General features: G+C 43.2%; 43 protein-coding genes, 1 tRNA gene and 2 pseudogenes (1 of these 46 running past the window's edge). 19 read left to right on the plus strand and 27 right to left on the minus strand.

All coding sequences use genetic code 11. The features are described 5' to 3' along the window. Positions 1-147 precede the first annotated feature (147 nt). Positions 148-1,674: an IS1182 family transposase gene (locus BM107_RS18985; protein WP_090978827.1), complete on the minus strand. Its 1,527-nt coding sequence runs from the start codon at positions 1,672-1,674 to the stop codon at positions 148-150. Positions 1,675-2,089: 415 nt separating this feature from the next. On the opposite strand from BM107_RS18985, the gene BM107_RS18990 reads away from it, so the two are divergent. Then, positions 2,090-2,176, plus strand: a tRNA-Ser gene (locus BM107_RS18990). A 724-nt stretch (positions 2,177-2,900) separates the two neighbouring features. Here the strand turns inward: BM107_RS18990 and BM107_RS25345 are convergent. The 17 genes and pseudogenes from BM107_RS25345 to BM107_RS19075 form a co-directional block, all read right to left on the minus strand. Further along, positions 2,901-3,689 (minus strand): annotated as a pseudogene (locus tag BM107_RS25345) (recombinase family protein); the annotation flags it as partial. Further along, the gene (locus tag BM107_RS19000) at positions 3,658-3,843 is read right to left on the minus strand and encodes a hypothetical protein (RefSeq protein WP_090986249.1); all 186 of its coding nucleotides are present in this window, start codon (positions 3,841-3,843) and stop codon (positions 3,658-3,660) included. The pseudogene BM107_RS25345 and the gene BM107_RS19000, both read right to left, overlap by 32 nt. A gap of 87 nt (positions 3,844-3,930) precedes the next feature. Further along, the gene (locus BM107_RS19005; protein ID WP_090986251.1) at positions 3,931-4,353 is read right to left on the minus strand and encodes a hypothetical protein; all 423 of its coding nucleotides are present in this window, start codon (positions 4,351-4,353) and stop codon (positions 3,931-3,933) included. A gap of 19 nt (positions 4,354-4,372) precedes the next feature. Then, positions 4,373-4,837, minus strand: a complete 465-nt coding sequence (locus tag BM107_RS24950) for a DNA adenine methylase (RefSeq protein ID WP_208864418.1) — start codon at positions 4,835-4,837, stop codon at positions 4,373-4,375. Positions 4,838-4,895: 58 nt separating this feature from the next. Next, the gene (locus BM107_RS24955; RefSeq protein WP_208864419.1) at positions 4,896-5,207 is read right to left on the minus strand and encodes a DNA adenine methylase; all 312 of its coding nucleotides are present in this window, start codon (positions 5,205-5,207) and stop codon (positions 4,896-4,898) included. A 38-nt stretch (positions 5,208-5,245) separates the two neighbouring features. Further along, positions 5,246-5,536, minus strand: a complete 291-nt coding sequence (locus BM107_RS19015; RefSeq protein WP_090986253.1) for a hypothetical protein — start codon at positions 5,534-5,536, stop codon at positions 5,246-5,248. 40 nt (positions 5,537-5,576) lie between these two features. Continuing rightward, entirely contained in the window at positions 5,577-5,843 is a 267-nt protein-coding gene (locus tag BM107_RS25395) for a hypothetical protein (protein ID WP_090986255.1), read from the minus strand. Positions 5,844-5,898: 55 nt separating this feature from the next. Beyond that, the gene (locus BM107_RS19025; RefSeq protein ID WP_090986257.1) at positions 5,899-6,690 is read right to left on the minus strand and encodes a hypothetical protein; all 792 of its coding nucleotides are present in this window, start codon (positions 6,688-6,690) and stop codon (positions 5,899-5,901) included. Between the two features lie 43 nt (positions 6,691-6,733). After that, positions 6,734-7,213 carry a hypothetical protein gene (locus tag BM107_RS19030; protein WP_090986258.1) on the minus strand — a complete coding sequence of 160 codons (480 nt, stop codon included), beginning with the start codon at positions 7,211-7,213 and terminating at the stop codon, positions 6,734-6,736. A 39-nt stretch (positions 7,214-7,252) separates the two neighbouring features. Next, complete coding sequence (traN, locus tag BM107_RS19035; RefSeq protein ID WP_090986260.1) at positions 7,253-8,089, minus strand: conjugative transposon protein TraN; 837 nt, start codon at positions 8,087-8,089, stop codon at positions 7,253-7,255. Positions 8,090-8,117: 28 nt separating this feature from the next. Next, on the minus strand, positions 8,118-9,335 hold the full coding sequence (traM, locus tag BM107_RS19040; RefSeq protein ID WP_090986261.1) for a conjugative transposon protein TraM: 1,218 nt from the start codon (positions 9,333-9,335) through the stop codon (positions 8,118-8,120). Positions 9,336-9,343: 8 nt separating this feature from the next. Beyond that, complete coding sequence (locus BM107_RS19045) at positions 9,344-9,673, minus strand: hypothetical protein (RefSeq protein ID WP_134204234.1); 330 nt, start codon at positions 9,671-9,673, stop codon at positions 9,344-9,346. A 2-nt stretch (positions 9,674-9,675) separates the two neighbouring features. Further along, entirely contained in the window at positions 9,676-10,296 is a 621-nt protein-coding gene (gene traK, locus BM107_RS19050) for a conjugative transposon protein TraK (protein ID WP_090986265.1), read from the minus strand. Positions 10,297-10,349: 53 nt separating this feature from the next. Further along, positions 10,350-11,351 (minus strand): conjugative transposon protein TraJ, encoded by a 1,002-nt coding sequence (gene traJ / locus BM107_RS19055; RefSeq protein WP_244278861.1) that lies wholly within the window; start codon positions 11,349-11,351, stop codon positions 10,350-10,352. Positions 11,352-11,383: 32 nt separating this feature from the next. Next, the gene (locus tag BM107_RS19060; RefSeq protein ID WP_244278862.1) at positions 11,384-12,040 is read right to left on the minus strand and encodes a TerB family tellurite resistance protein; all 657 of its coding nucleotides are present in this window, start codon (positions 12,038-12,040) and stop codon (positions 11,384-11,386) included. Between the two features lie 142 nt (positions 12,041-12,182). Beyond that, entirely contained in the window at positions 12,183-12,689 is a 507-nt protein-coding gene (locus tag BM107_RS19065) for a hypothetical protein (protein WP_090986271.1), read from the minus strand. A gap of 447 nt (positions 12,690-13,136) precedes the next feature. Next, entirely contained in the window at positions 13,137-13,688 is a 552-nt protein-coding gene (locus BM107_RS19075; RefSeq protein ID WP_090986275.1) for a hypothetical protein, read from the minus strand. A 238-nt stretch (positions 13,689-13,926) separates the two neighbouring features. Here BM107_RS19075 and BM107_RS19080 point away from each other — a divergent pair, with 238 nt between their 5' ends. The 4 genes from BM107_RS19080 (at position 13,927) to porV (ending at position 22,918) form a co-directional block, all read left to right on the plus strand. Then, positions 13,927-14,391, plus strand: a complete 465-nt coding sequence (locus BM107_RS19080; protein WP_090986277.1) for a T9SS type A sorting domain-containing protein — start codon at positions 13,927-13,929, stop codon at positions 14,389-14,391. A gap of 25 nt (positions 14,392-14,416) precedes the next feature. Further along, positions 14,417-21,079 carry an RHS repeat-associated core domain-containing protein gene (locus BM107_RS19085; protein WP_134204232.1) on the plus strand — a complete coding sequence of 2,221 codons (6,663 nt, stop codon included), beginning with the start codon at positions 14,417-14,419 and terminating at the stop codon, positions 21,077-21,079. Position 21,080: 1 nt separating this feature from the next. After that, complete coding sequence (locus tag BM107_RS19090) at positions 21,081-21,632, plus strand: hypothetical protein (protein ID WP_090986281.1); 552 nt, start codon at positions 21,081-21,083, stop codon at positions 21,630-21,632. A gap of 71 nt (positions 21,633-21,703) precedes the next feature. After that, the gene (gene porV / locus BM107_RS19095; protein ID WP_134204231.1) at positions 21,704-22,918 is read left to right on the plus strand and encodes a type IX secretion system outer membrane channel protein PorV; all 1,215 of its coding nucleotides are present in this window, start codon (positions 21,704-21,706) and stop codon (positions 22,916-22,918) included. A 42-nt stretch (positions 22,919-22,960) separates the two neighbouring features. On the opposite strand, the gene BM107_RS19100 is transcribed toward porV, so the two are convergent. Continuing rightward, positions 22,961-23,620 (minus strand): LytTR family DNA-binding domain-containing protein, encoded by a 660-nt coding sequence (locus BM107_RS19100; protein ID WP_139222312.1) that lies wholly within the window; start codon positions 23,618-23,620, stop codon positions 22,961-22,963. 249 nt (positions 23,621-23,869) lie between these two features. Here BM107_RS19100 and BM107_RS19105 point away from each other — a divergent pair, with 249 nt between their 5' ends. The 3 genes from BM107_RS19105 to BM107_RS19120 all read left to right on the plus strand — a co-directional run bounded on the left by BM107_RS19105 (position 23,870) and on the right by BM107_RS19120 (position 31,491). Further along, the gene (locus BM107_RS19105; RefSeq protein ID WP_139222313.1) at positions 23,870-25,123 is read left to right on the plus strand and encodes a hypothetical protein; all 1,254 of its coding nucleotides are present in this window, start codon (positions 23,870-23,872) and stop codon (positions 25,121-25,123) included. A 453-nt stretch (positions 25,124-25,576) separates the two neighbouring features. Further along, on the plus strand, positions 25,577-27,187 hold the full coding sequence (locus BM107_RS19115; RefSeq protein WP_090986289.1) for a hypothetical protein: 1,611 nt from the start codon (positions 25,577-25,579) through the stop codon (positions 27,185-27,187). Between the two features lie 44 nt (positions 27,188-27,231). Further along, positions 27,232-31,491 carry an NACHT domain-containing protein gene (locus BM107_RS19120; RefSeq protein ID WP_090986291.1) on the plus strand — a complete coding sequence of 1,420 codons (4,260 nt, stop codon included), beginning with the start codon at positions 27,232-27,234 and terminating at the stop codon, positions 31,489-31,491. Between the two features lie 38 nt (positions 31,492-31,529). Here BM107_RS19120 and BM107_RS19125 read toward each other — a convergent pair whose 3' ends face one another. Beyond that, positions 31,530-31,904 (minus strand): hypothetical protein, encoded by a 375-nt coding sequence (locus BM107_RS19125; protein ID WP_090986293.1) that lies wholly within the window; start codon positions 31,902-31,904, stop codon positions 31,530-31,532. 783 nt (positions 31,905-32,687) lie between these two features. On the opposite strand from BM107_RS19125, the gene BM107_RS19130 reads away from it, so the two are divergent. Both BM107_RS19130 and BM107_RS19135 read left to right on the plus strand, forming a co-directional pair. After that, positions 32,688-33,800, plus strand: a complete 1,113-nt coding sequence (locus BM107_RS19130) for an SIR2 family NAD-dependent protein deacylase (protein ID WP_090986295.1) — start codon at positions 32,688-32,690, stop codon at positions 33,798-33,800. Next, positions 33,790-37,725 (plus strand): NACHT domain-containing protein, encoded by a 3,936-nt coding sequence (locus tag BM107_RS19135; RefSeq protein ID WP_090986297.1) that lies wholly within the window; start codon positions 33,790-33,792, stop codon positions 37,723-37,725. The genes BM107_RS19130 and BM107_RS19135 overlap by 11 nt, the downstream gene beginning before the upstream one ends. A gap of 417 nt (positions 37,726-38,142) precedes the next feature. On the opposite strand, the gene BM107_RS24765 is transcribed toward BM107_RS19135, so the two are convergent. Next, positions 38,143-38,313, minus strand: coding sequence for a hypothetical protein (locus tag BM107_RS24765; RefSeq protein ID WP_159435284.1), 171 nt, complete (start codon positions 38,311-38,313; stop codon positions 38,143-38,145). A 12-nt stretch (positions 38,314-38,325) separates the two neighbouring features. Continuing rightward, positions 38,326-38,436: pseudogene (gene ligD / locus BM107_RS25350) on the minus strand (non-homologous end-joining DNA ligase LigD); the annotation flags it as partial. 233 nt (positions 38,437-38,669) lie between these two features. Between ligD and BM107_RS19140 the strand changes: the two are divergent. Continuing rightward, positions 38,670-39,584: an amidohydrolase family protein gene (locus BM107_RS19140; protein WP_090986299.1), complete on the plus strand. Its 915-nt coding sequence runs from the start codon at positions 38,670-38,672 to the stop codon at positions 39,582-39,584. A gap of 235 nt (positions 39,585-39,819) precedes the next feature. Here BM107_RS19140 and BM107_RS19145 read toward each other — a convergent pair whose 3' ends face one another. Beyond that, positions 39,820-40,986, minus strand: a complete 1,167-nt coding sequence (locus tag BM107_RS19145; protein WP_397239980.1) for an FAD-dependent oxidoreductase — start codon at positions 40,984-40,986, stop codon at positions 39,820-39,822. Between the two features lie 51 nt (positions 40,987-41,037). Here BM107_RS19145 and BM107_RS19150 point away from each other — a divergent pair, with 51 nt between their 5' ends. Then, the gene (locus BM107_RS19150) at positions 41,038-42,000 is read left to right on the plus strand and encodes an AraC family transcriptional regulator (RefSeq protein WP_208864420.1); all 963 of its coding nucleotides are present in this window, start codon (positions 41,038-41,040) and stop codon (positions 41,998-42,000) included. A gap of 79 nt (positions 42,001-42,079) precedes the next feature. On the opposite strand, the gene BM107_RS19155 is transcribed toward BM107_RS19150, so the two are convergent. Both BM107_RS19155 and BM107_RS19160 read right to left on the minus strand, forming a co-directional pair. Next, on the minus strand, positions 42,080-42,967 hold the full coding sequence (locus tag BM107_RS19155) for a helix-turn-helix domain-containing protein (RefSeq protein ID WP_090986303.1): 888 nt from the start codon (positions 42,965-42,967) through the stop codon (positions 42,080-42,082). Positions 42,968-42,975: 8 nt separating this feature from the next. Continuing rightward, positions 42,976-43,980 (minus strand): aldo/keto reductase, encoded by a 1,005-nt coding sequence (locus BM107_RS19160; RefSeq protein ID WP_090986305.1) that lies wholly within the window; start codon positions 43,978-43,980, stop codon positions 42,976-42,978. A gap of 221 nt (positions 43,981-44,201) precedes the next feature. On the opposite strand from BM107_RS19160, the gene BM107_RS19165 reads away from it, so the two are divergent. Continuing rightward, positions 44,202-46,337 carry a S9 family peptidase gene (locus BM107_RS19165; protein ID WP_244278863.1) on the plus strand — a complete coding sequence of 712 codons (2,136 nt, stop codon included), beginning with the start codon at positions 44,202-44,204 and terminating at the stop codon, positions 46,335-46,337. Positions 46,338-46,393: 56 nt separating this feature from the next. On the opposite strand, the gene BM107_RS19170 is transcribed toward BM107_RS19165, so the two are convergent. Beyond that, the gene (locus tag BM107_RS19170) at positions 46,394-47,383 is read right to left on the minus strand and encodes a LacI family DNA-binding transcriptional regulator (RefSeq protein WP_090986310.1); all 990 of its coding nucleotides are present in this window, start codon (positions 47,381-47,383) and stop codon (positions 46,394-46,396) included. A 263-nt stretch (positions 47,384-47,646) separates the two neighbouring features. On the opposite strand from BM107_RS19170, the gene BM107_RS19175 reads away from it, so the two are divergent. The 6 genes from BM107_RS19175 (at position 47,647) to BM107_RS19200 (ending at position 57,509) form a co-directional block, all read left to right on the plus strand. Continuing rightward, positions 47,647-49,410, plus strand: a complete 1,764-nt coding sequence (locus tag BM107_RS19175; RefSeq protein ID WP_090986313.1) for a glycoside hydrolase family 13 protein — start codon at positions 47,647-47,649, stop codon at positions 49,408-49,410. A 1-nt stretch (position 49,411) separates the two neighbouring features. Beyond that, a complete protein-coding gene (locus tag BM107_RS19180; RefSeq protein WP_090986315.1) occupies positions 49,412-50,767 on the plus strand; it encodes an MFS transporter in 1,356 nt (451 codons plus the stop codon). Then, positions 50,760-51,959, plus strand: coding sequence for a glycoside hydrolase 100 family protein (locus tag BM107_RS19185; protein ID WP_090986317.1), 1,200 nt, complete (start codon positions 50,760-50,762; stop codon positions 51,957-51,959). The genes BM107_RS19180 and BM107_RS19185 overlap by 8 nt, the downstream gene beginning before the upstream one ends. Then, positions 51,956-52,849, plus strand: coding sequence for a carbohydrate kinase family protein (locus BM107_RS19190; RefSeq protein ID WP_159435285.1), 894 nt, complete (start codon positions 51,956-51,958; stop codon positions 52,847-52,849). The genes BM107_RS19185 and BM107_RS19190 overlap by 4 nt, the downstream gene beginning before the upstream one ends. 106 nt (positions 52,850-52,955) lie before the next feature. Continuing rightward, positions 52,956-55,982: a SusC/RagA family TonB-linked outer membrane protein gene (locus BM107_RS19195; RefSeq protein ID WP_139222314.1), complete on the plus strand. Its 3,027-nt coding sequence runs from the start codon at positions 52,956-52,958 to the stop codon at positions 55,980-55,982. A gap of 18 nt (positions 55,983-56,000) precedes the next feature. Beyond that, positions 56,001-57,509, plus strand: coding sequence for a RagB/SusD family nutrient uptake outer membrane protein (locus BM107_RS19200; RefSeq protein ID WP_090986320.1), 1,509 nt, complete (start codon positions 56,001-56,003; stop codon positions 57,507-57,509). A 110-nt stretch (positions 57,510-57,619) separates the two neighbouring features. Here BM107_RS19200 and treF read toward each other — a convergent pair whose 3' ends face one another. Further along, positions 57,620-57,671, minus strand: the end of a protein-coding gene (treF, locus tag BM107_RS19205; protein ID WP_090986322.1) for an alpha,alpha-trehalase TreF. Its footprint extends 1,523 nt past the window's final position; only the last 52 of its 1,575 coding nucleotides appear in the window; its start codon lies off the right edge, out of view; the stop codon is at positions 57,620-57,622.

The following is a 57,671-nucleotide window of genomic DNA, read 5'->3' on the forward strand; positions in this document are numbered from 1 at the left end:
AAGAAGCCGTCTCATAAGTCAATTATGGGGCGGTTTTTTGTTTTAGGGGATTAAGATAGGCCATTAGTCAAGCCGGACCGTAATGACTTAATTTGGAGATGCGTTCTTGTTTGGCGCTTGTTTTTTGGGGATAAAAAGCCTTTTTTCTCAGGCTTTCCACTTTCTGAGGTTGTGTGCGATGGACAGCAAACCTATTTCGACCTCGGTTTTGGATATTCCTTTCAGCAGAAAGCGCCTGAAGCCATGATTATGCTTCAGGTTTGCGAACACCGGTTCTACATCAGCGGCTCTTCGCTTTCGGTATTTGATGCCTTGTTCTGTATTTAACCTTTCTTTGGCCGCCTGCTTGTGTAAGCGCAGGCTATGATTAATCTCGACGATGCGGTTACCCTGCCCGTCATGGCAAACACCCCGCATCGGACAACCTTTACAGTTCTGCGCCCGGTAACGGCTGGTCAGTTGCACAAACCCTGATGAAGTGGCCCTGTGACCATCACCGATGTGCTGCATGCGCTGACCCATCGGGCAAACCAGGTAGTTCTCCTGTTCATTGTAGTACAAACTGTCATTACTGAAGGCCTTGGTACCTTCTTTCTGCTCTTTATCAAAGGTGTTATACTTGATGTAAGCCTCTATGCCTTTTTGTTGCAATATTCCATAGTTCTCATCCGAGCCATAACCGGCATCGGCAACTACGGCTTTCGGTTTTTCATTGTACAGGGCTTCATATTCGGCAATGTGTGACGGCAGGGTTCCATAATCTGTTGAGGTTTGGTGAAGTGAATAATTGAGAATGAACTGCTCCTGGGTGGAGATCTGCAGGTTATAAGCCGGTTTAAGCTGACCGTTCAGCATATGGTCTTCTTTCATCCGCATGAAAGTGGCATCCGGGTCGGTCTTGGACATACTGTTACGTCCTGCCAGTAACTTCTCCTGTTCATTGTACCTGGTCAAATTCTCCGGCCAGTGCTTCTTCGCGTAGTTCAGCTTTTGCTTTACCTTCTTGTCAACGTCTTCCTTGTCTTCTAAGGCCGCATTGATCTTTGCGATGGTTTCCTTTACTTTTTCCGGGTTGATCTCGCTGTATCCCAGCGGTGCGGTATCCTTCAGTTCTTCTGCGGCAATGCTTTGCGCATAACCCCACAGCTCATCAAGCTGGGCTTTCATCTTCTCCCTGCTTTTCTTAATGCTTTTGCCCCATACAAAGGTGTACCTGTTCGACGCTGACTCGATCTTGGTACCATCAGTAAATACCGCTTCTTTCAGCGATACGATACCTTCCTGCTGTAATAACAAAACGATCTGGGAGAAAATCTGCTTTAAAATACCTGATAGCTTTTCACTGCGGAAGCGGTTGATCGTATTATGGTCGGGCTTCTTCATGCCCAAAAGCCACATGAAATGTACATTCTGCGCTGCTTGTTCTTCCAGTTTACGTGAAGAATAAGTATTGGTCAGATAACCATAGACCACCAACTTCAGCATTAACCGCGGATGAAAGCTTGACGCGCCTCCGCCTTTATACTTGCGGTTGATCGGTTTAACATCTACCGCATCTACCACTTGTTTAACGATCCGTACCGGATGAGCTGACGGTACCAATTCTTCCAGTTTGTAAGGTAAAAAAGTTAACTGGTCAGGATCATATTCCTTAAAGACTACTTTGCCTCCCATGCCTTTAAGATAACCAAAATCATCCTAAAATAAAAGAGGCCGCCTCACTTTTGAGACAGCCTCTTTTTTTATGCCTGATCTTTTAAAACATCAGGCTAATCGCTTATCCTTATCAAAAGATATACTACGGATTTAATTTAGATTTTAGTCGGGTAGAATTGTCATAAGTCCGACGAAACCCCGGCTTAAGTCCGGCTTAAGTCCGTTAAAGGAGTCTAGCCGTCTTTTTTGCGAACCGTCGTTTCGACCGCAGTGGAGAAATATTTGCAATGTGTTTTATACGACTTCAGCTTTAAAAAAAACAAGCGGTTAAACGGGATATAACTTAACAAAAGAATAAATTCATCAGACCGAATTTCTTGTCATTAATTTTTATGGAGATATGAATAAAAAAATTACTTTTGCAGTCCAATACGGAGAGGTGTCTGAGTGGTCGAAAGAGCAAGCCTGGAAAGTTTGTATACTGGCAACGGTATCGAGGGTTCGAATCCCTCTCTCTCCGCTGAGCGGGGAATTTTACAATTCCCCCGCTTTTTTTCGTATATAAGCAATCCTTTTTCTTTCATTATCAGGTAATTATGTGATAATTCTTCTATCATTGTCGGGGTTCGATACAGCCCGTTTTGATAGTAGAGATTGTTATCGAACCCCAAGCGAACAAGCTCCTGTTTGTCGAGTGTTTCGGCATGTCTGTAGATATACCCGAGGTTGGTAAGCCGTTCGAGGTTTTCGTACAATTTGGTATATACCTTATCCTGATTCTGGTTTAGCCTGCCGATTGCGGCATTGAGGCTAAGCATATTATTGGTGATAATATTATACCACTTTTGGTAGGTTTCATGATTGATTGTATTGGTGATCCATTTTTCCTCGATGGATAGTAGTTTCTTTTCTTCGCAGGCCAGTTCCCTCTGTTTTTCGGCAAGCAGGCTTTTATTGTTTTTGATGCGTAGGTTGACGGCGGTATCACTTTCGTCTTTGATTGCCCTGATGATGTTTTCGGGCAGGCTCATCAGGTCGAATATCTCCTCGAGCTGCTGGTGTGCCTTTTTTGCACTGAGGTTAAGGTGTGTGGTCTTGTTGCACTTATAATAATAGTAGTATCCGCCCCAACGCCCCCTGGATGGAGCGCCGGTCAGAAGTTTGCCGCAATGGCATTTTAGTACGCCGCACAACGGTAATTCATCGATAACGGTAACTTTAGGTTTATCCACTTTTTTCATTTTAAACTGCACGTTCTGCCACGTTACATAATCAATGATCGGTTGGTGGAGTGCCTTGAACAGACCGCCGGGATAGTCTTTGAATGGCTCTACATATTGCATTCCCGCATATACCGGATTTGACAACACCCGCTGTATGGCCTCATTGCCGTTTCTGCTGAACCCCATCTCCCTTGCTTTGTCAAATATGATATATATCGGCACGTTGTTCAGATAGGCATCGTATATATAACGAACAATCTCTGCTTCCCGCTCGTTGATCACCAAATGCCGCTCTTTGCCAACCCCATCCTTGTAATACCCATAGGGAGGGTTCTTATACACATAACGGCCTTCTTTGGCCTTGGCCGTATAAAGACCTCCCCTTACTTTGATACTCCGGTTGATATTGTCCTCTTCGGCAAGCAATAGCTGAAGTCCTGTACGGAAGAAGCTGCCCGGGGTAGAATAGTCGTAGGTAATGCCCTCGGTAACGCTGACGATCTGGATACTGAACTCCATCTGAAGTTTCTTTACCATTTTGATGGCCTCGCCCGCATCGCGGCTGAAACGGTCAAGCTGGTCCACAAGCAGGTAATCCACCGAGCGGTAGTGCTTACGGATAAATGCCTCCAGTTTCTTAAAGTCGGGACGATCAAATGTCCTTGCGCTTTTGCCGCGGTCAATAAAAGTATCCACCAGCTGCACCTGATTGTTTTTTGCCCATTGGTCGGTATATAGTTCCTGCCGCTCAATAGAACCGTTGCTCTGGTGCTTGTCGCTAAACCTCAGGTATCTTATCGCTTTCTTCATGACATTCTTTTAAGGTTGCGTTGATAATAATTTTGACTATTAAAGATACTAATTTCTTTCCGCTCTCGGACAGAGATTGTCTCTTATTTGCTTCATTTGCAGTGATTTCAGCATTTATGTCTGCTGTGCTTTCTTCCTCTACTAATCTTTCCATCACACATCTTTTTTTAATTAAAAAAGCCAGTTGCCGGGCTTTCTTGTTCAGATCGGCTTTTAAGCCATATTTTCACCCGCTCTCCGCCTATTTGGGCTTCAGGGAACGGGCCTTTTGGGTGTGCTGCGCTAATTGCTGCCAGCGGTCAAATGCAACAAGGCAAATTGAGCCGGTGGCTTCGCTTTCAAATGCAAGTGGCAATGCCTGTTTATAGCGGTTGCGTATGACCAATTGGTACAATTGCTGCATCAAGGCCTCATCCGTATGTTTTGCCCGTATAGCGGACAATAATCCGTCGAGGATTTCCTGTTTGGGCCTTAAAGTCAATAGCGCGTCGGCCTGGTACATTCCGCTTGTGCCATCATCGAATGTGACCACAACGGTATCGGCATCCTTTTGCCTGGTAACATGGCCGACATATCCCTGCCTGGCCACCGGATCGGTTGTCAGGTGCGGATGCACCATGACCACTCTACCCTTGCCGGGGTAGTTTCTGTTCTTATTTTTCATGTTCTTTTGCGATATCTGCTTACTGTGCTTCCTGCCAGTCTTTTGCCTCTATTGAAAATGGATAGTTTGCCGTAAGCACCTCTATCTTCCGTTTTGGATTGCCATTCTTGATGTTCACCGTCACGGTCATTTCCTTTCGTGCCGTACACCAGCCGTATTTGCTGATGAAATCGTCCAGCATGGCAGATGGATAGGAAGAGAGCAGGAACCTGCCTTTTATACGGCTTAAAAGGCGCAGCAATGCCTCGTAATCGGCCTGCGTATATCCTTTATAGTGTCCGCAGTTGCTGCCCACATAGGGCGGGTCACAGTAGAAAAACGCTTCCTCGTGATCGCGGCTCTCAATAATATACAGCGCATCCGCGCATTCGATCTGGACCTTTTCCAGCCGTTTTTCATAGGCCTCGGTAAAATTGTCCCTTTTGCCGGCAATGCGTTTGGAGGTAGTGTTGTTTGTTTTGTCAAATCCGAACGGGCCATCCATCTTGGAGGCAAATCCCTGGGAGCAGATTACCCAAACGGCCCAGGCCCTTCGGACGGGGTCAAAAAGGTCGGGGGTTATGGTAAACCACTTCGGCCTGCCGGTAAGCATTGCGGCAGTGCAGGGTACGTTTGATCATCCGTTGCAAGGGCAGGAACTGCTCTTTGATGACCTGGTAAAAGTTAACCAGTTCTCCGTTGGTATCATTGATCACCTCGCAGACCGAGGGCGGCTTGTGAAAGAATACTGCCCCGCCCCCGGTAAAAGGTTCGCCGTACAATACGTGTTCCGGTATGAGCGAGGCAATAAGCGGGGCAAGGGTCTGCTTGCCACCGTAATAGGTCAATGGCGTTTTCATCTTTTTATTTTCCATACTTCACTTCGTCTTTTGCTCGGGTTCAAAGATATTTTTCAGGGCTGCGGAGACTTGGGCGGATTCGAAGGCGTTATCTTTTTACGGGATGCCAGCAGGTTGTCCCTTAGTTGCTTCGCCTTTTCAAATCCTATCCATTTGCCCTTTTCGTTGACCCCGCGTTCAAGCAGGGTAAGCCTGATGAGCGTTACCAGGTTCACGTCCTTGTCCAGCAGCCGTACCAACAGGTTGGTGCCGGTCTGTGCAAACAGCAGCAGCGGGTTCTCATCTTCCGGCAGGCTGCCATCCTTCGCAGCCTGCCGGTATTTTTGGATCAGTTCAGGTGTCATAATAGTTCTTCCTTTTTTATTTCTCTTTCAACGATATGGTTCAAAGTCTTGGACCTTTTGGCTTTTTGGTCATGCTTTTTTTTAGTTGTTCACTTGCCTCCCGCATTCCCACCCATTCGCCCTTCTTGTTCAGTCCCCGGGCTGCCAGCTCCATACGAGCCAGTTCCATCAGGTCGATCTGTTTGTGTACCGCCATGACCAGCAGTTTGGTGGAGGTCATCGAGAAAACAAAGAGCGGATTTTCACTGTCGGGAATAGTGCCCTCCCGAGCCGCAAGGGCATATTTGTCATACTTATCCGTTTTCATGGAAATGATGGTTAAGGGGTCTGTCCGCGTTTCTTACTGGGCGGGCTGCTCCAGTTCACCCTCTGCTGCGGGGCGGTCTTTTTTTTTCGTCCTCCTGCTTTTCCTGCTGCTGTTCTTTGGCGCGAGCCTCTTGCTGGGCCTTAGAGGGCGCCTCCACATCCAAATGTTGCATTTTCTGGTCAAGCACCGTCACGCTTCCTGCTTTTGGATCTACAGAGAGAAAACCTTTCTGCTCTGCGCTGTTGTGCATGATGGTTACCGGAACCAGGTGGGCCTTGCGCAGCGACAATGCAATATCCTCCCTGCCGGAGATGCTCTCCAGTTCTTTGACCGGGATCGCCACTGACTTCAGTACCTCCCCAAGATCGAAGGGATGCTTCTTATAGTAGTTTTCGTGGTAGCTGTTTACCGGGTAGTTGCCATATTCGTCTTTGGGACCTTTGATGTCCAGCGTCAGCCAGGTATTGTACAGTTGGCCTTCCTTGTTGTACAGGTTCTTGTTTACCGACACGAGATCACCGAATTTGAGCATACGGTAAGCTTCTGCCGCGCTGATACGCTTTTCTGCCGGAAAGTTGTGCTGGCGAACTTCACCTTCCCTCAGCTGGTCGCTCTTGAACAGCATGGCATCGTAGGAGTTGAAGTACACCTTGTCCTTTTGCGGATCGTTATCCCTTCTGAAATGAAGTCGGTAAGCGACTTCATCGTCTTTGACCTTTACCGAATGTTCCAGCGTAAACTCCGGTTTACCGGAGTTCAGTTCTGCCTCCAGTTGCCCGTTCAGGCTTTCTCCAAAGCCCTTTTTCCAGAGCTGTTCTTTGAGGTGTTCAAAATTTTCAATGTTCATGATCGTTGCTTTTAAAATATTAGCATTGGCCTACGGACTGTTCTCAGGGTTTCATGCCGTGGCTTTTGTTCTTTTGGGGGCGCGGTGGCCTGTGCCGCAGGGTGGGAATATTTCTTTTGCTGTGTCTTTGCCCGGGATCGTTCCGCGGTTGAGGCCGATGCAGTTCCGGCCAGCGAAAGTCCGGCGGGTCAAACTGCGCTGCTCTTTGCTCACGCCTGCGGGCAATGGCAGCCTTGACTGCCGCCGCAATACGGTGTACCGTTCGCCGCAACAGGCCCGGGTATAGCTGCCGCCTGATACGGGTACGTTCATAGCGAAGCATCAGCATCATCGCACGCTCGTCTACCGGGAGCGCCTTTCCCTGGAATTTATAGTAGAGGCGGTCGTACTCATCCAGCTTCATGCGCTGAAAACTGCGGTCGCGTAACGCTCCGTCCGAAAACAGTTCCCGGAATTGGTGTTCCTGCCGGCTCCAGTTTGAAAGCGCTCCCATCAGCGTTTCCTTTTCAAATGCTTTTTCCATAGTGAATTTTAATTATGAGATAGGCCGGGTGGCTGTCCTCTAGCGCAGCGGCCTTGCCTGCAGCAGCTTTTCGCCGGACAGTTTCAGCGACAGGTTGCGGTCGCCGCCCCGCTCCATCAGTTCTGTTACCAGCCTTTTGCTGTCCGCTATGGTAAACCGGGCGAAGGCCGCGATAATGACCTGGCCACGGTCACTCTCGGGACTACCCTGGCGGGTTACCTGCAAGGCCTGTAATTCGTTATCCTGTTCGGAGGTACGTTTTGCCTTTTTGCGGTCGCGTACAAAAAAACGCAGCGAACCTTCATCATACGGTATATGGCTAAAATTCTTTAACCGGTAGCGCACAAACAGCACATCATCCTTGATGAACAGGCCTTCAAGGGTAAACAAGAGCCTGTAATGGCGCTCATGGACACCTTTAACGAACGGATCGCTGGCGGACACCTTTTCGCCGTAAGCGGATAGCTGCGTACTGTTCAGGCTGACACCCTTAAATACGGCCACTCCGAACGGTGCCGTGCTGCGCAGGTCAATGGTCTGGTTTTGCGGCGTGTCGCTGTAGACGACCGTAAAATCATAGACGTTTCCGTCAGAGGTGATCACGTGCAGGTTGCTGGGCGCAAAATTCTGCTGCCCTGCTTTTACCTTGAGCATATTCTCCACGCCCTTTACCTTTTCCGCCATGACATAGCTGTCGCCACGGTCAGCGGCACGCACTGAAGCGGGAAAGATCAACAGGGAGGTTTTGTTCGTGCTTAGTTCCAGCAAAGTCGCGGACCGTACCGTATCTGCCTTTAGTGGCCCATTCTGTTGGGCATTTGCACGGCAGGTGCCAAGCAGCACTGCCAGGCTTAAGATCAAATTTTTCATCATCATTTTTGACTTTTTTAGTTTTGTTATCGGATCAATTGTTTTCCTGTTTTGCCTTTCCGTCCAGCAGCAGCACAGGATAGCCTGCTTTGACGGTCACGCGCAGTAGCTTTACCTTTTTACTGAATAGCCCCTTGGCAGCCTCAACGCCCGCAGAAGCTGCCTGGGCCCCGATGGATGGGTCAAGGCTCATGAGCTGTACACTTTGCAGCGCACGGTCCGCACCATCTTTGGAGGCCTCCCGGCTGATGGTGCCCGGGATACGGATGCCCTCGATACCATCAAGGTCATAAACCGAGAGGTTTACCGGGATCAGCTTGTTTACCGTACGGATGGCGGTGATATCCGCCTTAAGGCGTTCGCCGTCGATGCTGCACTTGCCAAAAACAAAGCTTCCCTGCGGCACCAGCGCGCCACTGACCAGTACCGCTTCATTGAGTCTGAGTTTGAGTGTAGCACCCGCCGTAAGCACCTGCGTCTGTTCGGTCCTGGCGGAAATGGCATCGGTGATACCGGTATCCGCCGGTGCATTACTTTCATCCAAACCATAAAAACCCGATGTCTTTTGAGCGGAATTGGGCATGATAGCTGCCGAAAGGTCTTCAGCAGGTTCGGACACCGGATAAACGCGGCCGCGGTTCTTCAGGGATTTCTGGCGTAGTTCCTCTCGGACCAGCCCTGGATTTTGTATGCTGCGGATCTTTTCAAGCATTTCGTTCAGCTGAGCCATCTGAGGGTCGGCGTTTTCAGGGGCTGACCCTTCCTGTAAGGACTGGAGGCGTTCCCTGAGCGCTTCGCTATCCGAATACACGTAATCCGTACCGGACTGGGGCTGCGGCTGGCGGACCAGTTGCTGGAGCTGTTCCAGGCGGGCACGTATCCGGGCTTCATTGGGATCATTGCCATAAGCTGGGCTATAGGGATAGCCGGGCAAACTACCCGGTGCCGTACCGGTCAAACCTGTACTGCTGTCTTGCGGCAACGGCAGGCTGTCCATAACCATACCTGCATCCAGGTTCGTACTATCGGACGGGGACTGGTTATACAGGCTCATCTTATCGAGCGGATCAGCCGAAAGCTGCGGGGCGGGAAGGGAGGTATTCATACCCTGCTTTTGCCCTTCGGTCGTTTGCGTGATTCCTTTTCCGCCACCCAGCGCCCAGAAAGCGAGCGTAATGAAAGGGATTGCCAATAAGGGCAGGATCAGCAGGAACCTGCGCCTTTTGTCGTTGTTTTCTGTTGTACTGTTCATAGTCGTCTTTATTTTTTTGTCGTTTTTAAATAATGTTGGGTACTGTCGCTGACCGGCGGCATGGGAAGGCCTGGCATGTCATGGTTCGGCGGCAGGATAAAAGTGGCTGCGGCGGGAGGTCCTGCCCCGGCAGCCCTCAGCAGCAAATAAGAGCAGTAGCCACCGGCCAGTGCGCATAACAGTATCAGCGCGACTTTTTTCTGGCCCAGGCTCATGCGGGCTTCCAGTTTTTGGAGGGCTTTTACGGCCTTTTCCCTTAAACGGGAGCGGAGCGCTGCCAGGAGCCTGCCTGCCCGGTGGCGCAGCGGAGGGGATGATAGCGGGACTGTTCGTTTCATGGTCATTGTCGTTTTTGGATGTCCTTATCATTGTTTTCCAGAATGCGCCAGCGTTCGATCAGGAAGCCGTGGGCATTGTTATCGGACCGGGAGACGTTGCGCAGGTAGCCCTCGGTAAGCAGGCTGCGGGTCAGGATGGCAGTGGGCCTGATGATACGCTGTGTACCGTAATAGCGGAAATAGTACGGGTACGAAGACATATCCAGCCGGATGCTGTCCATAGCGAGCTGCTGGCTGATATTGCCCGAAATAACCGAGTTATAGTAGCCGTTTTCCTTCAGGTCTTCATACTGCCGTGCAGCGGTGTTGTCTGCCAGGTAAAGCGCCTGTTTGAGGTTGTTTTCGATCACCTTGTCATCGGGGTCGAGGGTAAAGAAAAAATAATGGAAGCTGCGGATATGGTCGCGGGCCTCTACCTCGATGTTGTCCCTGCGGTCGGTAGCTAAAGCCGACAGGGCCTTTCCACTGCTGAGCAGGTAGATGCGCTCGCCGGTTTTGCTGACCATGCGGTAACTTTCGTACACCACAAAGCAGCAGATGGCCATGCAGGCACCGATCAGCACAAAACTGAATAGGCGCACGTGCTTAAAAGCGGTTTCGATGTTGTTTAATTGGCGGAACATAGTTTTGCCTCTCTGCCCGTTTGCGGGGCAGTCTTTTTTTATTCGTTAAAAGATCAGATCAGTACTTTGGCTACTGTAGCGGCTCCCTGGGCAATCTGGCCGGGAGCGGAACTTACCTTTTGGGTGAGGGCATCGGCACCACCGGGCTGGATGATATACCCCGCCACCGTAGGCACGGTAAAGTAGCCGACGATGCCCATGATCATAAAGATGATATAGGTCGTACTGGCGAAAAAGTTGTTATCCAGGGTCAGCATATTCTCCAGCAAGGTGCTGATGATGGCACCGAAGATGTTGGCCACCGGCAGCCACATATAAACGTTCACGTAACGGGCAAACCAATTGGAAAGGCTGTGCCCAAAGCCGTCGAACACGGACAGGCCGAGCACCAGCGGACCGAGCAGTACCAGTATGATCAGGTAAAAGGTCCTGACGGTGTTGATGCATAGCGCGGCTGCCTGGTAGAGTACCTGCACCACTACGCGGACAAAGTTTTTGGCCATGCTCTTAAAGCTGAAGTAGCTGAAAATGCTGCCCATATCCGCCTGGTCGGCATTTGCCCCCTCCGGCTGGCTATACTGTTCCCATTGCTGCCCCTGCCCGTTGTTGTAGATACCTGGCGGCGGGGCCTGTGTGGCGGCCTTCTCTTCCTGATCCAGTTGCCAGGCTATGGCCTGCCCGCTGTTTTTGGAGAGATCGCGGGTAGCCGATACAACCGGGGAAAGCACCCCGTTCATCAGGTTGACCAGCGCCGGGAACAGCAGGATGGCGAGCCCGATGGCAAATGGTCTCAGCAGCGGGTAAAAGTCGATAGCCTCGGCACGGGCGAGGTGTTTCCATACCCTGACTGCCACAAACCATAAAGCGGCAAAGCCACCGATGGCACGGCCCACGTCCATCATCAGCGAACATTTGGGCAAAAATTGGTTGAAGAGCTTTTCGAGCTCTCCGTTCAATCCGCTGATATTGTCCCCGAAGCCCTGGGCCTGGGACAGCAGCGGCAATGCCAGGCAGATTGCTGCCAGCATCATTGTTCTGCGTACACTCTTTTTCATACTGCACATTTTTTAAGTAAATCTTTAATTGTCTAGTGACGCTGCCCGGATAGTATCCTGCCATTTGCCGCATCCTGCTGCGTGCGCTGCCGTAAGGCATCGGCATCAGCTGCCTTGCGGTTAAATACCCGCAGAAAGGACAGCCTTTGCTTCGTTTCTGCATCAATGCGGTCGATCTGCTTTAGGCGTTCATCGTCGCTCATCCGCAGTTCGCTGTCTGTCAGCACCAGGCTCAGCTCATCGAGGCTGCGCAGGCTGGCTTCAAACAGGTTGTTGTATACCGAACCCATATAGCTGAGCTCAGCTGCGGTGAACCTGCCCCCTTTTTTAAAGCGGGCATAGGCAGACTGATACTCGCTGAGCAATTGTCCCTGGCTACGGATAATATCCGCCACGCGGCTGTAGCTGCGCAACCGCGGATTGACCTTGAGCAGGCCTTTTAGGAACAGGTCGTGCAGGTTGAAGTTTCCCTCGGACAGTCCTTTGATGGTGGAATAGCCGTTGTTCAGCGTCTGGTATCCGTTTTTCATCTGCGAGAGTATCTGCTTGAACTGGGCCAGTTTCTCAATATTGAGCGCCAATTGCTCCAGCTCCTGCTCCTGGGCATAAGTTTCAGGTATGTTCCAAAGGCAGGATCCTATTGCCGTCACCACCAGAAGGGCGTATTTTCTTATCGTTCTCATCATCATAATTTTTTTTATCAATTTCCCGGATCAGGCCGCCGTATGGGGCGGCAGCAAGGAGTAGCGGCAGGGCCGCAGTCCGTTGCCCATAAATTTTTGTTTCGGCCGCCCCGGCTGGCCTTGCCTGCCGGGGCTTCTGCCGATATCCCTAAACATGGCAGTTGCCCGTACATTCGCCCCAGCTTTCGTCCTGGTACACGTCGAAGGCAATGTCAGCGAGCGGACGGCAGGAACGGTGGAGGTATACCGGGTTATGGATGCCCGCTCGGGTGCTGTTGCGGATAGACTCATCTACCGCAACGGCTGCTGCAAAATCTTCCGGTTCATGCTTTTTTCTCAATGCCCAGCTGCGGTCGCTCTGGTAGGGACAGAATACGCAGGAGGATTTTGGCGGAACGGGCAGGCCATGCAGCAGGTACCAGCGTACAATATCCTCGCGGCTCATCGGCCTGCCCCAATCAAGCCTTTGGGCTTCTTCTCTGCTCGAGATACGCTGTGCAAGGAACGGGTAGATCTTTACCTCCCAGGCATTCTGCGGTGGCGACATGCGCTGTATTTCATCCAGGCTGATCCCCTGCCAGCAGGCGGTCCGGGGCCTGCGGGACCCCTTGGGCAGACCGTAGATTCCGTCGCGGATATGGTCCTGGATGACCATGATCTTATACTCTGCGGTACATTGCCTGCGCAACATGCCTACCGAACCGTCACTGTTCTGCGTGAAGGCGGGAATGGAAGTAAACCTGTTCTGGCCCTTGCCTTTTTCCAGCAGGGATTGGTAAAGGTTCTTTTCCCGCAGTACGGTAATAGGTATGCCCTTGTTCCGGTCACTCCACCCGAGCAGGAAATCAAGGTACGCGTAAGTACCCCTGCCTTCTTTGCCCGTGTCCTACGAATATGGCATGATCTGCCCGCGGCAGCTGCCCCATACAACTCATCAGGTACATGGCCGTACTTTGTACTCCCATCCCCAGTGATATGATCTGCACCATTGCTCTTTCACTTTTTCTGCTATCACTAATTTTGAATTGCGCCCTGCCTACCAGCCGTACATTTTTTTAAGGTTGGACCGGTCTTTATGTTCCCGCTTCCGCTGGTCCGAGAGCTATACTATTTTCCGGTTTATTGATGCGCTGCCGGTGTAAATGCGCTGCATTTGGGCATATAGCCTGTCTATTGCCGAAAGGCGGGCATCGTCGGTCATTTTAAGCCTGCCGCTGGAAACCACCAGCTGCAATTCCTCCATATTGGCTTCGGCCTGGCCCAGTAATTGTCGGTAGGAAGCATTGAAGTCCATCAGTTCCGTATCGCTGAGCTGCTTTTCTGCGGCCGCGTACCTGTACGCCTGGTTGTGGGCCTGGATCATCTGCCCCTGCATCCGGGCAATGGCACCTACTTTAGGGTACGTCCTGACCCGGGAGCTTACCCGGGAGAGGCTGTCGAAATAGGCGCTGTGCAGGCCCAGGTCCCCTGTTTTGATAGTTGAAATGGATGCCGTGCCGTTTCGGGCTATATCGTAGCCCTTGCTGAGATATTGTTCGTAGACCCTGAGCGCCACCAATTGTTCCAGCAGCCGCTTTTTCAGGGTCTGTCCTTGGTTGAATACCGATACCTGGGCGAATGCACCGGTATGGAACAGCAGTACCGATAACAGCATTTAATAAACTTCATATACGTTAATAAAATACGGGAAACTGTATCCGGAATTTTGATATACGTAATAATTAATTTACATATCATAATGTCAATAATACCGCTACATCATAGACTGATTCGTGTAAAATTCCCGTTTGTAGATATCCTATAAACTGAAGGGTTTATGTAAAAAACTTTATTTTGACTACATTCTTAGGTAAACTCGACCATCAGATTATAAAGGATAAACTCTCTCAAAAATGAAACGATACGCTCCTCTTATTCTCGGAATCGTGCTAGCGATTTCTCATGATTTGCATGCTCAGAAACTAGCCTTCAGCTATGACGCCTCTGGCAACCAAACCGAGCGTCGCTGGGTATGTATAAATTGTCCATCGGCCAGGCAAATGGCTTCGGATAAGAAAACCCTTGCTAAGTTCAATAACGAAGAAATCGGCAATGGTCTTACCACAGAAAGAGGATTGAAGGCTTATCCCAATCCTTTGAAAGAGCTCTTGAATCTTTCCTGGGGCGCTCCCGAAAAAATCTTCCTTAAGACGATTGATATATACAGTGTGGGGGGAAATACTGTATTTAAAAAGTCGTATGCCCCATCAGACAGGCAGACGAGCATCCCGTTTCAAGAGTTTCCCCCCGGTACGTATCTGCTGCTAGGCAGATACTCTGATGATAAAACCGAAACGATTAAGCTTATCAAACACTAACCTCTCATATCTAAACCGCTATCCCATGAAAATCCTTATCGCACCGATCCTAATATTATTTAGTCTCGGACTTCAACCATCCAATGCCCAGCAAAAAGGAGACACGACCAGGAAAAAAAATGACACTACAAAAACCACCGTTGCACAAATAACAGAACTTAAGTTTAACAAAGGAGAGACTCCAGTTTTTAAAACGGATACTTTGAATCTGCAGTTGAAAAAACCCAAGGGCAGCAAGATCTTAAATGCGTCAAAAAATGTCGAATATCCGCCAGGAGATCCTATAGACCCTACAGACCCCGGAGATCCGCCGATCGATCCTGTTGATCCCGTAGATCCGGGCGACCCTGGCAATCCACCAACTTCCGGCTCAGGTGTTGATGCAGGCAGAATGGCCGGTGGCCTGGACGTATCACCTACGGGGGCTGCGACTTATTCGATTCCCCTGACACTCCCTCCGGGCTTAGGTAAAGTAGTCCCTCAGATTTCTGTCGTGTACAACAGTCAGGCAGGCAATGGAACTTTAGGCATTGGATGGAATCTTTCTGGACTATCTGCGATAACCAGAATATCTGCAACTACGTTTCATGACGGCTTTATTGGAAGCACCTATTGGGATTCCAAAGACAGATTTGCGTTGGATGGTCAGCGCTTAATCTTAAAAAGTGGAACATACGGAGGTGACGGGGCGGAATATCAAACCGAAAGCTATTCAAACATAAGGATTTTTTCCAGGGGAGAATCGGGGATAGGACCTGACTACTTTGAAGTTCTTATGCCAGATGGATCTAAAGCCTTTTATGGGCTTGGTGGTGCTTCTGAAACCAATATGACATGGGCTATAACCTATTCGGAGAATCCTCTTGGGGCTCGGATTAGTTATTATTATAACCTTAGCAACAACTCCTTATCCATTTCCCGAATTGAGTACGGCAGTTTAGGAAATGCTGCTGGTATCAATAAAATATTATTCAATTATGGCTATGGCAGTCACGGAGAACAGTCATACAGCGGGGGTACACAATCTTACAATTCCAGCCTGTTGAACAAGATCTCGGTTATTGCTAACGGAAACGGGTTCAGAAATTATCATCTTAGCTACAATACCGTAGCCGATCTGAACTATCAGCGGATAACAGCTATCCAGGAGTATAACGGAGATGAAACAAGGATGCTGCAACCGGTTTATTTTACCTATGGTGGAACAGGCGCGGTTATCCCCTCAAGTACGATTTCCAATTTTGGCATTTCAAATATAGCAGCCACTAATTCCGAAGTTGTAACTGCAGATTTTACAGGCAACGGAACCATGGATCTGTTATGGTACAACAAAACAGACAAAACCAAATTTTACGCTTTTTATGATATGGTCCCGAACGGATCAAATTATCAGTGGGGAGCCCAGGTTAACACAGGTGCATTTACCGATATTTTTCCTGCTACCTGGCTAACATGGAATGAAAAGATTATACCTGGCCAAGGGATGCTGGTCGTAAAGAAACCGAGCTCGAATTCATATCTCTTTGACATGTATTCATCTGGAACGGTATCCCCCGTTTACCATCAGTATAATAAAGTATGGGATAACACTCCGGTCGGCCCGAATTATTATTCCGATTGTGATTTTCAGGAGCATACCGGCGTTCCCTTAAACATGAAATTTGTCTCTGGGGATTTTAATGGAGACGGGCTAACGGATTTAATCGCTGTGAGCGAGGCATTAACAGTAACCGGCGAAAGCATGGAATACTATTATGACCCTTATGATGACCGGGCCAGCTACTACTACTGCGATCAAAAATTAAACTATGTTACCTCGTCTGCGTATTTTATCAATATGGACCGTCGTGTCACGAGCAATTTTGTCGTTTCCCTCGGAGCTTTGAGCCAATTTTACATAAATGGCGAACAGCTTTATACCGGTGATTATAACGGCGACGGCAAAACTGACATTCTCCATATTCGGAGTGGCTCAATGTATGTCTACTCAATGAATGCAATCAATGCCCTTGAATTGCTGTGGTATACCAATGATTCGCGCATTGCACTTGATAGACCTATTCTTCAGGGTGATTACAACGGGGACGGTAAGATGGATATCATGTTCTCTACCGGTAACAACTCGCTGTTTGCCACATTTATATCGACCGGAATGGCATTTTTAAAACATGAGCAATCTCAGCCTTTTAATAATGCAGCACCTTATTGGTCACCAGGCGCAGGTTCGGGATATGAAGTTCTTCGTCAGTATTATTTGGTTGCAAACGACGTTGATGGCGACGGTAAAACAGATATAATAAGGGCCGAAACAGTTACCCAAAACGGCGTGAACGGGGGCACTATAAACCTTAATATCTATCACAATCTCGGAGTGCCCTCTGCTGGCTCAGCTCCTGGCTTCGGATCATCATATTCCATGAGCCAGTTCACAAACCTAAAACACAATCCAATTCCATTATTCTTAAGTCCGAATAATATTAACTATCGGCCAGAATTCGGTTTCATAAGCGATGGTACTATTTCGCTTTTTAAATTTCAGAAAGAATTCAGAAGGGAAGTACAAGTAACAGGGATCGCCCAGGACGGGATAAATTATTCTTTGACCTATAACGAATTGAATGGAACACAAGGCAACCAGTTTTCGCCGGTCTATGAGGGCGGTACCAACCAAATTTATCCATACATTGACCACAGCATTCTTCAAGGTGTATACGCAGTAAGCAAAATTACACGAACGTACAATGGTGGTCAGGTAAGCCAAGTGTTCAATTATAAAAATGCTGTTAGCCATGCGGGAGGATTGGGTTTCCTGGGATTCGGTGAACTTACACGCAGTAACTGGCATATTGACGAAAATGATAACAACAGGATTTTTGAAACTAATATTTTTGATCCACAATTAAGGGGGGCATTAATACGCAGTTTTACATCAAAATCCACCTACATAAGTCCGTCTATAAAATATCTAGCACTAACAACCACATCCTCCAGCGATGGGGCAACGCTAAGTGATTATATTAAAAGGGCTGATCAGGCTTACAGTTCACAACTGCTTGCCAATAAAGTTTTTGTTAACGTCCCGGTGGGAACGTTGGAAAAAGATATGCTTAGTGGTACTTTCTTGAGTAACATCCTGGAATACGACGGCTATTATAATCTTTCTAAAAGCACTCTCAACCTAAATGGGGCCGGATCAAAAATATCAGAGGCGACCTATGACAACAATCCCTCTGCAAATTACATCGGAAGGCTTTTAACCAGCAAAATCACAAACAATAATAGTTCTGACAGTTTTAGTACTGAAGAACAATACGCCTACAGCGGCTTTCTGCCGGTGCAAGTAAAGAAGAAAGGTAATGGCACAGGGTGGATTACTGACTTTTTTGAATATGATGTGTTTGGCAATGTCATTCAGAAAATTACAGCTGAACCAGGTGGAGCGCAGCGGACCACTTCCATGAGTTATGACCCTACGGGTAGGTTCAGGATTAGCGCTACAAATATTGAAGGGATGAAATTAACAAGTACCTACGATAACAGCACCGGCAGCGTACTGTCGGTGACTAATCCGTATGGGCAGACTTCTACAACTACATATGACGCCTGGGGAAGGGTTGTTTCCAATACTGATTTTCAAGGTAAGTCTACTACCAGGTCGTATACAGCTAGCTTATTAGGAGGAGTTACTACAACTGAGGTTAACCAAGAAGGTAGTTCAGTTACGACTTTTGTCAATGTCTTCGGTCAGAAGACTGGCGGCTACTCTAAAACTATTTTTGGAAATTACGTTGGTACGGCAATTGAATATGATATCTACGGGCGTCTTTACCGTGAAAGTGAGCCGGCACAGTCAGGTTCGGCCAACCAATGGAATTATACTTCGTATGACGGTTATGGCAGGGTTAATCAAACTATTAGCTTTACCGGAAAAACAACCAACTATAGTTACAGTGGTGTTAATGTTACCGTTAACGATGGAACGAAGAGCGTTACCACGACCAAAAATGCAATGGGGCAGATAGTAAGGGTTCAAGATCCGGGAGGCACGATAGACTATCAATATTACGCCAACGGGAACATTAAACTGTCCGACTATTCAGGCATTGCCCAAGCCCAGGAACAGGATGGTTGGGGCAGAAAGACTAAGCTTATTGACCCGTCTGCTGGGATTTACGAGTATCAGTATGATGGCTGGGGACAGCTTATTAAGGAGTCAACACCAAAAGGCGTGACCGATATTACCTATGATGCCCAAGGTAAAATATTAAAGAAAAAGCTAACTGGAGATAATACTCTAATGGAGTCCGACTACACCTACGACCCAACGACAAAAATGCTTATAGGAATTTCTATGACGAATTCTGACGGAAACAACACCAACTATTCGTACAGTTACGACTCTGAAATGCGGTTGAGCAGTGTTGTAGAAGACAACCTGCATGCGCGTTTTACCAAAAATTTCACTTACGACAGTTTTGGGAGGCCCAGTACTGAAAGTTACGAGGCGAAGAACAAGGCAAACAACATTACAGCAAATAAAACCATCGAGTTTCAATATCAGAATGGGGAACTTTTACAGACTACATTACAGGGAACAGGTCAAATAATCTGGAAAGTAAGTGCTGTTGACGGAAAGGGGAATATGACCGAGGCCATGCAGGGAACAGCGTTAAAAAATACATCACAGTATGATAACTATGGGCTTCCTCAAACAAGTTTACTTGAAAACGTTTCAAGTACTCCGGTAACTTTAATGAATTTGGGCTATAGTTTTAATGCGCAAAGGGGATTATTGAACTCCAGAACCAATAGTGTTTTTAATTGGAGCGAGAGCTTTAGCTATGATACTCAAAATCGCCTGAGGGGGTTCAACGATAACCATGGCAATAACACCCAAGAATATGACGATCGCGGGCGAATAACAGATAACAGCCAATTAGGGAGTTACAGTTATGACGGTAACACATATCGGCAGAGTGAATTATTACTTAATAGTGGAGCCAATCCGTATTATCAGAACGATCGCCCGCTGCAGCAGATAAGTTTTAATGCGTTTAAAAGCCCGGTCGACATTACCGAGCAGGGAAAGGAGCGTATAAGTTTTCAATATAACGCTTCAATGGGTCGTGCGCACATGTACTTTGGAGATGAACAGGGCGACAAGATGCTTCGGAGATATAGAAGGCACTATAGTGAGGATGGCGGAATGGAAATCACCAATGATATTATTACCGGGCAAACCAGTTTTATATTTTACTTGACCGGGGATGCCTATAGTGCACCCGCCATATGGAAGGAGATACATGGAAGTGGACAGAACATCCAGTCGCTATACTATCTTCATAGGGATTATCTCGGGAGTATTGTTATGGTTACCGACGATCAGGGTTCGGTGGTTGAGAAGCGGCAGTTTGACGCTTGGGGCAATATTGTGAAACTACAGGACGGGGCGGGCAATAATCTTTCAGCTTTCTTAATACTAGACCGTGGGTATACCGGGCATGAGCATCTACTTGGAGTAGGCTTGATAAACATGAACGGCCGTTTGTACGACCCTAAGCTCCATAGATTTTTATCTCCGGACAATTTCATACAAGATCCTTATAATACCCAGAACTATAACCGCTATGCCTATGCGATGAATAACCCTCTAATGTTTACAGATCCCAACGGTGAATTTTTACACCTTATCATTGGTGCTTTTATCGGAGGTTTTGTTAATTGGATCGCGAACGGAGCTGAATTCAGTTGGAAAGGACTGGGCTATTTTGGCGTCGGTGCCATTGCGGGAGCATTGGGGGCTGGTGTTGGAGCTGGCGTAAGTTCCGCGTTGGCCGGTACCGGGTTCGGCGCTGGTTTTGTAGGCGCAGGTACAGTTGGCGCAATAGGTTCCGGTTTTCTTTCAGGATTTACCGTCGGTGCAGCAGCAGGAGCTGCAGGTGGATTTGCGGGCGGCCTTGGAAATGGGCTCATTGGCGGTGAGTCGTTTGGCAGAGCGTTAGGTTCTGGTTTGAAAAATGGAGCGTGGGGTGCAATAGGTGGAGGCCTTGTTGGTGGAATTGCAGGAGGTGTAGATGCAGCCTTAGATGGACGGGATTTCTGGAGTGGTTCAGGCGAGTCTTACCATGAGCTTCGTTCAAGCATTCAGTCGGCAGATGGACAGTACTCGTCCACAGCCGACCTTCGAGCTGACTATCAGCAAAATATTGCAAGCCGGGACGGTATGCGTCTTGAGGATATCGAAACCAAACTAAAGACTTCCCTTTCACGGGCAGACAACACCAATGTTGGATCACAATACAGTGTTGGGGATGATGGAGTCATATACGGGAAAAACGGACATACTGTAGCAGGTTTAACCATTCCTAGATATGAGGGCACCTTCGCTTCGAAACTTGTCGGAACCAGGATTGTAATCGCCCCATACGTTAAATCAATGGATCTTCCGTATCGTGTTATGATCATCAAGCACGAGATGATGCACGCATGGCACAATACCTTCTCTTCTGCGTCAATAATGAACAGATATTCAGAAAGGGCAACTTCGGCATACTCTTTGGCATTTGCAAAATCGTATGGACTTTACTCAACATGGATAGATGGGTCGCGTAGTTTGGTTGGACATTATCCACGTACGTTTAGCTGGAGAAGATTCGCTCAGATTATTCCATTGTGGATAAACCCTTAAGTTGACAAGGCAGAAAAAAGCCGAACTGGAGGCTTTAATTTTAAATCGTAATAGAAAAATAAAAAAAGATATGAGTAAGGTAAGCCTTTGTTTGATAGCAATGATATTTTTGGTGTCATGCGGACAAAATAAAAAATATGACCAGAACCAATATAATATTCAATTCCTTTACAACCCGTGGATTAATCTGGACTTTAATACTGGTGTAGTCGAAGTATCCGTGGCGAAATATCGGGATACGATACATATAGCTGAAAAGGACAAAAAATTGATCATGGATTCTTTTAATGACAACGGCATTGGAAGTCTCGAAGGAAATATTTTTGTGGACAGTAAGCGAGCAATAATGCCTCCAGACAATTTTCAATTTAAGGTGATCAAGGGACGCAAGAGATTGTCTGATATTACCGTGAGCAACACCGACCCGATAACTGATGGAAAGAACAAGCGCATTCTGAATTTTAAGAAGACAGTAGCGGATGTTTTAAATCGGAACAACGATTTTAAGGCAGCAAAACAGGCTTTTGCCCAATCTGGTGTAGTTATTTATTAGACAGGCATAAGATGAAGTAACGATTGTTGCGCGAACGAATGTGCCGCTAAAAGCAGGAGATACAATTTGAAATGTACAAGCCAATTTTTACTCTTCCGAATATTTTTAATAGCCAACTGTTCGGGCTTGCAGCCTTTTTGATCTTTGGAATATATGGTGGTGCGGCGGGTGCGCAGTCAATAGAAAATATCAGGGTCGACGGGAGCCGTAGCAGTAACCTGTTAACTTCCGTTCCATTTTTATTGATAACGCCGCAGGCAAGAGCCGGTGCCATGGGCAATGCTGGTGTTGCAATTGATGCGGATGCTAATTCACCTTCGTTAAATACGGCAGCGTTGGCAAATCTTAAAGAAGTTAGTTCTGGATTTTCCTTTAATTACAGTCCATGGCTAAAAAATCTGACTCAAGGAATAAGTCTTTCCTTTTTGAGCGGCTATTACAGGATTGACCAGCGGAACACCATCGCAGGTTCTTTCCGTTATTTTTCAATTGGTGACGTGAATTTCTTTGACGATAACCAGCAGGAGCTTGGGATTTTCAATCCGAATGAATTTGCTGTAGATGTGGATTATGCCCGAAGCTTCGGTCCTGAGTTCTCACTGGGAGGTGGCGTGCGTTTTATTTATAGTAACCTGTATAGTGGACGTTTTACTTCTGGAGGTCAAACAGGCAGCGGCAAAGCTGTTGCAGTAGATGTATCAGGGCTGTATAGAAAAGAGGGATACCTTTTTGGCGGGGCGACAGTCTGGTCAGCTGGTTTTAGTATCTCAAACATTGGCACCAAGATCTCATACAACATAGGGGACAGCCCTTATTTTCTACCAGCCAATCTAAGAATTGGTGGTGCGGCGACGGTGGTAGGCCAGGAGAGCAAACTAATTTTAGCTTTGGATCTTAACAAATTGCTTGTCCCTACCCAACCGGTTTATGATGCAAACAGAAATATCCTAAATGGTGTTGATCCCGATCGCTCGGTACCATCTGGTATCTTTGGGTCTTTTAGCGATGCACCTGGGGGGTTGAATGAAGAATGGCAGGAGGTGGGTATATCCACGGGACTTGAATTTTCGTTTAAGGAAAAATTTGCGATAAGAGCAGGATATAATTATCAAAATCCGAATAAGGGAGACAACAGCTATCTGACGCTTGGAGCAGGTTTCAAATACAATGTATTGACGGTCGATTTTTCTTACCTGGCAGGTTCTGTCAATAGTAGCCCGCTTGCCAACACGCTTCGGTTTGGCCTGCAGTTCGCGTTTTCTAAAAAACGGCATGTACCCAATTAAAAGGTAGTGATCAAATCGAATTACTGGAAGAATAATGATGACCTAAACCTCTTGAGAGGGGCTATTTTCAGCTATCCAGCGCCTGAAATTATGTGCCAATATTTTACTCGCGCTTACCTGCTCTTTATAGGGAGGCCGAAGTGTTACACCAATCTTGCCATACGCTAAAGGCGCGTAGGATACTATTGCTGCTCGGTTAACGATCATATAGCGTGCGACACGAAAAAATGTATGCTGATCCAATGCTTTTTCGATTTGTTCGAGGCTCTGAGAAATCACAAAGTCTTCCCCTTCAAATTTCCTGAGAAACACATGACCATTGTATCGGTAGAAATAGGCAATCTCCGATGTAAGGATGGGAACGCTGCTTGAAAAGGTATGAGCTATGAAGGTATCTTTTTGCAATGGCAATGTCGTATCCACACTTTCTTGGGCTACAACATTTCCATAGCCAATTGCGTCAACTGGGGTAACCTTTGAGTGTTTGAAAAGATAGTACACCAAATAGTAACCATTAAAAATGGTTATCAGAAGCGAAATAAACGGAAGCGCATACCGGTGATAGTTGGTAGTAAGGATATTTACCCCATAGGCTGCAAAGTAACCTGCAGCAAGCAGAAATGTAACAACGGTAGGGAGGATGATGCCCAAAAAGATCTGCATACTGATCCGTTGCGGAAGTTTTGTTGTCCAAGGGTACACACGGTCAAGATAAACAGTTACCCGATACACTGCATATACAATCAAAAAGGTGATGACCAGGCTGCTTAAAAATTCGATGTAAAATATTTTTGTGAGTAGCTGGCTGAGCAGCGGCTGGCTGCCGCCAAACTCGGTTACAATGAAAGCGCCTACAAAGGATGCAACAAGGCGGAAGGTAAGGTCATTGTAGGGTATGGCTTTATAGAAAGATTTGGTTGTAGTTGACAGCAGAATTATATCAGGAGCAGTTTGTACAATAAATATATCACCCTCCTGAAATTTGCGTTTTTATCGAAATATTTGGCTAGCGACCCGACACTCATTGCCAAATGCAAAGAATATTGTGATTATCTTGGTTTGGGTAATCCGTGGCTTTTCGGGAAATTCTTTATGGAGCTGTTAACTTATTCGCATAGCCGCGAAAACTCTAGCCAACATTTTCTAGATGTCTCCCAAATACCTCCTAAATTGGTTGATGATTACACATTCTCAAGAAATGGCAGCGTAAAAAAAGCTGATAAAAATATCTCGATAACGTTTGAGATTATCCCAAAACCGTTTTACAAGCTTTTTGAAATATACCCAATGGTTCTTGACTATAACTATTTTCAATATGCCATTGACCAGGGCTTTTTCTTCAATTTCTATCAGAAGACTTCCTTGAAGAGTAGTGATAGATTCAAGAAATATGAAGATTTTAAGGGCTACATAGGACTGCATTTTTTTGAACAGTTTCTCGTTAAAAAATACATTGAAGCCATATTCTATAGGGTAGGACAGAAAGTAATCAGCACGGAAAGGTATCAAGATTTTATAGTCAAATCTGCTGCAAAAAACATTCTGATATTTGAGGTGAAGATGGCAGACCTCCATGCGAACGCTATTGAAAAGATGGATTTCGCAGCCTTCATAGATTTTATCGACAATAGTTTTCTCTCCACTAAAGAGGTGAATGGGAAGAATAAAGGTGTTTCCCAAGTTATTAAACAGGTCCAGCACCTAGCCGAAACGAATTCGGAACTAAGGGAGATGTTAGACATTAAATCTGCTGACTGCATGAATATTTATCCGATTATAATTTATTCTGACACTAATTTGGACATTGGAGGCGTTAACCGGTATGTGAATACCACATTTCAGAATCGGATACATGAACTTGGCCTGAAAGCACATTTTCAGTCTGTAAAACCTTTATTAATGATGAATGTAAACACCTTAATAGAGTGTTTCGCCCTTCTAAAAAAGAGTCCGCTGACGCTTACGGACTGGATCAATAGTTACTTTAAAAGTGTTTCGGGATGGGAAAAAAGATATAGCAGGGAAAACAATGCATATGTTTATTTCCAGCTCAATAGGTCTTTCTCTGCATACATGAAATCTAAACTGCCTCCGGATGTTTTCGACTCCAATCTTCGTGAAACGCGAAGGTCTTTCGATTTGGACATCGTAGATTTTGGAAAGGATCTGCCCAATGAGAGTAACAATCTCGAAAACGAGCGTTAATATCGTATCAATCAAACAACGTTACTAATCCATTATTCTTTAGGGCCAAAAAAAAGGGGGCTTCGCATCTTTTGTTTGTGGCCTAATTTTAAAAAGGCTAAAAAGAACCGCAAATTTATTGCGCCCGGCTCTCGCACAATCCCGCTCAAAAGACTACGGCATAAACACATTGCCTGCGCTCAGAGCCAACTTTTATTCCGTTTCCTTTTGCGCCTGCCCAGGGTGCGCACTACTCTTTAAGCTTTCTTTTTTCCTTTTTCTTTTGGAAATATATCCCTTCTCTTAAACCGTTCTTACCACATTCGGGGATTGCATTTGTGATTTCGCTAAGGCTAGCAAGGCTGGAAGGTGAAAGTCTTTTGCTTCTGGTAACCAAGTCTCGCAACAGAAAAAATGTGCTGCTTTCTTTACTGGCACAACAAATGTTCAAAGGAAAATTCATAGATTTAAAACATGCAATCTTATATGCAGGGCATTAAAAACTATGCACGTGAAAAACTAATTGAACATGCAATCAGCTCGCTTACCAGCCAGCGGCAAGAGAGTTATCTGGTTTCAAAAGACCATTTTACCAAAATAACGGATCGTTTTAATTCCATGCTGTTTCGCTTTGTAGGCGGCAAAAATATTGAGTTCACCAATCAATACAACTGGCAGTTTTTCGGTGGTAAAAACAGTTGGTTTGAATTCTATGAAAGTATTTGCAGGCCCAAAACTGCAAGTGAACTGAAGGTGTTATACCTGTCGGGACCAGAGCCATACAATGATATTGATATACTCTGCAATAAAGGGATCAGGCTTGAAAATATTTGGGCGATTGAATCGGATAAAAAGATTTATGAGCAAGCCGTAAAATCATTGACGGACGCTAAAATTCAAATCAAAATCCATAGGGGTTCACTCACCGAATTCTTTGAGCTGACTAACCACGAATTTGATATTATCTACTTTGACGCATGCTCTCCAATTCTTTCTCCTCAGCAATCGCCTTTGGAAACGCTTAAACAGATATTCTTAAACCGCCGTCTTACCGGGCTATCCGTATTGATCACAAATTTTGCTGAACCTAAAGAAAATTATCATTGGGGTGATATTTTAGCCCCCTGGTTCGCGCCAAAAGAATTTGGCGAGCTTCCCGAAATAGATGATGACTTCGGAAGGTCTGCGCTGGAAAAGTGTGCTTCATTTTCGGCTTATAGCAATTTTATAAACCAGCATCTTGACGACTATTATAGTTCCTTTCTGACGCATTTTATCCCCGCAATGGCCTCTGAAATTATCCCGATGTGGCAATTATCAGCTTTAGGATCAGTCCAAAGCAACCACTTGCTAAATGAACAGGCCCTACAAAAAGAGCTTAAGACAATCAAAAATCAGCAGTTAAAAGCAGATAGTTTTAAGGAGTTATTGAATGAAATTCCACACTATGCCCTCGCAGTTGATATCTATCCGCTTTTAAATTGGGCAAGGCTCATAAGGGAAAATCTATCCGCTGATCATCCGCTGATAAAGTTTATCGAAAGTAACCGAAGAAAGATGACTATAGAAGATTCTTTATACATATGTAGTCTCTTAAAACGTTTCGAGGAAGCGGACACCGGCTTCAAAACATTTATCCATAACATCTGCGGAGAGAAATTAAAAACTACATTAAGTAAGCTGGATTTCTTTGATCGGCACATGCCTCTCACCTGTGATATACCGATGAAAAACCTCCTTGTTGAACTCTTAATCGGGCTCTATGGCCATCCTTATGTAGCACATGCAGGAAAAAATCTTTCATTGAAATATAAAGCTAAAGAAACCTGGATGTATTCAGATGTCTTTGTTTTTGATCAATGCCGATACCTTTATGATTTCTTGCCCACACTGGATCTATGGGAGAGTTTTTTTGAAAATTTTGCCAATCAAACCATCATCAGAGGCTGCATAGATGAGATCAGGCGCAATCATTTATACTTAAACAGTTCGCTTTTCAAGTGGGGCTTTGTAGAGTGCGTGGATGAAGAATTTTCTTGTGCTGATTTGCCTGAGCGCATTAATCTTAATGATTTTGAAAAATAATAAATTTACAAAAGCATAAAAAATAACGATACCTGTAAAAAAAAATGATTAACTGGCACAACATACGTCCAATTCATAGTAGCCTAAATGATGGCTTTGAAGAGTTAGTATGCCAACTGGCATCGAGAGAGGTTATTCCGCATCAGGTAAAATTTCAACGGATAGGTAAGCCCGACGCAGGAAAAGAGTGTTATTGGGAGTTTGCGGACGGAAGTTTATATATGTGGCAGGCGAAATACTTCACCTCCAGCATGAATGCAACGCAATGGACGCAGATAACCAAATCTGTTAAAACTGCTATTGATAACCATACAAAACTTTCTAAGTATTATGTATGTCTCCCTTTAGATATGCCAGATGGAAAAATAGATGATAAGGAGTCTATGTTGGATAAATGGAAACAGAAAGTGACGGAATGGCAAAGCTACGCTTCTTCGAAAAAGCTGTCCGTTGAGTTTGAGTTTTGGGGAAGTACTGAACTCATATCAAGGCTTTCAAAAAAAACAAATGAAGGCCTAACCCATTTTTGGTTTAATAAAGAAGAATTATCGAACGACTGGCTGACCGCAAAAAATACTGAAAGCATAAACGCTTTAGGCGCACGATATACTAAAGAACTGAATTTTGATTTGCCTATTGCTAAAGTTTTTGACGGACTTAGCCGAGACCAACAGTTTGAAGAACAGATACATTCAAAGTATAAAAACTTCCTCGAAAAATATAGGGGCATCCGCATTGACCTGAAAGATGAGACAATTAACAATCGTCTGAATTCCCTTGGGGACAGTATACAAGAAATCCGGGCAATTTATGAACCATTTAATTTTGTGGGTAATGAGCAGCTTCCATTAACTGAACTTAGCGCAAAACTGCTTATTTCTGCGCAAACCGCAGAGGAGATAGAGGATGCTTTATATGAGTTAAGGAATAAAAAAGAAGCTGAAACCGGTATAAAAGATTATTATTCCAGACCTCATTCCAATGATATTGGTGACATTAATTCTTTCAAAGCCAGTCTACGTGAGTTTAATGATTTTTTAGGTAGCGTAACTTGCCTATTAGCTAACAACCCCTATCTACTCATTACCGGGAAAGCCGGAAACGGAAAGTCCCATCTTCTGGCAGATATCGTTGAAAAAAGAAACGAAAAAGGACAGCACAGTTTGCTGTTATTGGGGGAGAATTTCACGAATGCCGATATGCCTTGGACTCAAATTCTCAGCAATCAGCTACGTAAGAACCAGGTTGATGAATTTGTATTTCTTGGAGCTTTAAATGCAAAAGCAGAAAGTGAAAGGGCCCGAATCGTTGTCTTCATAGATGCGATTAATGAAGGGAACGGTCGTAAAGTCTGGCCGAAAAGACTGAAATCTTTCATCCAGTCTTTTCAGAACTATCCATGGTTGGGTCTAGTGTTGAGCATCAGAACATCCTTTGAAAAATTAATTGCCCCGACAGATGATATTGACACTAACCTGATTGTCCGGATAAATCATAATGGATTTTCAGGCGTTGAATATGCAGCAGTAAAACGGTATTTTAATCATTATAAAATTACACAACCAAGTGCACCATTATTAAATCCTGAATTTCAAAACCCATTGTTCCTTAAACTTTTCTGCAAGTCACTTGCAGATCGGAAATTATATGAAATGCCGCCAGGGTATGGCGGTATAACGAGTGTCATCGACTATTTTTTGGATAGCGTAAATCTAAAGTTGGCAAGGCCAGAAGAGTTGGATTATGACGAAAAAAGACCGCTGGTTCGAAGGGCTGTCGAAAAACTTTTATTAGAGATGGTCAATGGAAGCAAAGACCATGTGGAATATTTACAAGCAGATAAGCTTATTAATGAGGTGTTCTATGGTTCCTGCGGAAATATAGAACCGTATTTAAAGAGGTTGGTTTCTGAGGGCGTCTTAAATGAGGATATGCACTGGGACCGGGAGGGCCATCACCAAGATGTAATTTACTTTGCTTATCAACGCTTTCAGGATCATCTGACGGTTTCCTTGTTGCTGGATAAATACTTAGATGTTGAGCACCCCGACACTTCTTTTCAGGAAGGCAAACTTTTTGAACTGGTTAAAGACTCTTCTGCCGCCTATGCCAATCAGAACCTTATCGAAGCGTTGTCCATTCAGCTGCCGGAGAGAATACAGCATGAGTTATTTGAGGTCGCCCCACATGCTAGGTTATTCTGGCCAGTGGCAGAGGGCTTTGTACAATCGCTTATCTGGCGAAAGCATGAGTCATTCGGGCAAAGCGCCAGGGATTACGTCAATGAAGTTATTATTCAAGAAGAGGACTTGTTTGACCAATTTTTGGAAGCATCTATATCAGTTTCCATGCGACCCGGGTTTTACTTTAACGCGGACAGGCTTCATGCGTACTTTACGAAATTTTCTTTAGCTGAACGCGATCAGCTCTGGACAATCTGGTTACAGAACAAATATGATGATGACGAGAATTCTTTCAGTTCAGTAAAAAGATTGATTGATTTTGCATGGAATGTTGAAGATGATCAGCATCAGATCGATGATGAATCCATTTTATTGGGTGGCATCATGCTCGGTTGGTTCTTCTGCAGTGCGAACCGGTATTTAAGGGATGCCTCGACCAAGGCATTGGTTTGCCTGTTACAGCATCGTGTGCATCTGATTCCCGGGTTATTGGAAAAATTTAGGAGCGTTAATGATCCTTATGTACTGGAACGCCTGTATGCTGCGGCTTACGGGGCGGTCATGCGGACATGCCAGCGGGAAAAATTACCAGCGGTCAGTGAATACATTTATGAAACAATATTTAATCAAAAGGAAGTCTATCCGCATATCTTGCTCAGGGACTACGCCAGGGGGATCATTGAATTTACCCTTTACTTAAAGTATAGCCCCAATGTTGATATCGAGCAGCTACGTCCTCCATATAGAAGTAAGCAATTACCTAAGCGTTTTCCTTCGGTCAAGACAATTGATAAAAAATACAGGCCCAAGGGAGAAACGGGCAATTATGGCGGGGAATCGTGGGGTGCTACCGCAATCTTGAGCTCCATGACCACAGAATATGGAAGAGGAACCGCCAGGTATGGGGATTTTGGCAGGTATACCTTTCAAAGGGCTTTTAATGATTGGAACATAGACCATAATGGCTTAAGCAATTATGCCATCCAGCGGATTTTCGAACTCGGATATGATCCAAAAGTTTTTAGTGAATTCGATTCAAGGCAGGGTTCTGGAAGAGGATCCGGGCACCGTGAACGCATTGGGAAAAAGTACCAGTGGATTGTATTTTATGAGCTGTTGGCCCGGGTGTCGGATCAATGCGAGCTTTATGACGAGTCTAATTGGGACAAACCAAAGAAAACTTTATCTTATAATGGACCTTGGTATCCCTATATCCGGGATCTGGATCCCACTATTCTTATTAAAGAAACTAAGGCAGAAAGATATGCCGATCAGCATAGCTCACACTGGTGGTTCAACCAACCTTATGCGCCATGGGACAAGCCAGATAGGGAGTGGATTGTTGACAGGAAGGATGTGCCCGCTCCGCAGGATATCGTAGCGGTGCAGGACAACCACGGCGATTCATGGTTATGGCTGGAAGTCCATCCAGAGTGGGGCGAAGAAGAACGACTGGGAGAGGATAGGTGGAACAGTAAACGAAAGCGGCTTTGGTACCAGATCCGGAGTTATTTTATTAGAAGGAAAGACTTTTCTAGATTCTCTAAGGATTTTGACCGCAACTTCCACAGAGGGGAATTGCCTGAAGCGAGGAGTATGTACAACATATTTGACAGGGAATACTATTGGTCGCCTGCATTCAAGTTCTTCAATAAGCCCTATTATAGCGGAAAAGATTGGGTCAATGTTTCTGACCGGAAAACCGATAGATTGATTGCCGAAGTATATAGAACAGTAGAATGGTACAACTGGGAAGAAGAATTTGATTGCTCTAAACGATCTGCTATTCAATATTTCAAACCAACAGCACTCATTCAAAAGGCACTAAACTTGGAATTTTCACAAAGAGAGGGTGAGTTGATCAACAGTAGTGGTAGAATACTATGTTTTGATCCATCTGTGCATAATAAAAGTATTTCTGGGCTGCTTGTAAGGAAACAGGAACTGATGGATTTTTTAGAAAAAGAGGAATTGGTGCTAGTGTGGAGTGTCGTTGGCGAGAAACAAATTCTTGGAAATTATGATAGTGCTGTCGGCCAGCCCAATCGATTAAATATATCAGGGCTGTATTTTTTAGAAGGTACTGCGGTCAAAGGTAAATTGAGGTTTCAAGAAGAATAGTTCCTTGGGATATCGCTCTGTACCAGTGGCTGCTATTTCTAAATTTTGTTGGCGGATGCTAATTGTCTACCGGTAATCTTGATCGGATTTCCAGAGTGCGCCACTTTTGCCATTAAAGGTTGCAGGCCTTCGGGCAGCATCCGAATTTCTTCTTCGCTTAATATGTGGCTGAGTATTATCCAACCACCCGTATGGTCATCGTCATAGAATCTATATACAATTTCAAAAAGACCGTTACTGTGGTAATGCAAAGAAAATTCTTGATCTGTATTATACTCATCCTTTGTTACTACTGACATCGTATTCTCTCCCTCTTGCGCAAATCCGATCTCAATTTCACCTTCAGCGAGTTTCTTTTGGAGCATCTGTGCTAACGCCTCCGGCGCAATTGTTGAAAAGATTTGTTTGTCCATGTTTGCCAAAATTGAATCTTCAGTTTTCTAATCAAAATACTTAAATCTAATATAGCCTGATAAATAATGATCTGCAACAATAGTTACTGTGTTTCAATATCCTATCAACGACTATATCTCACAGATGACCAGTTGGCTTAAAACGTATTATTTCGTGGTTTTTAACTGATTCAATTTCGTTAATAAATGCCAAAAACTTTATCAAGGGTTCGATTGTGCCCCCGTACAGCCCGCAAGAACACAAAATGCAACCTGCTAAATCATTGATTTTTAGCAGGTTGTTTTGTTTAAAATCTTCTTTTTCCGTCGTTTTCGATTGTTGCTAAGATCGTAAAGCACTGTCCTATTGATGTTTATGGGTTCGAGCCCCGTTTATTTGTCTCCATTCTCAGACTGTCTATTTTGCTCATTTGCCTCTCGTAAAGAAATATCAACTATAATTTTGGCGATTAAATTCAGTAATGCTAATTCTGCGTTGCTAAATTCCTGTTCTTTAGTCTTTTCTGGATTGACTTCATTTACTGTTTTAATTCTCTTTGCTTTTCTTTTTTCATAATTTAATTGATTAGGGTTGTATAAAGAATGGCGAAGCAGAATTCAGTTAATAATTATGTTGACTTTTCAGGCGCCTAGGCTTTTAGCACATCAAGGCAATCCGCGAGCATAAGATGGAATATTGATCAACAATAGGTGTCGGTAATTCCATTTGTGGAAAATTAGTAAAGGAAACTAACATGAAAATCCATCAATTTTTTAATTTTAGTATTTAAAACTATAACCAGATTGGAAGTAAAAGAAACATTTACGAGCGAGCAGCTTAAAGAAAATGATCTGGCTATTGCGGAGTTGATTGATTTTATCAAATCGGGAGACGCTATTTTAATGGCAGGCGCAGGTTGTTCTGGATCACTTTTTCCGGTCTGGGGCGCTTTCGTAGATAAATTGGAACAGGCCGCAGTCCTGGTTGATCCCAGTTTTACATCCGATAAGACTAAGTTTCTTTCATTTGCGGATAAGGCAAAAGAATGCCTTCAGAATGATCGTTATTATAGTTTGATTTTTGACACTTTTCAACCGGGAGAACCTACACATTTACCCTTTCATGAGGCACTTTGTAGATTGCCATTTAAAGCAATTACAACTACAAATTATGATTTGGTCCTAGAACATGCATTCACGGCGGTTAGTAGTACTAGAATAGACTCGCTTCATTTCGAAGGTACAACGAAAACCAAAATCCATCAGTTTTTGCGATCATTGAATTTCAATAAAAACCTAAAAAAAATGGTCGTGCATCTTCACGGCACTTACGACACTGAGGATAGCATCGTTCTTGGAGGAAAGGAATATTCATCAAAATATGGGTTCGAGGTGGATGAAAACGAGGATACACTCTTTGACCAGCTACAGGCCGGAGAAATTTCTGAGGATCGATTGAAAGAATTACTTATCAGATACGGTTATGAATGGCCGATGAGACGTAAGTTGTTATGGTCTCTACTAGCAACAAGGCGAATAGTATTCCTTGGATTTAGTATGTCAGACCCGTATTTTATTAAGATGCTGGATTTTGTGAAGAATGATTTAAGCACATATAATTCGGAAAGTCATTTTCTTATTCTCAGGGTTACACCTTCTCAGATCGCAAGGTCGGTTGAGCAGGCTGCTCGGCTTAGAAGTGAATATGGTATCAGAACTGTATTTTTTGAAGATGAAGAGGGTCAATATCCTGGAATGGGCAAGTTCGTCTCTGAAATTGAGAATGCAATAAATGGCGCACCAAAGCCTATAGCTGCCACAGTTAGAGCCGTTGAAGAAGCGGTTCCGGCAGGTAATAAAGAGTTAACAGATAAACTATTTTCATTAAGTAAAGCACAGTATTCGGATGAAGATTAAGAGAGAGGAGCTACTAAATGAACTTTATCATTTTGCCACTAACGGCCACGGCCTGGTAGTTGGAGTGCCGGGTATTGGTAAAAGCTACCTACTAAGAAGACTTAAAGACCTCTTAGTTAAAAACGACATTCTATGTTTTATAGTCAAGATTGACAATGCATATGATAGCTCTGATGGTGCAATAGCAAATGAGTTGGGGATCGATGGTAATTGGATTGAGGTATTAAATGAGGTCGAACTACGAAATAAATTTAAAGCAGTGCTGATTTTCGATGCCTTTGATGCCGCAAGAGATGAAAGTAAAAGACAGGGATTCCTCTCGCAGATAAAAAAAGCTAAATCGCATTTAAAGGAAAAATGGAATATTATTGTAAGTGCAAGAACATATGACGCTAAAAAATCAACTGATTTAGTGAGGCTATTTAGCCCACATGAAGATGTAGGCGGATATTCCACAGTTAGAAAAATTTCAGTTATTGAGTTGCATGAAAATGAAATACAAGAGGCATCAGCTTCTCCATTGCTATATAGCTTTTATTCTAAAAGTACGCCAGAGCTCAAGGAGATTTTACATATCCCCTTCTTCCTAAAAATTTTAGAGGTCATTCTAATGGAATACTCTGATGAAAGTATCGAAGAGATTAAAAGATACAAATCAGAAACCCAGCTTTTGGATTTTTTCTGGCAAAGAAAAATTGATGAAACGGAATTTGCAATGCAAACTCAGAAGTTTCTATTATGGTTTACTAGAGAACTTGTTAAAGTTAAGACATTATCGATTTCTAAATCTGATTTACTGAAAACTGGGGATAGCGAAATGTTCGGAACGTTCGAACGATTGAGAAGTGAATTGATAATTGATGAGGTCTCATTCAAAAATGCGAGAATTGCCTATGCACACAATATCTTTTTCGACTATGCCGTAAGCAGAATATGTATTGAGCATGACTATAATTCTCTGCTCACATTTATATACGAAGACAATTCCAGGGCATTTTTTCTGAGGCCGAGCTTTGTTTACTTTTTTACATCTGTATGGTATGAGAACAGAGAAGTTTTTTGGGGTCTATTCAAACAGCTTATTGGAAATGACCAGAAGGAGGTACAACTTTTTGTTCGTTTAATAATCAATAGCACGATTGCTTCACAGTTTAGTAGTGTAGAAGACTTGGATTATGTTTTGAAATTAAACGGGACTTCAAGTGGTGATGAAAGCATACGGAATATTTTGCAGTCAATTAGGTTCGTTAGAAAAAGTTCTTTGGAACAGGATGTCGAACTTTTACTCTTTTTATCAAAGAACCTACAGTTTGTTTATTTATTCGAATTTTCATTTTTATTAGACCGAGTTATCAACGACGGTAACAAAGTTTGGTTGGAAGCTGGGGGTGAAGCTTCAAGGAATTTGCTTTCATTCATTTTAATGAAACGAGCAAATGAAAACAAATCATTCTTAGATAGGATTGGATCTTTTCGAGGTGTGGAACTGGTTTCAAAAACATTTGCAACTAATCCGGAGGAATCTAAGCAAATTTTAAGAAGTATTTTTCCTTTAGTTGAGGAGCCGGGGTTTGATATCAATTACTTTACGAACCTTGCGGATGACATAAAATACTTTGTAAATGAAGATCCAGAATTTATTGGCGAAATCTATAAAGTTATATTCTCGCATAAAGAAACTAGTGACGAAAAAACCCAAATGGGTGCCTCGGTCGTTATGAATTTTATAAGCAATCGAAGGCAGGATTTCGATATGTGCTATTTCCGATTGGAACAGTTTTACCCTGAGTTTTTAGCAGCATCTCCGCTTTTGGCCATGATTACAGGAATTGAAATTGTAAATAAGCAAGTATATGAGAGGCGAGCACAACTTTATGCTAAAGGAAGTTTCAATTTCGAGTACGATGGAAAGATATCAACCTTTATACGAGATTTTTCTTCAATGTGGGGTGATCGGAGATTACAGGATAAGCCAGAAGAACTGGTTGAACATATAATCAAATACATTGAAGAACTATATAGTGCGGGCCACTTAGAACAAGCAGAAAATTTAGTAAAAATCTACATTGCTAATGCTCAAGTAGGATTTCTTTGGAAGCAGTTAATGGGCTTAGCAGTTCGTTTGCCATTAATGATGTTCGACATTATTTATCCATTGATAACGGTACCACAATTCCTTTCGTCTTCGGAAGTTTCCTATGAGGTAAGAGCGTTTATCGAAAAGACAAGTTCTAAACTTGACCAGAGTCAAAGGGAAGAGTTAGAAAATGTAATTTTTTCCGCATATTCCGATGATGAGGATTACGGAGTACAGGCAGCTTTATCAGCATTTGCTCCCGAATCCTTGTTGACTGATCGTGCCAAAAAATTTATGGCCGCACGAGAAACAATTGAAAATAGTAAGCCTTTCGAAACTTCTTTTTCTGTTACACCATATTCTACTGAAGAATGGTTGAAAGATAAAGGAGTTAATGTTGACAACCCTGCCGTCATTGAGATGACAAAAACGATCAGTTACCTTGACGGCTTCACGCACCAGTTTCTAAATTCAACACCAAGTTATTCTGAATCCGAAGCCTACCTTAATTCAGCATTAGCGCTATGGTTAGATTTCGAGAAAAGTGAAGGCCTGAATGAAGATCTGAGATATACTCTACTAAACTCAATCACAAAAACGATTGCGATTATTTCAAGAAATCTATCTGAAGTCCAAGTAGCCCATTTAGCGCAGATTAAAAAAATTATAGCTTTCGCATTCGGATTTGTGTCCAAATATGACCAGGATCAAACGGAAAAGTCAGCGGGTCAGGGCTATTCACCTACCCCAAGAATTGAAGCTGCGGAGTCTCTAGTTTATATCTATTTGAATGACGGTACACTTGAATTTTTAGATTTATATAAAAAAGCTATCACCGATGTTAGTTCGGTGGTACGTTATAATACAATAAAAACTCTTCCTCATCTTTTCAACAAATATTTTGAGACTTACAGAGAATTATTATTCGAAAGATTGGAAAATGAAAAGGATTCATTTAACTATGCTGCTTTGCTTGCAGCTCTATATTTTAAAAATGGCAGAATAGCAGAAGACGGCTCTGAGGTGATTAGGTTGGCCAATTCACATAGCGGATTATTTGAACGTAGTGGGCCATTTGTAGATGCATATTCTGAAATACTATTGTGGTTTTTAAACTACCCCGAAGTACCTATTGCATACCAGACTTTGATGGATGGTTATCAGTACAAGGCATTTTGCAATTCAGTTATTTTTCACCTATTCAAGCAAATACATACATACGAACCAGTAGAGGATTTTAAGGAAGATGCTTCGAAAGTTAAATTAAAATTAGGTGTGATTGATCACTACATACAAAAAGCTGGTGAAGATTTGAAAAGCGCAAAGACCTTTACGCCTCTTAGTCCAGAAGTCGAACAGGCTCTTAAAGTATTTGACGAAGTTGTTATGAGAATCTATTTTGCACTTTCTCGAAGCCAAACGACAAGACATAATCAAGATTTGCCAGCTATCGAAGAAAATAGGAAGCACCTTTATTTTCTAACAAAGCCATTGATTGAAAAAATTCTTCATTACTCATCACAAACAACAGAAAATGGGATAATGCTTGCTCACACTGCACACTATTTGATGCAAACATTGAATTCGACCATTTCGTTTGATCCAAAGGCAATCCTTTCAATGGTTGCAGAAGTGACACGTTATTCAATGCAGGTTGGGTATACCTTTGACACCTATGCAATTCGTGAAATCGTATCACTTACAGAGAAGTTACTCGCAGATCATAGAGATATATTAATGCAACAGGATTCCTTTCAGGATCTTGTGTCAATTTTGGAAATTCACGTAAGGTCGGGATGGGTAGATGCTTTGGAATTGCTCTGGAAATTGGATGAAGTATTTAAATAGACGATGCTGGTTAAGAAATACATATTAGATGCTATGGCAAATTGTCGGCTAAAAGAACTTTCAGCATTAAAAGATTGTTAAGTCAAAAATCGGCTTGACTAAGGTTAGTAAAGCTGGCATGACCATCACAAATATATTATGAGATAATATCACCTGCTATTCAGTTAGACGACATTAGCCGCCAGACAGAATTTAACCAGTTTTGGTTAGAGTTTTAAGCCATCAAGAAATGTTAAAAGTGGTATCAAGGGTTTGATTGTACTCCCGTCCATTCCGCAAGAACACAAAATGCAACCTGCTAAATCATTGATTTTTAGCAGGTTGTTTTGTTTGAAGCTTGCTTTTTTGTTGTTTTTGACTCCCGTGAAATCTGTAAAATATTGTTTTATAGTCTGTTACGAGTTTGAGTCCCGTTTATTAGGCTTCATCTTTATACTCCTTATCTTGCTCATTAGCCTCTCGAATAGAAATATCGACTATAATTTCGGCGATTAAATTCAGTAAAGCCAATTCTGTATCGCTAAATTCCTTCTCGTTGGCGGTTTCCGGATTTACTTCAATTGATCCCAACAATAGTGAAATAGGCATCACCTTCTTTTTTTAATCATCAGATCGAGGTGTGTAAATGTGTATGCCCGTAGAACCAGAGGTTTTTGTAAAGCTCGGAACGCCAATATTGTTAAGAATGGCTGTGGTTACTTGGGCGGCCTTAAATACCTGCTCCGAAAATTGGCCACGCTAAACTCGTAATTTTAGGAATTGGATCAGCAAAATTAAGCGCTATTCTTTCCGCTTTGGAACTTGGAGAAGGGTGTTTAATGCTAAAGGGTTCTGCTGACTTCTTTTTTATCGTAGATAAATAATTTTTCTTTAACTTTAATGAAACCGAAGTTAGCGTACAATTAATATTTACTTCCGCTTTTGATATCCAAACAACAATTCAAATGAAAAGCACGCAAAAGATAATACCCCTACTAATTCCCTTTATTTTCTCTTTTTTATATTCAAAAGCGCAGCAGCAAAAAATAATTGATGTACATATCCATTGCTATGATAGTAAACATTTTAGTTATCCTGCACCAGACATTGCCGGAGTTAAAAGTTCAAAACAAACAACTGAACATTTTAACGACACCTATGCAACTTTGCGCAGGGCAGGGGTCGTAAAAGCAGTAATCAGCGGGTCTCCTTCGAGCGTAGCGCAATGGGTTAAAAACGATCCGTCTCATATGTTTATCCGCGGACTTGCAATAGACTCTCCTGGCGATTTCGACATTGACACTGTCCGTTTTGAGCAAATGGTAAGAAAAAAAGAAGTAGAAGTGTTTGGCGAACTTGGCACTTATTATTCAGGTACCACTTTGGCTGACAGCGTGTGGCAACCCTACCTGCGCATCTGTGAAAAATATAATGTTCCCGTTGCCGTTCATGAAGGCGGCGGTCCACCAGAAACACCATATCACGGATCCCCTAAAGCTCGGCTCACCTTAGGTGACCCTTTCCTGATAGAAAGTGTGCTAGTAAAGTATCCTAAACTCCGGCTTTATATGATGCACTCTGGCGAGGTGTGGTATGAACATGCTGTGAGATTAATGCAGATGTATCCGAATCTTTACTCTGATTTAGGTGTACTCCTATGGGTTTCACCGCTCACCCAACATTACGCTGTCGAGTTTTTAAAGGTTGCAAAGGCGGACGGCAGCTTAAACAGGGTAATGTTTGGTACCGATCAAATGGTTTGGCCAGGAGCTATTGAAAAATCAATTCAATTTTTAAATAGCCTTGATTTTCTTACTAAAGAGGACAAGCAAAACATATTGTACAATAATGCTGCGAGGTTTTTACAATTAAAAAATTGAAAATCTTTAAGCATGAATTTCTCGCTGCTTAATGTTCAAAGCGTCTTAAATATTATTTTACGATAAATAAATGAGCAGTTAATTATGGGCGACCAAATATAGTTCTGTGTTGGCAAAAATCAGATTTTCAGGTCATTTAAAAATGTCAATAAAGGTATCAAGGGTTCGATTGTACTCCCGCCCAGTCCGCTGAAAGGGGTGATTTTTTAAATCATCCCTTTTTACCTTAATCACCTTAACGGATAAACTTTTCGAAAGTGAAATGGGGCTGATGCATTTCTATTTCGTTCCTTACTGATGCAAGTTGTGCCTCGTTGGCATAAATAAACATTTGTTTTTCATAATCATTAATAGCATCTGCTAAGTTTTCAAATTTTCCTTCAGTTAAGTTATCTGCTAAAATTAATGCATCCATTAGCCCGGTATTTACACCTTCGCCTGCAAAAGGCGGCATTAAATGCGCAGCATCTCCGATAAGCGTAATCGGCAAAGGACGGTCTTTTTTCCAGGGTTTATCCAGTGATAATATTCTTGTCGGCAAGCCCCAGAAAGAAGAGGTTGAACGGAATAATTGTTTGTAATGTTCATTCCAGTCCATAAACCTCTCTAAAAGAAACGTTCGGATACTGTCCTGATCCTGAAAGTTTAAACCATTATAATCATCACCCCAATTTTCAGGCTTTTTAAAAATCACACCATAGGTTAACGCACTCTTATTATCGGGGTTTGTTACCAATAAATTTCCTTTGTAGGCAGCCATTAACCGGTTACCATTACATAGTCGGAAAAATTCAGGACAATTTATTTCAGGCTGAGGTACATCGCCTTGTATGATAAAAGTTCCGGTGTTTTCAGCGACTGTATCCGTAACATATTTCCTTATCTTAGACATTCCGCCATTGGCCACGATAACAAAATCAGCAATTGCTAATGTTTCGTTTTCAAATCGCAAATGCCATTTTTCATCACGAATTTCAAGTTCTTTACATCTGCTGTCCCAGATCACCGTACCCTGTTTCAACGTGTTTAGCAGTACTTTTCTAAGGTCATTTCTGTTTATTTCAGGATTATCGTATTGATTTTCCGGTGTGACTTGTTTGGTCAATAATATTTTTCCTTTTTCATCTGTGATTGTCATCCCCATAGGCTTTGCCATAGCATAATAACTTTCCAGTAAACCAGCTTTTTTCATCACTTTCTGCCCTGAATCTTTGTGTAAATCGAGCGTACCGCCCCAGATTCTGGCTTGTGGATCTTTATCCCTTTCATAAACGCTTACATCTATGCCTTTTTGCTGTAATAATATCGCCATGGTCAGGCCGACCGGCCCTGCACCGATAATAGCCACTTTTTTTTCTTTTAGTATCATTGCCTTTAATTGATACCCAAAATTATTAGTCAATTTAAGTATAAAATAGCTATATTAGACCTAAAAACAGTCGTAAAAGACTTTATGGGAATTGACGATCTAACGGTTCCGCATGTGCTAAAAAGATTAGCCCGTCTATTGGGAACAAAATTAAAAAATACAAGATTAGAGATTCCACCGCAGTTTGGCAGTGGATACTGTATCGGATTTGTTTTTAATGAACACATCCGTATGCTTATTAGTAACTATGAGCTCAATAAAGATGTAATTGTCCAAAATCCTGATATCAATGTTGCTAAAAAAACGATATTTTTCAAGTTTCAAAATATATTTCCCAGAGCAGAAACGTCACCGCCCCTCAGGCATACGATACCTTCGGTATTAATAGGGACCAGTCGGATCAATACAGATGATGTGATTGCGATCCATTCCAATACTGCTACCATTACTATAGAAGTTGATGCAGATTATCTGAACAGTTTGTTTACTGCCTCACAAGAATCATCGGTTTTGAAAGGCCTTTTGCAGAATGAACGTCCTCTTCTTTTTGAACAGATTATGCGGCCGTCTTTACAAAAAAATGTGGATGAAATCTTGTCTGAACCGGCCAATGAAACCTTTAAACCTTTCTTTTTAAGGGTAAAGGCCGAAGAACTGATTTGCAGGTTATTGATGGAACTGGAAAATCGCGGTGAAAAACAATTACTTGCCTTAAACATTCATGATTTACAAGCCATTTACCGCGTAAAACAGCAGATGCTTGAACATTTGGAAACGCCGCCAATAATTAAAGAACTCGCATTTGTTGCTCATATGAGTCCAACTAAACTGAAACGTTTATTCAGGCAAATTTTTGGCGACAGCATTTTCAATTATTATCAGAGATTTAGAATGCAGGAAGCCGCCTTTTTGCTAAGAACGGAGCAGCTATCTGTTTCAGCTGCTGGTTACCGGATGGGTTTCACAAACCTCAGCCATTTTTCAAGAATATTTAAAGCGCATATTGGCGTGAACCCAAAACATTATGCATTAAAGGGTTCAAACTAAATGCATGCAACATATCATCTTCCGTTATGCTAAAAAATCTAACAGTCAGACAGGATAAAATTCTGTTTTTCGCCTCTGGTTAGTTAAAAGCCTGACGAAATTCCAGCGGAGACAGATTTGTCTTTCTTTTGAAAAGTGTGCTGAAGGATTGTGCATGCTCAAAGCCGAGGGCGTAAGCGATTTCGCTGACTGAAAGATTAGTGGTAGAAAGTTGTTCTTTCGCTTTCGCAATCAGTTTTTCGTGAATGTGCTGCTGTGTGTTCTGTCCGGTATGAATCCGAAGCAGATCGCTCAGGTAGTTCGGCGACAGGTTCATCTGTGTTGCAATATATTGTACCGTGAGTAAAGTGTTTATATCGCTGTTAAAATAGTCGTCTATCAACTGCTCAAACCTGGTTAGAAGTGCAAAGTTATTGTTTTTGCGGGTCAAAAACTGCCGCTCATAAAAACGGTTGGAATATTTTAAGAGGCTTTCAATCTGTGTCAGGATGATCTCCTGGGTATGTTTATCGATATGCAGGCACTCCTTATCAATTTTATGGAGAATTGTGATCAGGTCATCTTCTTCCTCTGCCGATAAATGTAATGCCTCGTTAACCGCGTAATCGAAAAAACCATATTGATGAATGCTGTTCGCCAGAGGATGCTGTAACAGAAAGTCCGGATGGAAGATCAGGAGGTAACCAGACCCACATTCCATACTTTGCAGGTCTAATTGTTGCACCTGGTTGGGCGCGGTAAAACTCAATACGCCTTTATCATAATCATAATGCTGTTGCCCGTACCTGATTTTACCCTTAGCTTCGCGTTTAAGCGCTATGCAATAAAAGCGGTTAACGAAACCTTTCCAGATTTCATTTTCCAAAAAAACGCTATGTGCCAGGTTAATTACGCTCACCAGCGGATGGTGGGGTTCTGGCAGCGAGAGTAAGCGGTGAAATTCTGATAAGGAGTTAATGGCGTTCATAAACAAATTTAATCAATTAAACCCATACTAAACTCATCATAAGGCGCACCGGTATCTGTACCCAATGGTACGATGCTTTCCAGTTGTGAAAGATCCGATTCGGTCAACTCAATGTTGGTTGCTGCTAGGTTTTGTTCCAAATACTTTGTGCGTTTCGTTCCAGGAATAGGTAAAATTCCTTTGCTCATAATCCAGGCTAAAGCCAGCTGCGAAGATGTGACGTTTTTTGTTTCAGCCATAGCTTCGATTGCTTCAACCAATTCGATATTCTTGTTGAACATTTCGCCCTGGAAACGTGGAATCGCTCTTCTAAAATCGTTTTCCGGCAGGTCGCTGATGCTTTTGATCTGGCCGGATAGAAAACCACGGCCCAGTGGTGAGTAAGCGACGAAGCCGATACCCAGTTCATTTAACGTGGTTAAAACCCCGCGCTCTTCTACTGTTCGTTCAAATAAAGAATATTCGCTTTGCACGGCGGTAACCGGATGTACGGCATGCGCCCGCTTAACGGTTTCAGACGATACTTCTGACAAGCCGATATAGCCTATCTTACCTTCTTTAACCAGCTCGGCCATGGCTTCAACTGTTTCCTCAATCGGCGTATTTTTATCCAGACGGTGCAGGTAATATAGATCGATGTAATCGGTATTAAGGTTTTTTAACGAACGCTCCAAAGATTTCTTTACATAATCCTTTTTGCCATTAATGGCCCAGGTTACTTTATTGTTATCGTCGATTTCCCAGCCAAACTTGGTGGCCAAAACATATTGATCTCGTTTCCCACTGATGGCCTTTGAGATAAGCTGTTCGTTTTTCAGCGGTCCGTACAGATCGGCAGTGTCCAAAAAATTACCGCCCAATTCGAGTGAACGGTGAATCGTGGCAATGGCTTCATGCTCGTCAGAAGGGCCATATATGTGTCCTGCTTCAAAGCCTGTCATACCCATACAGCCAAGCCCAATCATTGGTACAACCAAACCCTGGTTGCCCAATGCCATTTGTTTTATTTCCATAATCCAAAGATCAGCAAGCCAAACTGAGCTGATGTATGCAAATCCCCGAAGTTTGTAAGCAAATCAAGGAATGTTCTCTTTATCAAATAAAAGCTTGATTGGTTTTTAAGGATGGCGCTTGCCCTTCTTGATACCATGCCGGAAGTAAAGCTTATTTTGTATCATGATTAATACCAATCGTTTGCCAAAACAGTCTTATTTTTATCGCAAGATTAACTAACATGATGAATAAATATTGGTTTACTGTAACAGCTTGTACGCTGGCTTTTACAGCAAATGCCCAACAGAAAGCTTTAACCGTTAAAGACTACGAAAGGGCCGAAAGTTTGATGAGCTACAATACCGTAAAATACATCGATCATGCCACTGTGCAGCCAAACTGGCTTGAGGGAGATAAATTTTGGTACAGCACTAAAGTAAATGGTACTGAACAGGCTTTTTTGGTAGATCCGGTAAAGAAAACAAAAACTTTAACTACCGATTATAAAGGTAGTGCGATGCCATCACGTCGGGGGCTTAGCTGGAGCGAGGTATTATCTCCTGATGGGAAAAAGGCAATATTAATTAAAGATTATAACCTTTTTGTTAAAGATATAGCCACCGGAAAATTAACCCAGTTAACTACTGACGGCATTAAGGATTACGGATATGCTACAGATAATGCAGGTTGGAAGCATAGTGATGCGCCAATTCTGCGCTGGTCACCTGATTCGAAAAAAATTGCCACTTTTCAGCAAGATCAGCGGAATTCGAAAGATATGTACCTGGTAACAACCAATGTTGGAGCACCAACATTAAAAGCCTGGAAATATCCCTTGCCTGGAGATAAACAAATTGCAACAATCAGGAGGGTCATCATTGATGTAGAAAATCCAAAAGTAATTTCACTTAATATTCCTGCAGATCCACATCGGGCCACCTTAAGCGATGATATTTCGAGCAGTGGCACTTTTGATGATATTGATTGGAAAGCGAATGGTACGGAAGTGGCATTTGTATCTACTTCCCGCGATCATAAAAATGAAAAATTCCGCATTGCCAACACCACAACCGGCGCCGTTCGCGAAGTTTTCGAAGAAACTGTTAAAACGCAATACGAATCCGGGCAGGGTGCCATTAACTGGCGTTATCTTCCTGCCTCTAAAGAGATTATCTGGTATTCGGAAAGGGATAACTGGGGACACCTTTATTTATATGATTCTGGCAATGGAAAATTAAAGAATCAGATTACCAAGGGCGATTTCGTGGTTACACGTTTAGTTAAGGTTGATGAAAAGACGCGTACACTTTATTTCTTTGCCAATGGTCGCGAAAAAGGTAATCCTTATTTCAGTTACCTGTATAAAATTGGTTTCGATGGTAAAAATTTGACGCTTTTGACGCCAGAAGTTGGCAATCACCAGGTTGTATTTTCGCCATCTTTCGCATATTTTGTAGATAGCTACTCGCAACCTGATGTTCCTGCAGTTACTGTTTTGAGAAATATCAATGGTAAACTGATCAGTACTTTAGAAAAAACAGATGTTTCCAGGTTAACTGCTACAGGCTGGAAAGCACCAGCTCCGGTTTCGGTGAAAGCCAAAGATGGCAAAACTGATATTTATGGTCTGGTTTTTACGCCAACAAAAATGGATGCCAATCAAAAATACCCGGTTATCGATTATATTTATCCGGGGCCTCAGGGTGGTAGCGTAGGCAGTTGGGCCTTCGTTGCTTCGCGTGGGGATCACCAGGCTTTGGCCGAGCTGGGCTTTATTGTGGTGGTTATGGAAGGAACCAGTAATCCTGGCCGTTCTAAAAGTTTCCATGATATGAGTTACGGCAATATGGCCGAGAATACCTTGCCAGATCAGATTGCAGCCATCAGGCAACTATCTGTAAAATATCCCATCGATACCAACAAGGTAGGCATCTGGGGGCATTCAGGCGGAGGTTTTGCAACCGCTGCTGCGATGTTCCGTTACCCTGATTTTTTCAAGGTAGGCATTTCCGAATCAGGTAATCATGATAATAGAAACTACGAGGACGATTGGGGCGAGCGCTATAATGGTTTGGTAGAAAATTCGGATTATGAAGCACAGGCCAACCAGAATTATGCTAAAAACCTAAAAGGAAAATTAATGTTAGTGCATGGTATGATGGATGATAATGTGCCGCCTTATAATACACTTTTAGTTGTTGAGGCATTGGAAAAGGCCAATAAATCTTTCGATCTGGTTATTTTTCCAAACAGTGCGCATGGTTACGGTGCCTACTCGCCATATATGATGCGCCGCCGCTGGGATTATTTTGTTCAACATCTTTTAGGAGCAGAGCCGCCGAAAGATTACCAAATGAAAGGCCCTTCGGCAAGATAAATTTTTTAGCGGCTGTGTTGTTTTTAGTAAGCAACACAGCCGCTGATTTTATGGGGTTATATAGATCCGCCTTCGATTAATATAGATTCATCAATAATGGTTTGTGCAAAAGAACTTCCGGCAATACATCTCATCATTCTGCCAAAGGCCAGTTTGCCCAGTTTAAACCCGCTGGTTTCGGCATAGGTAATTTCAGGATAAAAAAGTGAGGGGATCATTCCATCACTGATGCTGATTACCCCAAGGTCGGCCGGCACCTTTAAGCCCATCCGCTGGATGGCTTTCATTGCCCCCACCAAAATCTCATCGCTCATACAAAAAACAGCAAAACGTTTTTTTTCAAATCCGGGAATCATTGATAGGGCAATTTGCTCTGCTTCTTCCGAATTGTTGGCGTGTACAGCCTTAAATTCTGCGTAACCTGAAACAATTTCGGTAAATTTTTGCAGCCTTACCTGCGTAATCGACATATTTTCATCACCAAAAATAGCCAGGACATTTGTAATTCCCTTTTTTAAAATTTCATTCGCCGCAATGGTTGCCGCATGTGCATCCCCAACGCAGATTTTGTTACAGGATTCGTATTTTGGTACCTTGTCAAAAAAAACAACCGGAATCCCCTGTAAATCCAATTTAAGGAAAGGTTCTATTTCTTTTGTTCCGGAAGTTATGGCAATAAATATTCCCGAAACCCTTTTGTGTCTGCAGCTTTTTAAGATCTCCTGTTCAATCACGGGATCGTTAGCCGAACGGTAGATAATTACAGTATAACCATCAATGCGTGCATCCTCTTCAATTGCACTGATAAATGAATGGTAAAAGAAGTTTGATAAACTTGGTACAACCACGGCAAACTCCTTGCTGCTATGTGTACGTAGGTTAACCGCATAGGGGTTGGGATCGTACTCCAGCAATGCGGCTAACTCATTTATTTTCTTTTTGGTTTCCTCTGAAATATCTGGATGGTTTTTTAGTGCCCTCGAAACTGTTGATATACTTACGTTTAGCCTTTCTGCAATTTTTTTTAAAGTTGCGTTCTGTTTCATGGTTTAATATTTGGTTACCCAAATATAAGTTTTCCACAACAAACATTTCCGCAAATGTTTCCGCAAACGTTTGCGGCCATAATTTGCTGGTTTGTATGGTTTTAAATATTTTATAAACCTATCTTCATATCATTAAACAGATGAAGCATGTAGGACTAAATGTTCGGCATTGCCAATTCGCAATTACATTAACCAGATACTAAACTAAAGCACAACATATAGTAGCCCGCTCATTTGGGACTGGCATGTTGTTATCAAAAAATATGAGATCCCTGAAACAATTTATCATTTTAAGTCTGCTTTTCTATTTTAGTAATGGCCGCACGCAGCCTGTTTCTAATCATAATGTATACAGCGAAACGAACAAGCCGGCCTGGTGGAAGGAAGCCGTAGTGTATCAGATTTATCCACGTAGTTTTAAAGATAGCGACGGAGATGGTGTGGGCGATTTACGTGGGATCATTTCAAAATTGGATTATTTAAAAAGCCTCGGGATTGATGTGGTATGGCTTAACCCGATATTTGCTTCGCCAAATGATGATAATGGCTATGATATTAGTGATTACCGTAGTATCATGAAAGAATTCGGCACTATGCAGGATTTTGACGAACTGCTTAGTGGCCTTCATAAAAGAAAGATCAGGCTGGTGCTTGATATGGTGTTAAACCATAGTAGTGATGAACATGAATGGTTTAAACAGGCCAGGTCGTCGCGCAATAGTTCTTACCGTAATTATTATCACTGGTGGCCCGCAGAAAAAGGAAAACCCACACCCCGTTACAGCTTTTTTGATGTAAACAATGATGCCTGGAAATACGAGCCTTTAACCAAATCTTATTATCTCCATTATTTTTCGCAAAAACAGCCCGATTTAAATTGGGAAAATGAAAAACTGCGCCACGAAGTATATGGCATAATGAAGTTTTGGCTCGATAAAGGGATTGATGGCTTAAGGATGGATGCTTTCCAATATGTTTCGAAAGATACCACCTGGAAAAAATATCCCGAAGGCTACGAAAGAAACATCATCAAATATTATGGAATGGGTCCACACCTCCATCAGTATTTAAAGGAAATGAACCGCACCGTTTTAAGTAAGTACAACATTATGACGGTTGCAGAAGGTGCAGGGAGTACTTTAGCTGATGCACATTCGCTGGTCGACGCAGACCGGCAGGAGTTAAATATGGCCTACCATTTTGAGATCATGGATATCGGGAACGATCCCAAAGGTTATAAACTGCCGGATCTGAAAAAGGCATTTACCAAATGGGACCATTCGTTTGCGAATAAAGGCTGGCTCGCCGTATTTCTGGGCAACCACGATGTTCCCCGCATGGTGAGCAAATACGGGAATGACAGCAAAGCATTTAAAACGGCATCTTCTAAACTATTAACCACACTGATTATGACCATGCGTGGAACGCCCTATTATTTTAATGGAGATGAATTGGGGATGACCAACATCAGGTTTGACAAGATTGAAGATTACCGCGATATCGCAACCATAAACGCTTACAAAAATGCAAAGGCCAAAAATGAGGATCTGCAGGCTTTTATGGATAAACAGAAATTCATTTCGAGGGATAATACACGCACCCCGTTTCAATGGGATAGAACAATAAATGCAGGTTTTACCACCGGAACACCATGGATTAAAGTAAACCAAAATTATAACGAAGCAAATGTAGCTGATGAGGAAAAAAATCCGGCAAGTGAGCTCGATTATTTTAAAAAGATAGTGGCCTTGCGTAAAACATCCCCGGTATTGGTTTATGGCAGTTATCAGGTTTTCGATATCGAAAATCCATGTATCTACTGTTATACACGCAGCTTGGGTAAGGAAAAAGTTTTGGTTGTGTTAAATTTTTCTAACCACGAAGTTACTTACCAGCTGGATAAAGGTATCAACACGCTTTCTGCAAAACAGCTCATCAACAACTACAGCGGAGCAGTGGGCATTGCAGATAATAAATTAAATCTGAAGCCTTGGCAGGCTATTGTTTATCAACTTAAAAGGGCCTGATATGATAATTGCACAAGCAGAAGAACACAAGGGTATTTCATCGGCAGTGAAACTGAATTTCAGTTCAATCATAGCCATGAACCTGGGTTTTTTCGGTATACAGTATAGTTTTGGTTTGCAACAAACCAACATGACTCCAATTTATTCCTATCTGGGAGCAAATGCAGATCAGATTCCATTGCTAAACCTCGCAGGGCCAATGACCGGACTGATTATCCAGCCGATAGTAGGTGCCATGAGCGATAAAACGACCAGTAAATTTGGACGGCGGAGACCATATTTTTTAATCGGGGCCATTATATGCAGCATTTGTTTATTTGCCATGCCCTACAGCAGTTCGATTTGGATGGCTGCAGGAATTTTATGGATACTGGATGCAGGCAACAACATTACCATGGAGCCCTACCGCGCCTTTGTTAGCGATAAACTCCCGTCAGAGCAGCACGCCCTCGGTTTTTTAACACAAAGTTTTTTTACCGGTCTGGGTATTACACTTGCCAATCTTACTCCGGGTATTTTAATTGCTGCAGGTTTAATCGGCATACATGCTCGCAGTGGCAACAACATTCCGCATACCACTTACGCGGCATTTTTTATCGGTGGGCTGGTATCGATCGGCTCTATCATGTACAGCTGTTTTACCACAAAGGAAAACCCGTTAAGCCCTGAAGAAATTAAAAAGGTTAAAGCAATGCCGGGGGGTGTTATCAATATTTTTAAAGATATTATCGAGGCCTTTAAGGTAATGCCTACAACAATGAAAAAACTTGGTCTGGTTTACCTTTTTAACTGGTACGGCATGTTTGTTTACTGGCAGTTTGTAACCCTTTGTTTGGCAAAAACCATTTACAATACCAGTAATGCAGCAGCTGATGGTTTTGCTTCGGCGCAGCTTTTAACCGGGACTGTAAATGGCGGCTATAATGTGGTTACCTTCATCGTTGCTTTTCCACTTGCTTATTTCGCCAGAAAAATAACAGCAAAGAAAGTTCACCTCATCAGTTTATTAACGGGAGGTGTTTGTTTGGCTTGTTTGCCGCTAATCCACACTAAAGCTTTGTTGTTTATACCCATTATTGGTTTGGGCATTGCCTGGGCGAGCATGATGGGTACGCCTTATGCCATGCTTGCCGGTAGTATACCAAAAGCGAAAACCGGCATTTTTATGGGTATCCTCAACATGTTTATTGTGCTGCCCATGCTTTTAGAAACCATCACTTTTAAATATGTATACCGGTATTTTTTAGGGCATAAGCCCGAAAACGCCATCCTGTTTGCCGGTGGATTGCTTGTAGTAGCAGGCATAATGGTTTCACTGATCAGCAAGCGTGATATAGGAGGTAAGACCAATGGTTAATCAAAAAGGATATGAGCTATCACTGAAACTGATGGCCCGGGCGTCAACACCTTCTGGTTTTGTGGCTGCAGTAGAGGAACATGATAATTATAAACGGGTGTGGACAAGGGATGGAGTAATTACAAGCATAGCGGCTTTGCTAAGCGGTAACAAAGCACTTATAGGTACTGCCAAAGCAACTATTGAAACCATTTTTAACCACCAGCACGAAAGCGGTTTTATGCCCTCCAACGTTTCACCCACCGATGGATCGGTAAGTTTTGGAGGCACATCAGGCCGGGCCGATAACCCATCTTGGGCAGTAATTGGTTTATCTGCCTATACTATTTTAACAGGCGACAATTCGCTCTGGGAAAAATATGTACATCAAATCGGGCGATGCTTTAGCGTAATGGATGCCTGGGAGTTTAACGGTAAACATTTAATTTATGTTCCGCAGAGCGGAGATTGGGCAGATGAGTATATCCAGCATGGATATGTTCTTTTCGATCAGCTTTTGCGGCTTTGGGCATTAAGACTGGCATCAACCTTATCAGAGAATAAGGGTTGGAGCGAAAAAGCGCTGAACATCAGCCATGCGATACAATTAAATTATTGGAAAAGTGAATCGCAAAATCAGCTTTATTCGCCTCATCTTATCCATCAGTTAGCGGCAGTTTCTCCGCATTTTTGGTTAATGGGCTTTAATCCGGCCAGGGTTTATCATTATTTTGATCTGCAGGCCAATACTTTTTGTCTACTGCTCGGTGTAGGCAACAAAGAACAAATCAGCAATACCATAGCCTACGTAAAAACGCTGTACAACCATAACCAGGATTTAATTCCTTCTTTTCATCCAACAATTGAATATAGTGACGCAGATATGCAGGAGCTGAAACATAACTATGCCTACTCGTTCCGCAACAAACCCGGTTATTTTCATAACGGCGGCCTATGGCCAGTTTGGAACGGCTGGCTTGCTGCTTCATTAAATCATCACCACGAGTATGAAATGGCGCTTAAAATTACTGCTGATATCCATCGTGCCAACAGCAGCGGTGACTTATTTAACGAGTGCCTTAACGGTACCAATCAATCGCCCTGTGGCATCCCCAATTGTACATGGAGTGCTGCGGGAGCTGTAATTGCCGAGCAAGCGATTAAATATGATGCATTTACCAAACTCTTTACATTTAAATTCTCAGGCCTGTGAAAAATATAGCAAAAGTTTTAGTAGTAGGGGAGCTCCTTGCTGATATCATATCAGAGGGCAATATCGAATCTCTTGCATCGCCATCACGTTTTCTGGTCAGCCAGGGCGGAAGCTCAGCCAACTTATGTGCCAATTTAAAATGGCTGGGTGTTGATGCTGAACTTATTGCTACGGTAGGTAACGATAATCTGGGTACTTATCTCATTCGTGAATTAAAATCTGTTGGGATAGCCGATACCTATATAAGCCGCACCTCTGATGAAAAAACCAGTATTGTATTGGTGGGTAAAAACCCTGGAACGCCTGATTTTATCGCTTACCGAAGCGCCGATATGATCATTAAAAAGATGGATGAAAACATCATTGCGGACTGCGGTATCCTGCATACTACTGCTTTCGCATTGAGCAAAGAGCCGGCACGGAGCAATATTCTGTATGCTTTCGAAAAGGCCTATCAACTAGGTAAATATTTATCGGTTGACTGGAATTATGCACCATCCATATGGAATGGGGATGATGGACAAGATATATTCAGCATGCTAAGCAGGCTGAATATATTGCTAAAAATAAGTACCGATGATCTGGAACGTTTTACCGGCCGGCAACTGGATATGGAACAGGCCATGCAATGGTTAAATCATTTCAATGCAAAAGTGATATGTCTTACCTGCGGTAAAGATGGTGTTTGGTTTAAGGTACAAAACCATCAATGGCAATATAAACCGGCACTCCGGGTTGAATCGGTAATTGGCGTAACCGGTGCCGGAGATGCCTTTTGGGCTGGTTTCCTTACTTATTTTATACAGGGTAAATCCATAGAGGAAAGTATGGACAATGCATTATTGATTGCCAGGCAAAAAATAGAAAAAACCCATCCACTTTATAAATAATCAACTAAACCAAATTTAAAACAGAAATGATAAAATATATACCACCCTGATCTTAAAAGTTTACCCATTAAAAGCACCTATTTTCTAACCAATTATTAAATCCATTATGAACATGACTTTACCAGGCAATTGGTCTGTTTTATCCTTAAAACAGAAATTGTATTCATTAAAGAAATTTATAGGCTTAAATCTCCTGATGCTCATGTTAAGCACAGCAGCTTTTGCCCAGATTACAGTAAAAGGTATAATATATGATAGTGATAAAACGCCGTTAGCGGGCGCAACTGTACAGGTAACCGGGACCAATACCAGAACTCAAAGCGATGTGGAGGGAAAATATCAGATTACCGCTCCCACCGGAACATCCCGGTTAACCGTAAGTTTTGTGGGCTATGAATCACAAACGGTAAATATCAATAATCAAACCCTGCTCAACATCACCTTAAGTTCGCTGAATAATTTAGAGGCAGTTGTGGTTGTTGGCTATGCATCAGTAAGAAAAAACGATTTAACAGGAGCCGCAACAACAGTATCTGCAAAAGATTTTAACAAAGGCCCGTTAAATGCACCCGATCAGCTGATACAGGGTAAGGTTGCTGGCGTGCAGATGATCAACAATAGCGGACAGCCTGGTGGTGCATCTACCGTGCGCATCAGGGGTAACTCTGCCATTACCGGAACCGGACAGCCCCTTTATGTGGTAGATGGGGTAGCACTTGATGGACGTTCGGCACGACCATCAACCAGTGCCGGTATCGGAACAGCTCCCGATGGTAACCCTTTAAATTTTATCAACCCGGCTGATATCGAATCGATGGAGATCTTGAAAGATGCATCGGCCACCGCAATTTATGGCTCGCGTGCTGCTTATGGTGTGGTTTTAATTACCACAAAAAGAGGGAAATCCGGAGAAACTAAAATTGATGTCAGTGCCTCGGCAGGGATCAGCAATATTGCCAGAAAAGTTGATGTATTAACAGGTGATGAGTATCGTGCGGCATTATCGAAATACAACCTCAGTACTGGTAATTTTGGCACCAGTGTTGATGCATTGGACGCCATTACCCGCACTGCCTATAACCAAAATTATTCAATTGGCATCAGCGGTGGAACCAATGGCAACACCTTCCGTGCGTCTCTGGGTTATCAGGATCAACAGGGGATTATCAAAACAACCGATTTTAAAAAATACAGTGCCGGATTTAATGGTAATTTTAAGTTCCTGGAGAGCAAAAAGCTGGGTCTGGATGTGAATATGATCAGCAATCAATACCTTGAAAGTGTAGCGCCTATTACTACTGATGCAGGTTTTACAGGAAGTTTAATTTCGCAGGCATTATCATGGAACCCTACCCAATCTTTTTACAACCCAGATGGAAGTTTATTTATAGATTATGGTTCTACCACCATTAATCCTCTGGCTGCGTTAGCTGCGAATAGCGATAAGTCGAAAGTTTCTACCATTTTGGGAAGTGTATCCCCATACTATAAAATCACACCCTGGTTAGAATACCGGATGCTGGCCAGTGTAAATTACAGCACGGGTATCAGAAGAGCGTCTACCAGGAGCACTTTAAACCTGCAGGGTATACAGCCGTCAGGAACTTTCCTTGGCGGTTATGCAAGCTACTCCAACAATGAGTTGATTACACAGCAATTCACCAATACCCTAAACTTTAATAAGGAAATTGTCAGCAAGCTGAACCTAAACGCGATTTTAGGTTATGAGTATTCTAACTTCATCAATAAAGGGGCAACCAATACAGCGACTGGTTTTGGCGATATCGCTGCTGATTATACCGATGCCTTTCAAACTACTGCACCGGCCAACCGGACATTTTCTACCTTTAACAACCCTACAACACAATTGCAATCGTATTTTGCGAGGGCAATTTTTAACTACGATAACCGGTATATCTTAACCGCTACATTTAGGGCCGATGGTTCTACCAAATTCGGTAAATCAAATCGTTACGGTTACTTTCCTTCTTTTGCAGCCGCCTGGGATATCAGAAAAGAGAGCTTCATGTCTGACATTCAATGGCTGGACCTATTGAAATTGCGTGTTGGTTATGGTAAAACCGGTAATCAGGATTTTCCTTCGGGTTCTGCACAGCTCCGTTACGATTTTGGAAATGCAAACGGTTCGCCAATCTTAACACCCATCAACAATGAAAATGTGGATTTAAAATGGCAGTCAGACAAACAGGCCAATGTGGGGATCGATTTTGGCTTGTTTAAAAACAGGTTAACCGGGTCAATTGATTATTTTAACAAAACAACAAAAGATCTATTGTTTCCACAGATTGCGTTTTCTCCGGCGGTTGGAGGCAATGTTCCTACATGGGTAAATTTACCAGGCCAAATCATCAATAAAGGGCTTGAGCTAACCTTAAACGGTATCATTATTGACCAGGATAACCTTACATGGTCTTTAGGAGGTAATGCTACATTTATCAACAATAAAGTACAGGATATTAATGGCATTATCAAAACAGGCTCGTTAAACGGGCAGGGTTTGAGTGGTGTAACCACCGAGGTAATCCAAAACGGGCTACCGCTTTTTGCCATGGTTACCCGCCAGTATAATGGTTTGGATGCCAGTGGATTTTCGAAATATACTGATGATGGTTTTACTGCTTATTATGTAGGTAACCCGAATCCAAAAGTAATTTTAGGCTTAAGTACCAATTTAAGGTATAAGAAGTTCTCTCTGACAGCAAATTTTAACGGTGCATTTGGTCAGGATATTTATAACAATACCGCAAACTCGGTACTGGCCATATCCAATCTAGGTGCCCAGCGCAATATTTCGGCGGCTTTAATCAATTCGCCTATACAAGAATCGCTGGCCAATCCCATTGCTGCCTCATCAAGGTATATCGAAAAAGGTGATTACCTGAAATTGGCCAATGCTACCCTGAACTATAACATTGGCAATATTGGTAAATCGATAAAGTCGCTTAATGTTTATGTTAATGGCCAAAACCTGTTCGTCATTACAAAATATACCGGTTTTGATCCGGAGGTAAATGTAAATAAAAGTGTAAGTGGGGTTCCATCAGCGGGAATAGATTATACCGCTTATCCAACGGCAAGAACCTTCAATTTCGGTGTTAATTTTTCCCTTTAATCTTTAAACTATAATCACATGAAAAATAAATATATTTTCACTTTCGCTATAGTTGCCTTAAGTTTTGCTGGCTGTACCAAGCTGAATGAAGACCTGAATGGCCAGGTGGGTAGTGGCGCAGTATCATCAAATAATGTTGCAGGAGTATTGGGTGCCACTTATGCCGCAATGATCGGCCCTTATCAGGCACCCTGGAATTGGTCTGCGCTGCAGGAAGTAACATCAGATGAAATTATAGTGCCTACCCGTGCAGGCGACTGGGACGATAATGGTGCCTGGAGGGCATTGCACTTGCACAAATGGGCACCAGATCATACCCGTATTTCAGATGTGTTCAGGGATTTAAACAGTATTTCTTATGTAGCTACCAGCGTTTTAAATGCCAATCCAAATGCCGTTCAGGCTGCCCAGGCACGTTTCTTACGTGCATTTGCACAATTTTCGGTTCTGGATGGCTGGGGGCAGGTTCCGTACCGGGATCCGGGAGAAGGCGTTACTAAACCATCGCGCGTTCGGAATGCTGCAGACGAAATTGCTTATTTAATCACTGAATTAAATGCTATTATCCCCGATTTGCCGGTTGGACCTGCGAATGTGGCGAATAAAAATGCAGCGAGAACACTTTTAATGAAAATTTACCTTAATAAAGGTGCTTTCTTAAACCGTAGTACGCCAACTTTTGACGCTGCCGATATGGCAAAGGTAATTTCGCTTGCCGATGAGATAGGCGCAGGTGGCTATGTACTCACGCCAAATTATTTCGACAATTTTGCACCAACAAATGATAAGCTTTCTACCGAAAACATTTTTACGGCGCAAAATTTAGGCGGTGTAAGTGGGAGCGATTTAGATGGCCAATGGAAATGTACTACACACTATAACCAAGATCCAAGTGGTTACAACGGTTTTTCAACCTTATCGAACTTCTACAACAAATTTGAAGATACCGATAAAAGAAGAGGCGGATCTTATGCCGAGCAAACCAATGTTGCCGGCATCAGAATTGGCTTTTTGGTTGGTCAACAGGTAAACCAAAACGGAGTAGCCTTAAAAGACCGTAAAGGTAACCCACTGGCTTTTACACCGGAAGTAAGCATTATTGAACGTGATCCAAACCATCTAGAAGTTGCAGGCATTAGGGTAATTAAATATCCGATTGACTATGCCAACGCTGGATCCAGAAAACCTGATAACGACTGGGTTTATTTCCGTTACGCTGATGTACTGTTGATGAAAGCCGAAGCCCAGTTAAGAACGTCGCAACCAGCCGCTGCTTTAACCATTGTAAATTCGATCAGGACGGTAAGGGGTGCTTCAATTTTACCAAGCCTCACATTGGATATCCTGCTGGATGAACGCGGACGCGAGCTGTATTGGGAAAGTTTCAGGAGGCAAGACTTAATCCGTTTCGGGAAATTTCTCACAGCGTGGCAGGAAAAACCTGCAAGCGAAGCTAAATACCTGCTTTTTCCTATTCCAGATAACCAATTGGGTAACCCCAATCTGATACAAAATCCCGGGTATTAAAATTTGATATTCGCGAACAGAGGCTGCAGCCAAAACATATTTACCTCATATGTTTCGGGTTCGGCCTCTGTTTTTTGTTTTAGGACTACAAGGAAAATATATAGTATAAATTATTTTTTCATCAGCTTTAAGAGTACACCATTTGTCCAGCCAAAGCCATCC

This window comes from Pedobacter suwonensis, assembly GCF_900111825.1.
GTDB classification, from domain to species: Bacteria; Bacteroidota; Bacteroidia; order Sphingobacteriales; family Sphingobacteriaceae; genus Pedobacter; species Pedobacter suwonensis.

What these genes read in the sequence shown, in the direction of transcription:
- BM107_RS18985 (WP_090978827.1), bottom strand. Translation starts at nt 1,674, where the DNA reads ATGGGAGGCAAAGTAGTCTTTAAGGAATATGATCCTGACCAGTTAACT.
- BM107_RS19000 (WP_090986249.1), bottom strand. Translation starts at nt 3,843, where the DNA reads ATGGAAAGATTAGTAGAGGAAGAAAGCACAGCAGACATAAATGCTGAA.
- BM107_RS19005 (WP_090986251.1), bottom strand. Translation starts at nt 4,353, where the DNA reads ATGAAAAATAAGAACAGAAACTACCCCGGCAAGGGTAGAGTGGTCATG.
- BM107_RS24950 (WP_208864418.1), bottom strand. Translation starts at nt 4,837, where the DNA reads ATGGATGGCCCGTTCGGATTTGACAAAACAAACAACACTACCTCCAAA.
- BM107_RS24955 (WP_208864419.1), bottom strand. Translation starts at nt 5,207, where the DNA reads ATGGAAAATAAAAAGATGAAAACGCCATTGACCTATTACGGTGGCAAG.
- BM107_RS19015 (WP_090986253.1), bottom strand. Translation starts at nt 5,536, where the DNA reads ATGACACCTGAACTGATCCAAAAATACCGGCAGGCTGCGAAGGATGGC.
- BM107_RS25395 (WP_090986255.1), bottom strand. Translation starts at nt 5,843, where the DNA reads ATGAAAACGGATAAGTATGACAAATATGCCCTTGCGGCTCGGGAGGGC.
- BM107_RS19025 (WP_090986257.1), bottom strand. Translation starts at nt 6,690, where the DNA reads ATGAACATTGAAAATTTTGAACACCTCAAAGAACAGCTCTGGAAAAAG.
- BM107_RS19030 (WP_090986258.1), bottom strand. Translation starts at nt 7,213, where the DNA reads ATGGAAAAAGCATTTGAAAAGGAAACGCTGATGGGAGCGCTTTCAAAC.
- traN (WP_090986260.1), bottom strand. Translation starts at nt 8,089, where the DNA reads ATGATGATGAAAAATTTGATCTTAAGCCTGGCAGTGCTGCTTGGCACC.
- traM (WP_090986261.1), bottom strand. Translation starts at nt 9,335, where the DNA reads ATGAACAGTACAACAGAAAACAACGACAAAAGGCGCAGGTTCCTGCTG.
- BM107_RS19045 (WP_134204234.1), bottom strand. Translation starts at nt 9,673, where the DNA reads ATGAAACGAACAGTCCCGCTATCATCCCCTCCGCTGCGCCACCGGGCA.
- traK (WP_090986265.1), bottom strand. Translation starts at nt 10,296, where the DNA reads ATGTTCCGCCAATTAAACAACATCGAAACCGCTTTTAAGCACGTGCGC.
- traJ (WP_244278861.1), bottom strand. Translation starts at nt 11,351, where the DNA reads ATGAAAAAGAGTGTACGCAGAACAATGATGCTGGCAGCAATCTGCCTG.
- BM107_RS19060 (WP_244278862.1), bottom strand. Translation starts at nt 12,040, where the DNA reads ATGATGATGAGAACGATAAGAAAATACGCCCTTCTGGTGGTGACGGCA.
- BM107_RS19065 (WP_090986271.1), bottom strand. Translation starts at nt 12,689, where the DNA reads ATGGTCATCCAGGACCATATCCGCGACGGAATCTACGGTCTGCCCAAG.
- BM107_RS19075 (WP_090986275.1), bottom strand. Translation starts at nt 13,688, where the DNA reads ATGCTGTTATCGGTACTGCTGTTCCATACCGGTGCATTCGCCCAGGTA.
- BM107_RS19080 (WP_090986277.1), top strand. Translation starts at nt 13,927, where the DNA reads ATGAAACGATACGCTCCTCTTATTCTCGGAATCGTGCTAGCGATTTCT.
- BM107_RS19085 (WP_134204232.1), top strand. Translation starts at nt 14,417, where the DNA reads ATGAAAATCCTTATCGCACCGATCCTAATATTATTTAGTCTCGGACTT.
- porV (WP_134204231.1), top strand. Translation starts at nt 21,704, where the DNA reads ATGTACAAGCCAATTTTTACTCTTCCGAATATTTTTAATAGCCAACTG.
- BM107_RS19115 (WP_090986289.1), top strand. Translation starts at nt 25,577, where the DNA reads ATGCAATCTTATATGCAGGGCATTAAAAACTATGCACGTGAAAAACTA.
- BM107_RS19120 (WP_090986291.1), top strand. Translation starts at nt 27,232, where the DNA reads ATGATTAACTGGCACAACATACGTCCAATTCATAGTAGCCTAAATGAT.
- BM107_RS19125 (WP_090986293.1), bottom strand. Translation starts at nt 31,904, where the DNA reads ATGGACAAACAAATCTTTTCAACAATTGCGCCGGAGGCGTTAGCACAG.
- BM107_RS19135 (WP_090986297.1), top strand. Translation starts at nt 33,790, where the DNA reads ATGAAGATTAAGAGAGAGGAGCTACTAAATGAACTTTATCATTTTGCC.
- BM107_RS24765 (WP_159435284.1), bottom strand. Translation starts at nt 38,313, where the DNA reads ATGCCTATTTCACTATTGTTGGGATCAATTGAAGTAAATCCGGAAACC.
- BM107_RS19140 (WP_090986299.1), top strand. Translation starts at nt 38,670, where the DNA reads ATGAAAAGCACGCAAAAGATAATACCCCTACTAATTCCCTTTATTTTC.
- BM107_RS19150 (WP_208864420.1), top strand. Translation starts at nt 41,038, where the DNA reads ATGGGAATTGACGATCTAACGGTTCCGCATGTGCTAAAAAGATTAGCC.
- BM107_RS19155 (WP_090986303.1), bottom strand. Translation starts at nt 42,967, where the DNA reads ATGAACGCCATTAACTCCTTATCAGAATTTCACCGCTTACTCTCGCTG.
- BM107_RS19160 (WP_090986305.1), bottom strand. Translation starts at nt 43,980, where the DNA reads ATGGAAATAAAACAAATGGCATTGGGCAACCAGGGTTTGGTTGTACCA.
- BM107_RS19165 (WP_244278863.1), top strand. Translation starts at nt 44,202, where the DNA reads ATGATGAATAAATATTGGTTTACTGTAACAGCTTGTACGCTGGCTTTT.
- BM107_RS19170 (WP_090986310.1), bottom strand. Translation starts at nt 47,383, where the DNA reads ATGAAACAGAACGCAACTTTAAAAAAAATTGCAGAAAGGCTAAACGTA.
- BM107_RS19175 (WP_090986313.1), top strand. Translation starts at nt 47,647, where the DNA reads ATGAGATCCCTGAAACAATTTATCATTTTAAGTCTGCTTTTCTATTTT.
- BM107_RS19180 (WP_090986315.1), top strand. Translation starts at nt 49,412, where the DNA reads ATGATAATTGCACAAGCAGAAGAACACAAGGGTATTTCATCGGCAGTG.
- BM107_RS19185 (WP_090986317.1), top strand. Translation starts at nt 50,760, where the DNA reads ATGGTTAATCAAAAAGGATATGAGCTATCACTGAAACTGATGGCCCGG.
- BM107_RS19195 (WP_139222314.1), top strand. Translation starts at nt 52,956, where the DNA reads ATGAACATGACTTTACCAGGCAATTGGTCTGTTTTATCCTTAAAACAG.
- BM107_RS19200 (WP_090986320.1), top strand. Translation starts at nt 56,001, where the DNA reads ATGAAAAATAAATATATTTTCACTTTCGCTATAGTTGCCTTAAGTTTT.